The sequence below is a fragment of the Mycobacterium sp. 1164985.4 genome (assembly GCF_001668575.1).
Classification (GTDB): Bacteria; Actinomycetota; Actinomycetes; order Mycobacteriales; family Mycobacteriaceae; genus Mycobacterium.
Window position 1 is genome coordinate 1 of record NZ_LZMD01000092.1, and the last position, 52,929, is coordinate 52,929.

47 protein-coding genes and 1 pseudogene are annotated in these 52,929 nt (G+C 67.0%); 28 read left to right on the top strand and 20 right to left on the bottom strand.

The features are described 5' to 3' along the window. The 5 genes from A5650_RS21195 to ribD form a co-directional block, all read left to right on the top strand. Window positions 1–287, top strand: a 287-nt coding sequence (locus A5650_RS21195) for a LemA family protein (protein WP_197501942.1), incomplete at its 5' end; no start/stop codon positions are given. Window positions 288–327: 40 nt separating this feature from the next. Beyond that, on the top strand, window positions 328–1,257 hold the full coding sequence (gene fmt / locus A5650_RS21200; RefSeq protein WP_067296298.1) for a methionyl-tRNA formyltransferase: 930 nt from the start codon (window positions 328–330) through the stop codon (window positions 1,255–1,257). Next, on the top strand, window positions 1,254–2,627 hold the full coding sequence (locus tag A5650_RS21205) for an RsmB/NOP family class I SAM-dependent RNA methyltransferase (RefSeq protein ID WP_067296301.1): 1,374 nt from the start codon (window positions 1,254–1,256) through the stop codon (window positions 2,625–2,627). Before fmt ends, A5650_RS21205 begins: the two co-directional genes overlap by 4 nt. A 4-nt stretch (window positions 2,628–2,631) precedes the next feature. Next, complete coding sequence (gene rpe / locus A5650_RS21210) at window positions 2,632–3,309, top strand: ribulose-phosphate 3-epimerase (RefSeq protein ID WP_067296303.1); 678 nt, start codon at window positions 2,632–2,634, stop codon at window positions 3,307–3,309. Then, window positions 3,306–4,307, top strand: a complete 1,002-nt coding sequence (gene ribD, locus A5650_RS21215) for a bifunctional diaminohydroxyphosphoribosylaminopyrimidine deaminase/5-amino-6-(5-phosphoribosylamino)uracil reductase RibD (RefSeq protein ID WP_067296304.1) — start codon at window positions 3,306–3,308, stop codon at window positions 4,305–4,307. The genes rpe and ribD overlap by 4 nt, the downstream gene beginning before the upstream one ends. Here ribD and A5650_RS21220 read toward each other — a convergent pair. The 5 genes from A5650_RS21220 to A5650_RS21240 form a co-directional block, all read right to left on the bottom strand. Beyond that, entirely contained in the window at window positions 4,294–5,334 is a 1,041-nt protein-coding gene (locus A5650_RS21220; RefSeq protein ID WP_067296306.1) for an ABC transporter ATP-binding protein, read from the bottom strand. The two genes, ribD and A5650_RS21220, sit on opposite strands and share 14 nt — an antisense overlap. 3 nt (window positions 5,335–5,337) lie before the next feature. Then, window positions 5,338–6,387: an ABC transporter permease gene (locus tag A5650_RS21225; RefSeq protein ID WP_067296309.1), complete on the bottom strand. Its 1,050-nt coding sequence runs from the start codon at window positions 6,385–6,387 to the stop codon at window positions 5,338–5,340. 47 nt (window positions 6,388–6,434) lie between these two features. Further along, window positions 6,435–6,989, bottom strand: coding sequence for a type 1 glutamine amidotransferase domain-containing protein (locus A5650_RS21230; protein ID WP_197501943.1), 555 nt, complete (start codon window positions 6,987–6,989; stop codon window positions 6,435–6,437). 327 nt (window positions 6,990–7,316) lie between these two features. Further along, window positions 7,317–8,891 (bottom strand): MFS transporter, encoded by a 1,575-nt coding sequence (locus tag A5650_RS21235; protein WP_067296398.1) that lies wholly within the window; start codon window positions 8,889–8,891, stop codon window positions 7,317–7,319. Then, window positions 8,891–9,592, bottom strand: a complete 702-nt coding sequence (locus tag A5650_RS21240) for an LppX_LprAFG lipoprotein (protein WP_067296402.1) — start codon at window positions 9,590–9,592, stop codon at window positions 8,891–8,893. The genes A5650_RS21235 and A5650_RS21240 overlap by 1 nt, the downstream gene beginning before the upstream one ends. Before the next feature lie 186 nt (window positions 9,593–9,778). Here A5650_RS21240 and A5650_RS21245 point away from each other — a divergent pair, with 186 nt between their 5' ends. Continuing rightward, window positions 9,779–10,378 carry a riboflavin synthase gene (locus tag A5650_RS21245; protein ID WP_067296311.1) on the top strand — a complete coding sequence of 200 codons (600 nt, stop codon included), beginning with the start codon at window positions 9,779–9,781 and terminating at the stop codon, window positions 10,376–10,378. A 200-nt stretch (window positions 10,379–10,578) separates the two neighbouring features. On the opposite strand, the gene A5650_RS21250 is transcribed toward A5650_RS21245, so the two are convergent. Then, the gene (locus A5650_RS21250) at window positions 10,579–10,917 is read right to left on the bottom strand and encodes a hypothetical protein (protein WP_067296313.1); all 339 of its coding nucleotides are present in this window, start codon (window positions 10,915–10,917) and stop codon (window positions 10,579–10,581) included. 174 nt (window positions 10,918–11,091) lie between these two features. On the opposite strand from A5650_RS21250, the gene A5650_RS21255 reads away from it, so the two are divergent. From A5650_RS21255 to A5650_RS21265, 3 genes are read left to right on the top strand one after another with little or no spacing between them, the layout of a single operon-like run. Continuing rightward, on the top strand, window positions 11,092–12,411 hold the full coding sequence (locus tag A5650_RS21255) for a bifunctional 3,4-dihydroxy-2-butanone-4-phosphate synthase/GTP cyclohydrolase II (protein WP_067087638.1): 1,320 nt from the start codon (window positions 11,092–11,094) through the stop codon (window positions 12,409–12,411). Beyond that, window positions 12,408–12,887 carry a 6,7-dimethyl-8-ribityllumazine synthase gene (gene ribH, locus A5650_RS21260; RefSeq protein ID WP_067087609.1) on the top strand — a complete coding sequence of 160 codons (480 nt, stop codon included), beginning with the start codon at window positions 12,408–12,410 and terminating at the stop codon, window positions 12,885–12,887. The genes A5650_RS21255 and ribH overlap by 4 nt, the downstream gene beginning before the upstream one ends. Beyond that, a complete protein-coding gene (locus tag A5650_RS21265; RefSeq protein WP_067087611.1) occupies window positions 12,884–13,333 on the top strand; it encodes a PH domain-containing protein in 450 nt (149 codons plus the stop codon). Before ribH ends, A5650_RS21265 begins: the two co-directional genes overlap by 4 nt. Here the strand turns inward: A5650_RS21265 and A5650_RS21270 are convergent. Both A5650_RS21270 and A5650_RS21275 read right to left on the bottom strand, forming a co-directional pair. Next, entirely contained in the window at window positions 13,320–13,787 is a 468-nt protein-coding gene (locus tag A5650_RS21270) for a GNAT family N-acetyltransferase (RefSeq protein WP_067296316.1), read from the bottom strand. The two genes, A5650_RS21265 and A5650_RS21270, sit on opposite strands and share 14 nt — an antisense overlap. Continuing rightward, entirely contained in the window at window positions 13,784–15,751 is a 1,968-nt protein-coding gene (locus tag A5650_RS21275; RefSeq protein WP_197501944.1) for a gamma-glutamyltransferase family protein, read from the bottom strand. The genes A5650_RS21270 and A5650_RS21275 overlap by 4 nt, the downstream gene beginning before the upstream one ends. A gap of 53 nt (window positions 15,752–15,804) precedes the next feature. Here A5650_RS21275 and uvrC point away from each other — a divergent pair, with 53 nt between their 5' ends. The 13 genes from uvrC to ppc all read left to right on the top strand — a co-directional run bounded on the left by uvrC (window position 15,805) and on the right by ppc (window position 33,662). Next, complete coding sequence (gene uvrC, locus A5650_RS21280; RefSeq protein ID WP_067296319.1) at window positions 15,805–17,799, top strand: excinuclease ABC subunit UvrC; 1,995 nt, start codon at window positions 15,805–15,807, stop codon at window positions 17,797–17,799. Between the two features lie 11 nt (window positions 17,800–17,810). After that, window positions 17,811–18,710 (top strand): RNase adapter RapZ, encoded by a 900-nt coding sequence (gene rapZ, locus A5650_RS21285; protein WP_197501945.1) that lies wholly within the window; start codon window positions 17,811–17,813, stop codon window positions 18,708–18,710. Then, complete coding sequence (yvcK, locus tag A5650_RS21290) at window positions 18,707–19,720, top strand: uridine diphosphate-N-acetylglucosamine-binding protein YvcK (RefSeq protein WP_067296324.1); 1,014 nt, start codon at window positions 18,707–18,709, stop codon at window positions 19,718–19,720. The genes rapZ and yvcK overlap by 4 nt, the downstream gene beginning before the upstream one ends. Continuing rightward, window positions 19,717–20,694 (top strand): DNA-binding protein WhiA, encoded by a 978-nt coding sequence (gene whiA / locus A5650_RS21295; protein WP_156744253.1) that lies wholly within the window; start codon window positions 19,717–19,719, stop codon window positions 20,692–20,694. The genes yvcK and whiA overlap by 4 nt, the downstream gene beginning before the upstream one ends. A gap of 102 nt (window positions 20,695–20,796) precedes the next feature. After that, window positions 20,797–23,406, top strand: coding sequence for an ATP-binding protein (locus A5650_RS21300; protein ID WP_067296408.1), 2,610 nt, complete (start codon window positions 20,797–20,799; stop codon window positions 23,404–23,406). Continuing rightward, window positions 23,403–26,036, top strand: coding sequence for an ATP-binding protein (locus tag A5650_RS21305; protein WP_067296337.1), 2,634 nt, complete (start codon window positions 23,403–23,405; stop codon window positions 26,034–26,036). The genes A5650_RS21300 and A5650_RS21305 overlap by 4 nt, the downstream gene beginning before the upstream one ends. A gap of 441 nt (window positions 26,037–26,477) precedes the next feature. Further along, window positions 26,478–26,684, top strand: a complete 207-nt coding sequence (locus A5650_RS21310) for a hypothetical protein (RefSeq protein WP_067296340.1) — start codon at window positions 26,478–26,480, stop codon at window positions 26,682–26,684. Window positions 26,685–26,688: 4 nt separating this feature from the next. Then, window positions 26,689–27,399, top strand: coding sequence for an ABC transporter substrate-binding protein (locus A5650_RS21315; protein WP_067296343.1), 711 nt, complete (start codon window positions 26,689–26,691; stop codon window positions 27,397–27,399). Window positions 27,400–27,478: 79 nt separating this feature from the next. Further along, window positions 27,479–28,501 (top strand): type I glyceraldehyde-3-phosphate dehydrogenase, encoded by a 1,023-nt coding sequence (gene gap / locus A5650_RS21320; protein WP_064416290.1) that lies wholly within the window; start codon window positions 27,479–27,481, stop codon window positions 28,499–28,501. Window positions 28,502–28,505: 4 nt separating this feature from the next. Next, window positions 28,506–29,732 (top strand): phosphoglycerate kinase, encoded by a 1,227-nt coding sequence (locus tag A5650_RS21325; RefSeq protein ID WP_067296346.1) that lies wholly within the window; start codon window positions 28,506–28,508, stop codon window positions 29,730–29,732. A 14-nt stretch (window positions 29,733–29,746) separates the two neighbouring features. After that, complete coding sequence (gene tpiA / locus A5650_RS21330; RefSeq protein ID WP_067296350.1) at window positions 29,747–30,532, top strand: triose-phosphate isomerase; 786 nt, start codon at window positions 29,747–29,749, stop codon at window positions 30,530–30,532. A gap of 46 nt (window positions 30,533–30,578) precedes the next feature. Further along, on the top strand, window positions 30,579–30,812 hold the full coding sequence (gene secG, locus A5650_RS21335) for a preprotein translocase subunit SecG (protein WP_019348649.1): 234 nt from the start codon (window positions 30,579–30,581) through the stop codon (window positions 30,810–30,812). Window positions 30,813–30,863: 51 nt separating this feature from the next. Further along, window positions 30,864–33,662, top strand: a complete 2,799-nt coding sequence (gene ppc, locus A5650_RS21340) for a phosphoenolpyruvate carboxylase (RefSeq protein ID WP_067296353.1) — start codon at window positions 30,864–30,866, stop codon at window positions 33,660–33,662. Window positions 33,663–33,669: 7 nt separating this feature from the next. Here ppc and A5650_RS21345 read toward each other — a convergent pair whose 3' ends face one another. Together A5650_RS21345 and A5650_RS21350 are read right to left on the bottom strand one after the other, a co-directional pair. Continuing rightward, window positions 33,670–34,041, bottom strand: coding sequence for an ATPase (locus A5650_RS21345; RefSeq protein ID WP_067087646.1), 372 nt, complete (start codon window positions 34,039–34,041; stop codon window positions 33,670–33,672). A 174-nt stretch (window positions 34,042–34,215) separates the two neighbouring features. Continuing rightward, window positions 34,216–35,649, bottom strand: a complete 1,434-nt coding sequence (locus A5650_RS21350; protein ID WP_067296356.1) for an HNH endonuclease signature motif containing protein — start codon at window positions 35,647–35,649, stop codon at window positions 34,216–34,218. Between the two features lie 109 nt (window positions 35,650–35,758). Between A5650_RS21350 and A5650_RS21355 the strand changes: the two genes are divergently transcribed. Next, entirely contained in the window at window positions 35,759–36,322 is a 564-nt protein-coding gene (locus tag A5650_RS21355; RefSeq protein ID WP_067296359.1) for a dihydrofolate reductase family protein, read from the top strand. Window positions 36,323–36,329: 7 nt separating this feature from the next. Here the strand turns inward: A5650_RS21355 and pgl are convergent, their stop codons facing one another. The 5 genes from pgl to tkt form a co-directional block, all read right to left on the bottom strand. Next, a complete protein-coding gene (gene pgl / locus A5650_RS21360; RefSeq protein ID WP_067296361.1) occupies window positions 36,330–37,040 on the bottom strand; it encodes a 6-phosphogluconolactonase in 711 nt (236 codons plus the stop codon). Beyond that, complete coding sequence (opcA, locus tag A5650_RS21365) at window positions 37,037–37,948, bottom strand: glucose-6-phosphate dehydrogenase assembly protein OpcA (RefSeq protein WP_067296363.1); 912 nt, start codon at window positions 37,946–37,948, stop codon at window positions 37,037–37,039. The genes pgl and opcA overlap by 4 nt, the downstream gene beginning before the upstream one ends. Window positions 37,949–38,020: 72 nt before the next feature. After that, complete coding sequence (gene zwf / locus A5650_RS21370) at window positions 38,021–39,547, bottom strand: glucose-6-phosphate dehydrogenase (RefSeq protein WP_067296365.1); 1,527 nt, start codon at window positions 39,545–39,547, stop codon at window positions 38,021–38,023. After that, entirely contained in the window at window positions 39,544–40,662 is a 1,119-nt protein-coding gene (tal, locus tag A5650_RS21375; RefSeq protein WP_067296367.1) for a transaldolase, read from the bottom strand. The genes zwf and tal overlap by 4 nt, the downstream gene beginning before the upstream one ends. Window positions 40,663–40,702: 40 nt before the next feature. Further along, complete coding sequence (gene tkt / locus A5650_RS21380) at window positions 40,703–42,796, bottom strand: transketolase (RefSeq protein ID WP_067296368.1); 2,094 nt, start codon at window positions 42,794–42,796, stop codon at window positions 40,703–40,705. Window positions 42,797–43,026: 230 nt separating this feature from the next. Between tkt and A5650_RS21385 the strand changes: the two genes are divergently transcribed. Next, entirely contained in the window at window positions 43,027–43,938 is a 912-nt protein-coding gene (locus tag A5650_RS21385) for a heme o synthase (RefSeq protein ID WP_082950879.1), read from the top strand. Between the two features lie 6 nt (window positions 43,939–43,944). Here A5650_RS21385 and A5650_RS21390 read toward each other — a convergent pair whose 3' ends face one another. Next, a complete protein-coding gene (locus tag A5650_RS21390) occupies window positions 43,945–44,916 on the bottom strand; it encodes a quinone oxidoreductase family protein (protein WP_067296373.1) in 972 nt (323 codons plus the stop codon). Between the two features lie 18 nt (window positions 44,917–44,934). Between A5650_RS21390 and A5650_RS21395 the strand changes: the two genes are divergently transcribed. Next, a complete protein-coding gene (locus A5650_RS21395) occupies window positions 44,935–45,876 on the top strand; it encodes an ATP-grasp domain-containing protein (protein ID WP_067296375.1) in 942 nt (313 codons plus the stop codon). Here the strand turns inward: A5650_RS21395 and A5650_RS21400 are convergent. The 4 genes from A5650_RS21400 to mptB form a co-directional block, all read right to left on the bottom strand. After that, a complete protein-coding gene (locus tag A5650_RS21400; protein ID WP_067296378.1) occupies window positions 45,826–46,761 on the bottom strand; it encodes a COX15/CtaA family protein in 936 nt (311 codons plus the stop codon). The two genes, A5650_RS21395 and A5650_RS21400, sit on opposite strands and share 51 nt — an antisense overlap. A gap of 75 nt (window positions 46,762–46,836) precedes the next feature. Continuing rightward, window positions 46,837–47,613, bottom strand: a complete 777-nt coding sequence (locus A5650_RS21405) for an ABC transporter permease (protein ID WP_067296381.1) — start codon at window positions 47,611–47,613, stop codon at window positions 46,837–46,839. Continuing rightward, window positions 47,610–48,518 (bottom strand): ABC transporter ATP-binding protein, encoded by a 909-nt coding sequence (locus tag A5650_RS21410; protein ID WP_067296383.1) that lies wholly within the window; start codon window positions 48,516–48,518, stop codon window positions 47,610–47,612. Before A5650_RS21410 ends, A5650_RS21405 begins: the two co-directional genes overlap by 4 nt. A gap of 35 nt (window positions 48,519–48,553) precedes the next feature. Then, window positions 48,554–50,269: a polyprenol phosphomannose-dependent alpha 1,6 mannosyltransferase MptB gene (gene mptB / locus A5650_RS21415; RefSeq protein ID WP_156744251.1), complete on the bottom strand. Its 1,716-nt coding sequence runs from the start codon at window positions 50,267–50,269 to the stop codon at window positions 48,554–48,556. A 70-nt stretch (window positions 50,270–50,339) separates the two neighbouring features. Here mptB and A5650_RS21420 point away from each other — a divergent pair, with 70 nt between their 5' ends. The 3 genes and pseudogenes from A5650_RS21420 to A5650_RS21430 form a co-directional block, all read left to right on the top strand. Then, on the top strand, window positions 50,340–51,056 hold the full coding sequence (locus A5650_RS21420) for a helix-turn-helix transcriptional regulator (RefSeq protein ID WP_067296385.1): 717 nt from the start codon (window positions 50,340–50,342) through the stop codon (window positions 51,054–51,056). Beyond that, a complete protein-coding gene (gene sufB / locus A5650_RS21425) occupies window positions 51,053–52,498 on the top strand; it encodes a Fe-S cluster assembly protein SufB (RefSeq protein WP_067296393.1) in 1,446 nt (481 codons plus the stop codon). The genes A5650_RS21420 and sufB overlap by 4 nt, the downstream gene beginning before the upstream one ends. Continuing rightward, window positions 52,495–52,929 (top strand): annotated as a pseudogene (locus tag A5650_RS21430) (Fe-S cluster assembly protein SufD); the annotation flags it as partial. The gene sufB and the pseudogene A5650_RS21430, both read left to right, overlap by 4 nt.

The following is a 52,929-nucleotide window of genomic DNA, read 5'->3' on the forward strand; positions in this document are numbered from 1 at the left end:
CCACCGGCAAGTCGGTGGCACAGCGCAGCGCGGCCGAGAAGGAACTCGACACCGCACTGGCGCCACTGTTGGCGCTCGGCCAGCAGTACCCACAGCTCAACTCGTCGAACAACTTCCTGAACCTGCAGGAGAATCTGACGGACAGCGAGAACAAGCTGGCGTTCGCGCGGCAGTACTACAACGACGCGGTCGCGACCCTGAACCGGTCGCTCACCACGATCCCGTGGATGTTCGTCGCCCCGCTGACCGGTGTGTCCGAGCGAGAGTATTACCAGACCCCACGCTGAGCGCTGGGAGGCGGCTGAGCGTCGTCTCTAGACTGGCCCGGTGCGCATCGTCTTCGCCGGCACCCCGGAACCCGCCCTGCCGCCGCTGCGCCGACTCATCGAATCGCCACGTCACGACGTCATCGCGGTGTTGACCCGCCCCGACGCGGCGGCCGGCCGGCGCGGCAAGCCGGCACCGTCCCCGGTTGCGCGGCTGGCGCTCGAGCACGGGATCCCGGTGCTGCGGCCGTCGAAGCCGAACTCCGACGAGTTCGTCGCCGAACTGACCGAGCTGGCACCGGAATGCTGCGCGGTGGTCGCCTACGGCGCGCTGCTGCGCGAGCCGCTCCTCGCGGTGCCCGAGCGCGGCTGGGTGAACCTGCACTTCTCCGTGCTGCCCGCCTGGCGTGGGGCGGCGCCGGTGCAGGCCGCGATCGCCGCGGGCGACACCGTGACCGGTGCGACGACGTTCCTCATCGAACCCGCGCTCGACTCCGGTCCCGTCTACGGCGTCGTCACCGAGACCATCCGGCCGACCGACACTGCCGGTGATCTGCTTGAGCGACTGTCGATCTCGGGTGCCGAGCTGTTGAGCCACACGCTCGACGGCATCGCCGACGGCACGCTGACCGCAGTGCCGCAGCCCTTGGAGGGGGTGACCATCGCCCCGAAGATCACCGTCGACGAGGCCAGGGTGCGATGGGATCTACCCGCGCACGTCGTCGAGCGACGGATCCGTGCGGTAACACCGAATCCCGGTGCCTGGACGATGATCGGCGACCTGAGGGTCAAACTCGGCCCCGTCACCGTCGAGGAGGCGGCCGAACACCTGCAGCCCGGTGCGATCCGGGCCGCCCGCGACGGGGTGCGCATCGGTACCGCATCCGCCCCTGTGCGCCTCGGTCTCATCCAGCCGCCCGGCAAGAAACCGATGAACGCGGCCGACTGGGCCCGCGGCGCCCGTCTGGACGACACGGTGCGAGCCGAATGACCCGGCCGCGCAACCGTCGACCGCAACGACGCAAGCCGCTCGATCCGGCGCGTCGCGCCGCGTTCGACGTGCTGCGTGCCGTCTCGGAGAAGGACGCCTACGCCAATCTTGCGTTGCCGCCGATCCTGCGCGATCGCGGCATCAGCGGCCGCGACGCGGCCTTCGCCACCGAACTCGCCTACGGCGCCTGCCGGACTCGGGGCCTGCTGGACGCAGTCATCGCCGGCGCCGCGGGCCGTCCGACCGACAAGATCGACCCCGTCCTGCTCGACCTGCTGCGGCTCGGCGCCTACCAACTGCTGCGTACGCGGGTCGAACAACATGCCGCGGTGTCCACCACCGTCGAGCAGGCTGGCATCGAATTCGACACGGCTCGTGCGGGTTTCGTCAACGGTGTGCTGCGCACGATCGCGTCGCGCGACGAAGAGGGCTGGATCGCGGAACTGGCACCGGACGCGGCTTCCGATCCGATCGGGCATGCGGCATTCGTCCACGCACACCCCCGGTGGATCGCTCAGGCCTTCGCCGATGCGCTCGGCGCCGACGCCGGTCAGCTCGATGCGCTGCTGGCCAGCGACGACGCCCGACCCGCGGTTCACCTCGCCGCCCGTCCGGGGGCGCTGACCGCCGCGGAGCTGGCGGCGCAGGTCGACGGCAGTGTCGGCCGGTATTCGCCGTACGCGGTGTACCTCGCCGGAGGCGACCCGGGCCGAGTGCAGGCCGTGCGAGACGGCGCCGCGCTGGTCCAGGACGAGGGCAGCCAACTCGTGGCGCGGGCACTGACCCTGGCGGAGGTCGACGGCACCGACGGCGGCCGATGGCTGGACCTGTGTTCCGGCCCCGGCGGAAAGACCGCGCTGCTGGCCGCACTCGCGCCGCACGGCGCCCGGGTCACCGCGGTCGAACCGGCACCCGCGCGCGCCGACCTCGTGGAGCAGAACACCCGCGGCCTGCCGGTCGACGTGCTGAGCGTCGACGGCCGCGACCCCGGCATCGAGCCGGGTTTCGACCGCGTGCTGGTGGACGCGCCGTGCACCGGCCTCGGGGCGCTGCGGCGCAGGCCCGAGGCGCGCTGGCGACGCAAGCCGAACGACGTGCCGCCCCTGGCCAAACTGCAACGCGAACTCCTCGCATCGGCGATCCGGCTGACGCGGCCGGGCGGCGTGGTGCTCTACGCCACCTGTTCGCCGCATCTCGCCGAGACGGTCGGCGTCGTCTCGGACGCGCTGCGCCGGCATCCCGTGACGGCCGTGGACACCCGGCCGCTCTTCGCGCCCGTCGACGGTCTCGGCGACGGCCCGCACGTGCAGTTGTGGCCGCACCGCCACGGCACCGATGCGATGTTCGCCGCCGCGCTCAAAGTAGGGTAGGCCCATGGCTGGACCCCTGATCGCGCCGTCGATCCTGGCTGCCGACTTCGCCAGACTCGCCGAGGAGGCCGAGGCGGTGCAGGGTGCGGACTGGCTGCACGTCGACGTGATGGACAACCACTTCGTCCCGAACCTGACGATCGGTCAGCCGGTTGTCGAGTCGCTGCTGAAGGTGACCGACATCCCGATGGACTGCCACCTGATGATCGAGAACCCCGACCGATGGGCACCGCCGTATGCCGAGGCGGGCGCCTACAACGTCACCTTCCACGCCGAGGCCACCGACAACCCGGTCGGCGTCGCCCGCGACATCCGGGCGGCCGGGGCCAAGGCGGGCCTCTCGGTCAAGCCCGGTACTCCGCTGGAGCCCTACCTGGAGATCCTGCCGGAATTCGACACGCTGCTGATCATGTCGGTGGAGCCGGGTTTCGGCGGCCAGAAGTTCATCCCGGAGGTGCTGGTCAAGGTCGGCACCGCCCGGCGACTCGTGGACGCGGGTGAGTTGACGATCGTCGTCGAGATCGACGGCGGCATCAACGCCGACACCATCGAGCAGGCGGCCGAGGCCGGCGTGGACTGCTTCGTCGCGGGATCGGCCGTCTACAGCGCGGAGGATCCGGCGGCGGCGGTGGAGTCCCTGCGCAGGCAGGCCGCCGCGGCGTCCAAGCATCTGCGGGCATGAACCTCGAAGCCGCGATGCGGCTGGCGATTCAGCAGGCCGAGAAGGTCAAGGGCACGACCTACCCCAATCCGCCCGTCGGAGCGGTGATCCTGGACCGCGACGGCGAGGTGGCCGGCGTGGGCGCGACCGAACCCCCAGGCGGTCCGCACGCCGAGGTGCTCGCGCTGCGCAGGTCTGGCGAGCGCGCCGCGGGCGGCACCGCCGTCGTCACGCTCGAACCGTGCAACCATCACGGCAGGACGCCGCCGTGCGTGGACGCGCTTGTCGCCGCGGGTGTTTCGGCAGTCGCCTACGCGGTCGGCGACCCGAACCCGATCGCCGCGGGAGGGGCCGCACGCCTCGCCGAGTCCGAGATCGCCGTGACAGCCGGAGTACTCGTCGACGCCGTGGCCGGTGGCCCACTGCGCGAGTGGCTGCACAAACAACGCACCGGATCTCCGCATGTGACATGGAAATTCGCGACGAGCGTGGACGGCCGCAGCGCGGCCGCCGACGGCAGCAGCCAATGGATCACAAGCGAAGCCGCTCGCGCGGACGTGCACCGCAGGCGTGCGGTCGCCGACGCGATCGTGGTGGGCACCGGGACTGTGTTCGTCGACGACCCGACGCTGACGGCCCGCCTTCCCGACGGTTCGCTGGCCGAGCGTCAGCCGTTGCGTGTCGTCGTCGGCGAACGTGAGATCTCGCAGGAGGCACGGGTTCTCAACGACGACTCACGCACGATGGTGATCCGCACCCGTGATCCCCACGAGGTGATCAAGGCCCTGTCGGATCGGACCGATGTGCTGCTCGAGGGCGGTCCGACGTTGGCGGGCGCCTTCCTGCGCGCTGGCGTGATCGACCGGATCTTGGCCTACGTCGCGCCCATTCTGCTCGGCGGTCCGATCACCGCGGTGGACGACGTGGGTGTGTTGAGCATCGCGCATGCGCAGCGGTGGCGCTTCGATGGGATCGAGCCGATCGGTCCCGACGTTCTGCTGAGCCTCATTCCGGCGTAGCCTCGTCTGATTCGCCGCTCAGCGGGTCCTCGTCTGATTCGCCGCTCAGCGGGCGGTGCTCAATCAGGTCGCGAACTCCCGCCATCCCCAGACGTTCTCGGAACGCCTGCACGGTGTGGCCCACGACCGTCGCGTCGGTGCGGGCGCGAGCGGTCGCCGACCGAGGCAGGTGGAACAGCGGCCCGATCTCTCCGAAGTAGTCGCCTTTGCCAGCCGATTTCAGCAATTCCTCACCACCGCCGGGCAGTTCGCGCACGATCTCGATCTCGCCGTCGTCCACGATGTAGATCAGGTCGCCCATGGTGCCCTGTTCGAAGAGCACCTGACCGACCTCCAACGCCACCGTCTCCGGCGGACGGTCGGCGGAGGCGAAGTTGGGCACCATCTCGACGACGCGGTCGGCGAGCGGAAGGATCCGGCTGTCGTGTGTGGCGACGACGACCATCCGGGTGCCGGAGGCGAGTTCGCGAATCAGCTTGAGCACCTCCTCGACCTGGATGAAATCCAGGTGCGCGGTGGGCTCGTCGGCCAGGATCAGCGGGGGATCGAGCGCGATGGCCCGGGCCACCGCCACGCGCTGCTGCTGTCCGCCGCTGAGGTCGCCCGGCCGGTGGTCCAGGCGGTCCTCCAGACCCACGCGGGCCAGGAGCTGTTCGGCGCGTTTGCGAGAAGCGCGGCGCGACGTACCCGATGCGCGCAACGGCACCATCACGTTCTCGACCGCGGTGAGGCTGGGCACCAGGTTGAAAGCCTGGAACACGAAGCCCACTGTCTCGCGTCGATAGGTCGCAAGCTCCTTGGCGCTCAGCGACGTCACGTCGACGTCGCCGAACTTGATTGCGCCCGTGTTGGGTTGGAGGATTCCGCCGAGACACGACAACAGCGTGGTCTTCCCGCATCCGCTGGGGCCCATCAGGATCACCAACGATCCCGCAGGCACGTCGAGGTTTAGGCCGTCGATCGGGCGCACGGTGTGTCCGCCGCTGGTGTATTCGACCGCGAGGTTTTGAATCGACAGATCGCCCATCGGTCAGGGCCCCCCGAAAGCCAGTGCGGGATCGACGGATACCGCGCGGCGCAGTCCGGCCGCGCTGGCGATGAGACCGATCGCCACCGCGACCACCGGCAGCGCGACGAACGCCTGCGTGGGGATGATCACTTGCATCGGGAACAGTGGTCCGAGCAGCAGCGAGAGCCCGGCCCCGACCAGCGCGGCCAGCAGCGCCACGATCACTGCCTGCAGGGCGAGCCCGGCCATCACCGAACGTGTCGGCACCCCAATCGCCTTGAAAACGGCGAAGTCCCGTAGCCGTTCCAACGCCGACAGATAGACCACCGACCCCACGATCAGCGCCGCGACGATCCACAGCAGGACCGCGACGATCGTGATCGAATTGACCGCCACCTTCAACGGTCGCAGCAGATCATCAATGGCCCCGGCGCGATCGACCGCCCGATATCCGCGCGGCACGCGCTCCAGCGAACCGCGCACACCGATGGAGGCAACCAGTGGCTCACCCCCGTACACCAACTCCTGCGCGCCCTCTGTGGTGAGAAAGACGTTGGGCAGGTTCGCCAACGCGGTCGAGTTCTCCACCAGGCCGACGATCCGCAGCCGCTGTGAGGCGATCTCGACCTCGTCGCCGAGGCCGCGGCCCAGCGTCGTCGACACCGCGACCTCGCCCGGGACCGCGGGCGCACGTCCCTCGATGACCGGCGGCATCCCCGGTCCACGCTCGGGCGCGCCGAAGATGTCGACGTTGCGGGTATCCCCGTCGAGCGTCGCGGTGCCGCCGGCATAGGCCAGGGGAGCTGCGGCGTCGACACCGGGCGCCCCGGCGATGCGGCGCAATTCCACCGGCGCGAACGGCGTGGCGCCGACGAACGGGCCGGATGCGCCGGCCTTGACGATGAACTGGTCCACTCCGAGGGAGTCGACGGTGCGCCGGGCCTCGGTCTGGAAACCGTTGGCCAGACCCGTGAGAGCCAGCGTCATCCCGAAAATGATCGCCGTGGACAGCACCGCGATGGCGAAACGTCGCCGTCGCCACTGCATGTCGCGCAGCGCGGCGATGAGCATGTCGGCGACGTTACCCCGGCGACGTTGGTCGGCGCGTCGGGTTTCGGCTACTTCGCGAAAGCGCTGACCAACGTGTTACAGAATGCGGGCAGGTCATCCGGCTTGCGGCTGGACACCAAAGTGTTTGGCCCACGCGAGCATTCGACGACTTCGTCGTCGACCCAATTGGCGCCGGCGTTCACCAGGTCGGTCTTCACGCTGGGCCACGACGTGATGGTGCGTCCCCGCACCACGTCGGCCTCGATGAGCGTCCACGGCCCGTGACAGATCACCGCGACCGGTTTTCCCGCATCGAAGAAGCTCTTCGCGAACGCGACCGCGTCGCCGTTCATCCGCAGGTTGTCGGGGTTGGCGACGCCGCCGGGCAGCACCAGCGCGGCGTAGTCGGACGCCGACACGTCGTCGGCGGACTTCTCGGCGTCGAAGGTGTCGGCCGGGGTCAAGTGGTTGAACGCCTGAATCTTGCCGACCTCCGTCGACACCAGTTCGGGGGTGCCTCCGGCCTGCTCGACGGCCTTCCACGGCTCGGTCAGCTCGACCTGCTCCACACCTTCGGGGGCGACCAGGAACGCAATCTTCTTGCCATTCAGTGAACTTGCCATCAGCTTTCTCCGTTGAGGTAGGTGTGATGCCACGCATACCCCGCGCGTCTAGGAGTCAATCAGTGCGATTACCTCGGTACACTCGTACCAGAGTGGGCCCGACAGGCCCTCCGCAATCGCGCTTTCACCGACGATTTGCGCGCTGGTGAGCACGAACGAAGGACGACCCATGACTGCACTGCAGGACTGGCTTACTGATCGCCCGATGTACCCCCGCACCCTGAGGGCGCTGATTTGTGGCACCTTTCGAGGTCAGACAACGCAACCCGCCGAACACGAGAGTAGTTCGGCCGAGCCCAAGCTGCTGCGTCCGGGCCTCGAGCGCTGCTAGGAGCCACCCACTCCGTCGTCGTCAGCGTGCTCGGTCCGTCCGCTGATCACCAATCCGAGCAAAGCGCCGACCACGCATACGACAGCTGTCGCCAGGAAGATGACGCCATATTGCATCGTGTACGCTTCCACGTTTGCCCGGGCTAGCCGGGCGGCCTGAGCGGCCAATAGCCCGCCGGGGGTGTCCGCCGCCGGGGCAGGCAGGACGTCGAGGCGCTCCTGGAGATACTGGTTGAACTTGTACAACCCCCAGGCGGTCAGCGCGGCCAGGCCGATCAACATGCCGATCATCCGCGCCACCACGACGGCAGCCGATGCGATGCCGTGCTGAGCAGCAGGAACCACCCGGAGCGTTGCGGACGTGAGCGGTCCGATCACGAGACCGAGGCCGAAGCCGGCGATCGCCAAGTCCGTGTCGAGTACCGGCAGGGCAATAAAGCCGAGGTCGTGATGTGTGGTCAGGACGTCAACGCCCCAGTTTGACACCAACCAGTAACCGCCTGCCGCGATCATCAGGCCGGCGAAGGCGACCAGTCGGTCCCCGATGCGGGTCGCGATCCATCCCCCGACCACGGCGCCGATCGGGAGCGCGATCAAGAAGCGCAGCAGCAGAAGCACAGCTCCGGTCTGATCCTTGGCGAGCACTCCCTGCCCGAACAACTCGACGTTGACGAGCGTCACCATCAGCGCAGCACCGGCACACAGCGAGGCGCCCAGGGCGGCCAGGAACGGCCGGAAATGGACGCCGGCCGGTTCGATCAGCCGCGTGCGGGCGAACCGCTCCCACACGAAGAACCCCACGAGGGCTACCGTCGCGATCAGGAGCACCGGCAGCCCGTAGCTCGGCAGGATCTTGCGGCCGTCCGGCGCGGGGTTGTACAACCCGATCACCGTCAGCCCGAGCGCGACCGCCAGCAGCACGCCGCCGACCACGTCAACGCGCTCCGGATCTTCGGTTTTCAGCCGGGCGGGCAGGCTGAAGTGGATCAACAGCATGGCGATGGCCGCAAGCGGCACGTTAATCCAGAACACGTCGCGCCAGGTGCTCAACGCCGCGACGACGGCGATGCCGTAGAGCGGGCCCAGCACGCTGCCGAGCTCCTGGGCGGCGCCGATCCCGCCCAACACCGACGCTCGGTTACGGGTGGACCACAGATCGGCGGCCAGTGCCAGCGTGACCGGCAGCAACGCGCCACTGGCGACGCCCTGAATAGTTCGGCCGATCACCATGGGAACGAGGTCGTTCGACAAGGCCGTGACGACGGAGCCGACGGCGAACCCAGCCAGGCTCAGCTGGAGGATGAACTTGCGGCCGAACCGGTCGGAGGCACGGCCCAGCAGCGGCATCGCGGCGATGTAGCCCAGCAGATAACACGTGATGATCGGTGTGACCCGTTGCAACTGGTTCAGCGGAATGCTGAGGTCGACGATGATGTCCCGGATGATGGCGACGACGACGTACGTGTCGAGTGCGCCGAGCAACACCGCGAGGCCGCCCGCACTGATCGCAATCCGGCGGTTCGACGCCGTCGTCGCAGCGGTTTTGGTGTCTGTAGATTCTGAAATCGACATCAGGCGGCCGGCGGCTTGGCGACCGTCACTGGCTTGCCCCACTCAGACAACGCCATGGTGACGCTGGAGTCGGACTCGGTCTGCAACTTCACCTGAACCAGCTTGTGGTCGCCGTCTTCGGCGATCCAAGCGGTCCCCGGCACCGGGCCGGTCGCTGCAATTTGCGGCGCGATCTTGTTCACGGCGTCCGCGCTGACGTTTCCGGTGATGCGAACGGTCCGGACCCCGTTGATGTCCTCGCGGCCCTCGGCCTTGGGATCCGAGAAGTTGGCCAGCACGTTGCCAACGCCAGTCTGCGGGTTGAGGATCAGCGAGGCGTCGTAGATGTCTGCGGCGGGGCCGAAGTTCGACAACCCGGCACCCGGGGTCATCGAGGCGTAAAGGTCGCCGTCGACGACCGCGAACTGCACGCCCTCGAGGCGCTGCCCCATCATCAGAAGATTGACTTTTCCTTCCGCCGTAAACGTCGGCGCGTTGCTCAGATCGCCTTCCAGCAACTCGATCGGCAGCTTTTCGCTCTTACCGTCCACTGTCAGCTTGATATGCGCGCTTGTCTGGTTCTGAGTGGTCTGGCTCGATTGCTGCAGGAGCGTCGCAGCATCGGGCAGGTCCTTGGCGGGCTCCTCGGACTTGGAGCACCCCGCGAAGACAACGACGGCGGTGGCGAGGGCTAACAAGATCAACACGACGCGCTTGGGCATGACTGCATGGTAGAGGGTGCGGGTGCACGGGCGCGGTTCGCGGGGCATGGGCGTGTACCTAAACACCACTCCTAACCTCGACTTTTCCGAGTTTCGGAAAATTCACGGCGGCGGTGCCGCGGCGAAACGTTCCGGCGGAAAGCCGTCATCCCGTGAGTCGGCCGCACCACCCTATAGTCTGGCGGCGTGTTCACCGGAATCGTCGAAGAGGTCGGCGAGGTTGTCGGCAAAGAGGATCTCGGCGATATCGCGCGGCTCGCCATCCGCGGGCCCCTCGTCGCCTCCGATGCGCGCCACGGTGACTCGATCGCGGTGAACGGTGTCTGCCTCACCGTCGTCGAGGTGCAACCGGAAGCGACATTCACCACCGATGTGATCGGCGAAACGCTGAACCGGTCGAGCCTCGGCCGACTCGGGGTGGGCAGCAGGGTCAACCTCGAGCGCGCCGCGGCGGTGAACAGCCGCCTCGGCGGGCACATCGTGCAGGGACATGTCGACGGCACTGGTCATGTCATCGCGCGCTCTCCGTCGCAGCGCTGGACCGTGGTGCGCGTCGCACTGCCGACCGCGCTGTCGCGGTACGTCGTCGAGAAGGGCTCCATCACCGTCGACGGTGTCTCGCTGACGGTGTCCGGGCTCGGACACGACTGGTTCGAGGTGTCGTTGATCCCCACGACGCTTGATCTCACGATTCTCGGCCGTGCCGAGGTCGGCACGTTGGTCAATCTCGAGGTGGACGTGATCGCTAAATACGTCGAGCGGTTGCTGTCACCCGAAACCGATTAGCCAAGCACGACTTTCGGGGTCTCCCATGCGTGGTGTGCGTCCTATGCAGTCGGCTGTATCGACGGCGTAGCGTGCCGACTGCCGATGATGTCGATGCGAACGCCGCCGGCGTTGCTGACAACGGTGTAGCGGTCCCCACCGAACGGACGGCCAAAGGGCCGCGTCGGCATTAGAAACCATTGCTGTGTAGCCGCGTCCTCCTACGCGATTGGCCCCGGGATCGGCATGGGTGCACGGAAGTGTTCAAGAAATCCAAACAAGGCGCCGACTTGCGCGGGATTCGGTACGAAATCGCTGAAGAACCGATCAACTGACGCCATCTGGTCGGGCGGCGCGGCATCAGGGGGAACGTATGTCCTCCACATACCTTCGAGCACCCCCACCGCCGGGATCACGTCCGACGCACCGCCGGAAGGCCCGGGTGGGGCCGGATCGAACGGCTCGGCGGTCGCGGGAGCGGAGGCGAAGAAGAATCCGGAGGCGGCCACGGCACACGCGGCGATCAGCAGCCTCCGGGCGGTGATGCGTGACGCTTTCATACAAGACCTCTTCGAAGTGACCGGGAAATTAGCGTAGGCGTCAGGCGACGTGGTCGAGGAGCGTTTACCGAAACACCGATCGCCGGCCCGGCCGTCGGCACTGACTTCACCGGTATACCCCCAGGTCAGCGGACCGGCAATAAGTTTTGGACCCCGGTGGTTCATACTGATGTGGTGACGAGGCTTGACACTGTTGAGCGCGCGGTGGCCGATATCGCCGCGGGCAAGGCCGTCGTCGTGATCGACGATGAGGATCGCGAGAACGAGGGCGACCTCATCTTCGCCGCCGAGAAGGCGACCCCCGAACTCGTCGCGTTCATGGTCCGCTACACCTCCGGTTACCTCTGTGTGCCGCTGGACGGGGCGATCTGCGACAAGCTCGGCCTGCTGCCGATGTACGCGGTCAACCAGGACAAGCACGGCACCGCCTACACCGTCACCGTGGACGCAAAAAACGGTGTGGGGACGGGTATCTCAGCCGCAGACCGCGCGACGACGATGCGCCTGCTGGCGGATCCGTCGAGCATCGCCGACGATTTCACCAAACCGGGGCACGTCGTGCCGCTGCGCGCGAAGGACGGTGGGGTGCTGCGCCGCCCGGGCCACACCGAGGCCGCGGTCGACCTGGCGCGACTCGCCGGGCTGCAACCCGCCGGTGCGATCTGCGAGATCGTCAGCCAGAAAGACGAAGGCTCGATGGCGCAGACCGACGAGCTGCGCATCTTCGCCGACGAACACGACCTCGCGCTGATCTCGATCGCCGACCTGATCGAGTGGCGGCGCAAGCATGAGAAGCACATCGAGCGCATCGCCGAGGCCCGGATTCCGACCCGCCACGGCGAATTCCGCGCCGTCGGCTACACCAGCATCTATGACGACGTCGAGCACGTCGCGCTGGTCAAGGGTGACGTCGCGGGTCCGACCAGCGACGGCCATGACGTGCTGGTGCGCGTGCACTCGGAATGCCTCACCGGCGACGTGTTCGGTTCCCAGCGCTGCGACTGCGGACCCCAACTCGACGCGGCGATGGCGATGGTCGCCCGCGAAGGCCGCGGCATCGTGCTGTACATGCGCGGACATGAGGGTCGGGGCATCGGCCTCATGCACAAGCTGCAGGCGTATCAACTTCAGGACGCCGGCGACGACACCGTCGACGCCAACCTCAAGCTCGGCCTGCCCGCCGACGCCCGCGACTACGGTATCGGCGCGCAGATCCTCGTCGATCTCGGTGTGCGGTCGATGCGTCTGCTGACCAACAACCCCGCCAAGCGCGTCGGGCTCGACGGCTACGGGCTGCACATCATCGAACGTGTGCCGCTGCCGGTGCGCGCCAACAAAGAGAACATCCGCTACCTGATGACCAAGCGCGACCGGATGGGCCACGACCTGAGCGGCCTCGACGATTACCACGAGGCGACCACCATGGCCGACTACGACGAGGGCGTGTACCTGCTCGGTGATCGCCGGCCGACCGATCTCGGCGGAGCCCTGTGAGCGGTACGGGCGTACCCGATCTCCCACACATCGACGGATCGGGACTCAAGCTTGCCGTCGTGGCCAGCACCTGGCACGAGACCATCTGCGATGCCCTGCTCGACGGCGCGCTCAAGGTCGCTGCGGATGCCGGCCTCGACAATCCCACGGTCGTGCGGGTGCTCGGTGCCATCGAGATTCCCGTCGTGGCACAGGCTTTGGCGGCCACTCATGACGCGGTTGTGGCGCTCGGTGTGGTGATCCGCGGTGAGACACCGCATTTCGACTACGTGTGCGACGCGGTGACCCAGGGCTTGACCCGGGTGTCGCTGGACGCGTCGACGCCGGTGGCCAATGGCGTGCTGACGACGAACACCGAACAGCAGGCCCTCGACCGGGCCGGCCTGCCCTCGTCGTCCGAAGACAAGGGCGCGCAGGCGGCGGCCGCGGCCCTGTCCACCGCGCTGACGTTGCGGAACCTGCGTTCGGGCTCATGACCGACTGGGATGTCGAGGTACGCCCTCACCTGGCACCGTATTTCGCTTACACGGCCGCAGCGCTGATCCTCATCGCGCATGTCACGGTCGGCGCGCTGCTGAAGGTGGGCTCCACCGGGGTGATCTTCCGCACCGCCGACCAGGTTGCGATCGCGCTGCTCGGTGTCGTCATCGCCGCGGTGGTGTTGATGTTCGCGCGTCCCCGGCTGCGGGCGGGCGCATCGGGTGTGGCGGTACGAAATCTGGTTGCCGACAAGGTGATTCCCTGGTCCGAGGTCGTCGACATCTCGTTCCCGCGGGGTGCGCGGTGGGCCCGTGTGGATCTGCCCGACGACGAGTACATCCCGATCATGGCGATCCAGGCCGTTGACAAGGACCGCGCGGTGGACGCGATGGACCGCGTTCGCGGCGTGCTCGAGCACTACAAGGGCCTCAACTCACGCTGAGCGACATCGCCAGTTCGTCGGCGATGGACTTGGTTTGATCCTCTGCGACCGTGAACCCGATGCTCTCGTACACCTGGCGCGCCGCCGCATTGTCGGTCGCCACGCGCAACCGGACGGTGTGCACGTTGCTGCTGCGCGCCCAGTCGAGCGCCGCCGCGACCAACTGCTTCGCCAGCCCGCGCCCGCGGACCGCCGGATCGAGCCACAGCGAGTACAGGTACACGGCCTCGGCGTTCTCCTGTTGCGCCCCGATCAGGCCGACTGGACGCTCGCCGATCAGGGCGACGAACTGCGCATGGTCGCGTAGCCGTCGGCGCCACTGCGCGGCGGTGAAGGCGGCCTCGTCGCGATAGCTCGGGTCGTTCTCGCCCAGCGAGTCGGCCAGCGCCCTCATCCGAACGGTGGCGAAGACCCGCCAGTCGGTTTCGCCCAGGCGGGCAATGCGTTCGGTCATCGGGTGTCGCCCATGACCAACCCTTCCCGGCGCGGATCCGCACCACCGATGAGGCCCGCGCTGTCTCGGGTGATCGCCGACAGGCCGCTCGATTGGTCGGCCAGATCCACCTGGTGGCCGAGTTCGCGCAAGCCCCGCACGAGCGGGTCATGGTCGCCAGCCAATCCTGGTGGGCCGGAGATGTCGATGATCGGATGCTCGCCGCCGATATTGGTCTTCGGCGTGTTGGCGGCACCGAAGTCGACCATCGACACGGCCTGCTGCGGATCGAGCCCCCAATCCAGCATCCCCACAATTGTTTTCGCCACGAACTGGATGATCACCGCGCCGCCGGGCGAACCGAGCACGGCGTACAGGTCGCCACGTTGTCCACCCTGCGCCTGGTCGAAGATCAGCGTCGGCGCCATCGTGCTGCGGGGCCGCTTTCCGGGCTGGACGCGGTTGGCGACCGATGTTCCGTCGGGGCCGGTGGGTTCGGCCGAGAAGTCGGTGAGCTGGTTGTTGAGGATGAACCCGTCGACCATGTGGAACGAGCCGAACGCGGATTCCACCGTGGTGGTCAACGACGCGGCGTTGCCCTGCGAGTCGACGATGCTGACCTGGCTGGTGCCGTGTTCGGGAACCGGCGGCGCCGGACTGGTCGGCGGCCCGAACTCGCCGGCTTTGGCGGTGCCCATGCTGTGCTGTTCGGAGATCAGCGCGGCGCGCCCGGCGAGGTAGTCGCTGCCGAGCAGCGTCTCGGGGGAACCGCCGGGCAGCGGAACGAAATCGGTGTCCGCGACATACTTGTCGCGGTCGGCGTACGCCAGCCGTTCCGCCTCGGAGATCAGGTGCACGCCCATGACGGAGGGCCGACCGCCGTTGCGATCGATGTCGGTGGGCTTGTGATCTGCCATCGGGAAGTGTTCGAGGATGCCGAGCGTGGCCAGGACCGCGATGCCGCCGGACGACGGTGGCGGCATCCCGCACACCTCCCGGCCGCGGTACGGCGCACACAGCGGTTCACGTTTCTTGGCCGTATAGCCGGCGAGGTCCTCGGCGGTCATCAGGCTGGGTGTGCGGCCGCCGGAGCCGTCGGTCGCCGCCGCGACGATGTTGCGGGCGATCGCGCCGGTGTAGAACGACTGGGGGTCGGTTGCGATGACGCCCAACGTTTTCGAGTACGCGGGGTTGGTCAGTCGGGTGCCCTCCGTTTTGGGGCTGCCGTCGGATTCGAGAAAGTATTCGGCGGCTTCGCGGTCGAGCTTGAGCTCAGGTGCCGCGTCCTCGATGGCCGCCGCGAGCCGGGCGCTGATGTCGAAGCCGTCGTCGGCCAGCCGGACGGCGGGGGCGAAAAGGTCGCGCCAGCCCGTCTTGCCGTGCTCGGCGTGGACGTCGGTCAGCATCCGCAGAATGCCCGGTACGCCGATCGAGCGTCCGGAGGCCCTGGCGTCCGGCTTGGGTTCCGTGCGGTCGGCATCGGAGACCCAGCGCAGATAGTTCTCGGTCGCGGCGGCCGGCGCGACCTCACGCCCGTCGTACGCCTGGACCCTTCCGGACGCCGCGTCGAAGTAGAGCAGGAAGCCTCCGCCGCCAAGGCCGGAAGCCTGTGGCTCGACGAGGCCGAGCACGGCCTGCGCGGTGACGAGCGCGTCCGCCGCGGTGCCGCCGTCGCGCAGCACTTCACACGCGGCCTGGGTGGCCGACGGGTTTGCGGTGGCGACGGAGAAGCTGCTGGTGCGCACCGGCGTCATGTCGCTGCGGTACCCCGTGGCCACCTCAGGGTTGGTGGAGATGTCCCTGGAGGTGGGAGGGGAACCGGGGACGGCTGCGGCGGTGGTCTTGACCACCGGGGTGCCGTTCTCGACGATCGCGCACGGTCCCGAGGCTTCGGGTTCGGTGCGCTCGTCTGCGGAGCATCCGGCCAACACCAGCACCAACCCGGTCAGCGGGGCCATCACCCTCGTCACGGAGGAGATCCGCATCACTCGACGGTAGTGGATCGGGGCCGTCGGGAGGCGGCAGTAACCTGGAATCCGTGCCCGATCCATCGACGTACCGACCCGCCCCCGGGTCGATTCCCGTCGAACCGGGCGTCTATCGGTTCCGCGACCCACACGGCCGGGTGATCTACGTCGGCAAGGCCAAGAGCCTGCGCAGCCGACTGAACTCCTACTTCGCCGACATCGCGAACCTGGCGCCGCGCACGCGCCAGATGGTGATGTCGGCGGGCAGCGTCGAGTGGACGGTGGTCAACACCGAAGTCGAGGCGCTGCAGCTCGAATACAACTGGATCAAGGAGTTCGATCCGCGGTTCAACATCAGGTACCGCGACGACAAGTCGTATCCAGTGCTGGCAGTGACACTCAACGAGGAGTACCCGCGGCTGATGGTGTACCGCGGTGCGCGGCGCAGAGGCGTCCGCTACTTCGGTCCCTACTCGCACGCGTGGGCGATCCGCGAAACACTCGATCTCCTCATGCGGGTGTTCCCGGCGCGGACCTGCTCTGCGGGAGTCTTCAAGCGGCACAGGCAAATCGACCGACCCTGTCTGCTGGGCTACATCGACAAGTGCTCGGCGCCGTGCATCGGACGGGTGAGCGCCGACGAGCATCGCCAAATCGTCCTCGACTTCTGCGATTTCCTCGCGGGCAAGACCGACCGGCTGGTCCGCGACATGGAACAGCAGATGAACGAGGCCGCCGAGCAACTGGACTTCGAGAGGGCCGCACGCCTGCGCGACGACATCGGCGCGCTCAAACGTGCGCTGGAGAAGCAGGCGGTGGTGTTCGGTGACGGCACCGACGCGGATGTGGTCGCGTTCGCCGACGACGAACTCGAAGCGGCGGTGCAGGTTTTCCACGTCCGCGGTGGCCGGGTTCGTGGCCAGCGCGGGTGGATCGTCGAGAAGTCCGGTGAGCCTGGAGAAACCAGCCAGGAACACCTGGTCGAACAGTTTTTGACCCAGTTCTACGGCGATCAGGCCGAATTGGGCGGGGCCAGCGACAGCGGCGGCGACGAGTCGACCAACCCGGTGCCGCGCCAGGTACTGGTTCCATGCCTGCCGAGCAACTCCGACGAGCTTTCGGCCTGGCTGACCCAGCTGCGAGGGTCGCGGGTGATGCTTCGGGTTCCCCAGCGCGGCGACAAGCGTGCGCTCGCCGAGACCGTGCGTCGCAACGCGCAGGACGCGCTCACCCAGCACAAACTCAAGCGGGCGGGTGACTTCACCGCGAGAACCGCTGCACTGCAGAGCATTCAGGATGCGCTCGGGCTGGCCGACGCACCGCTACGCATCGAATGCGTCGACATCAGCCATGTGCAGGGCACCGATGTGGTGGCCTCGTTGGTGGTTTTCGAAGACGGCCTGCCGCGCAAGTCCGACTACCGGCACTACGCGATCCGGGAGGCCGCGGGCGACGGCCGCTCCGACGACGTCGCCTCCATCGCCGAGGTGACCAGGCGGCGCTTCTATCGTCACCTGCACGACCTCCAGCATCCGACAGAGCTTGCGCCGGAAGGCAAGTCGCGCAAGTTCGCGTATCCACCCAACCTGTACGTCGTCGACGGTGGTGCGCCGCAGGTCAATGCCGCGCAATCGGTGCTCGACGAGCTCGGCATCACCGACGTGGCGGTGATCGGGTTGGCCAAGCGCCTGGAGGAGGTGTGGGTTCCGTCCGAGCCGGACCCGCTGATCATGCCGCGCAACAGCGAAGGGCTCTATCTGTTGCAGCGCGTGCGTGACGAGGCGCACCGGTTCGCCATCGCCTACCACCGCAGCAAGCGATCGAAGCGGATGACCGCGTCGGCGCTGGACTCGGTCCGGGGGCTCGGTGAGCATCGCCGCAAAGCGCTGGTCACCCACTTCGGCTCGGTGGCCCGATTGAAGGAGGCGTCGATCGAGGAGATCACCGCTGTACCGGGTATCGGGGTCGCCACCGCCCGCGCCGTGCTCGACGCGCTGGGCGTACCGTCCGAAAGCGACGCGCCCGACGCAGCGATCGGCAATGATCAGAGCAAGGTATCGGGATGACGGACCAGGGAATGCACGCGGATCTTCGGGATGGGGCCAGCGCCGACTCCGGCATCGACGTGGTTCTCGTCACCGGCCTTTCGGGAGCGGGCCGGGGCACGGCGGCCAAGGTGCTCGAGGATCTCGGTTGGTACGTCGCCGACAATCTGCCCCCGGAACTGATCGCGCAGATGGTCGAGTTGGGGCTGGCCGCCGGATCGCGGATCACCCAGCTGGCAGTGGTGATGGACGTGCGGTCGCGCGGTTTCACCGGTGACCTGGATTGGGTGCGTAACGAGCTCGCGACCCGCAACATCGCGCCGCGGGTGTTGTTCTTGGAGGCCTCGGACGAGAGCCTGGTGCGCCGATACGAGCAAAACCGTCGGAGTCACCCGCTGCAGGGCAATCAGACACTGGCAGAAGGCATTGCGGCCGAGCGCGCGCTGTTGGCTCCGGTGCGCGCGTCGGCCGATCTGGTGATCGACACGTCGGCGATGTCGGTGCCCGCACTGCGCGAGAGCATCGAACGCGCCTTCGGCGGCGAGACCGCCGCACACACGAACGTCACGGTCGAGTCCTTCGGCTACAAGTACGGGTTGCCGATGGACGCCGACACCGTGATGGACGTCCGGTTTCTGCCGAACCCGCACTGGGTAGACGACCTGCGCCCGCACACCGGGCAGCATCCTGCGGTTCGCGACTACGTTCTCGGGCAGCCGGGTGCAGGGGACTTCTTGGAGACCTATCATCGTCTGCTCGACGTAGTCATCGACGGATACCGTCGCGAGGGGAAGCGATATATGACCGTCGCCATCGGATGCACCGGCGGCAAACATCGAAGTGTGGCGATCGCCGAGGCGCTGGCGGCGCGGCTGCAGGACGGTGATGACCTCACGGTTCGGGTGCTGCACCGGGATCTGGGTCGCGAATGACCGCGCGGATCGTCGCACTCGGTGGTGGCCACGGACTCTACGCAACCCTGTCGGCGGCGCGTCGGCTGACGCCACACGTGACGGCCATCGTCACGGTCGCCGACGACGGTGGCTCCTCGGGGCGGCTGCGCAACGAGCTCGACGTCGTGCCTCCCGGTGATCTGCGAATGGCATTGGCGGCGTTGGCATCTGACAGCCCGCATGGCCGACTGTGGGCGACGATCATCCAGCACCGGTTCGGTGGCAGCGGGGCGCTCGCGGGACATCCGATCGGGAACCTGTTGCTCGCTGGTCTCAGCGAGGTTCTGGCCGACCCCGTGGCCGCGCTGGACGAACTGGGCCGCATCCTCGGCGTGAAGGGCCGAGTGCTGCCGATGTGTCCGATGGGACTGGGCATCGAGGCCGACGTGGCGGGTCTGGAATCCGATCCGCGGATGAGTCGCGTGATCCGCGGACAGGTGGCGATCGCCACGACCGTGGGCAAGGTCCGCCGTGTGCGGCTGCTGCCGGGTGATCCGCCGGCCACCCGGCAGGCCGTCGACGCGATCATGGCGGCTGACCTGGTGGTGCTGGGCCCGGGCTCCTGGTTCACCAGCGTCATTCCGCATGTGCTCGTTCCCGAGCTGGCGGCCGCGCTGCAGGCGACCGCGGCGCGGCGGGCGCTGGTGCTCAACCTGGTGGCCGAACCGGGGGAGACGGCCGGCTTCTCCGTCGAGCGGCACATCCATGTGCTTGCGCAGCACGCCCCCGACTTCACCGTGCACGACATCATCGTCGACGCGAGCCGAGTGCCCAGCGAACGTGAGCGTGAGCAATTGCGGCGAACCGCGAACATCCTTCGTGCTCAAGTTCAGTTTGCTGACGTGTCCAGACCTGGTACACCTTTACATGACCCGGCGCGGTTGGCCGCGGCGCTGGAAGGTGTGCGTCTTCGCGGCGCCGCAGACACGGCGCCGGCAGTGCCCACGTCGACAGCGAATGGACCGAGAGGTGACGACCCGTGGCGATGACAGCCGAGGTCAAGGATGAGTTGAGTCGGCTGGTCGTCAATTCGGTCAGCGCTCGACGCGCCGAGGTGGCCTCCCTGTTGCGCTTCGCGGGCGGACTGCACATCGTCTCGGGCCGCGTGGTGGTGGAGGCGGAGGTCGACCTCGGCAACATCGCCCGACGGCTGCGCAAGGACATCTACGACCTGTACGGCTACAACGCCTCGGTCCACGTCGTATCGGCCAGCGGAATCCGCAAGAGCACCCGGTATGTGGTGCGGGTGGCCAAGGACGGCGAGGCGTTGGCCAGGCAGACCGGTCTGCTCGATCTGCGCGGCAGGCCCGTGCGGGGGCTGCCCGCGCAGGTGGTCGGCGGCAGTGTGGCCGATGCCGAAGCAGCCTGGCGCGGAGCGTTTCTGGCGCACGGGTCGCTCACCGAGCCGGGGCGGTCGTCGGCGTTGGAAGTCAGCTGCCCTGGTCCGGAGGCAGCGCTGGCACTCGTCGGCGCTGCCCGCAGGTTGGGGGTCAGCGCCAAAGCGCGCGAGGTGCGCGGAACCGATCGGGTGGTGGTGCGCGACGGCGAGGCCATCGGCGCCCTGCTCACCCGGATGGGTGCACAGGACACCCGGCTGACGTGGGAAGAGCGTCGGATGCGGCGCGAGGTGAGGGCCACGGCCAACCGGCTGGCCAACTTCGACGACGCCAACCTGCGTCGCTCGGCACGTGCGGCGGTCGCCGCGGCCGCACGCGTGGAACGGGCGCTGGAGATCCTCGGCGATACGGTGCCCGACCACCTCGCCGCCGCGGGCAAGCTGCGAGTTGAACACCGGCAGGCTTCGTTGGAGGAGTTGGGCCGGCTCGCGGATCCGCCGATGACGAAGGACGCTGTGGCGGGCCGTATTCGACGGCTGCTGTCGATGGCCGATCGCAAGGCCAAGCAGGACGGCATTCCGGACACCGAGTCGGCCGTCACGCCGGACCTGCTCGAGGACGCTTAGCTCGAGGCGTCACACGGCGGGCATTTCGGCGAAAAGCGTGTGACAAGCGGTCACTCGGCCGACACTTCAGTTGTGTCCGCGGGTGACCCGCCCACCGGCGTCGTGACGTTCCTGTTCACCGATATCGAGGGTTCTACTCGTCGGTGGGAGTCCGACGCGGATGCCATGCGGGTGGCGCTTGCTTGCCATGACAAGGTTTTGCGGTCGGCCATCGAGGCCCATGACGGATTCGTGTTCAGCCACAGTGGTGATGGTCTTGCGGCCGCGTTCGCGTCGCCGAGTGCCGCCGTCGAGGCCGCCGTGGACGCCCAGCGCCAATTGGAATTGCCGGTGCGCATGGGTATTGCGACCGGTGAGGCCGAGGTTCGCGACGGTGACTATTTCGGCACGGTGCTCAACCGTGCGGCCCGGGTGATGGCGGCCGGGCACGGCGGCCAGATCCTTGTGGCCGAATCGACGGCGGTCCTGCTCGACGGCGTCGAACTGTTGAACCTCGGACCACGTCGGCTGCGCGACTTGCCGAATCCGGTCACGCTCTCTCAAATCGCTGCGCCGGGCTTGCGAACGGAGTTCCCTCAGCTGCGGACACTCGATTCCAATCTCGGGAATCTGCGGCCTGCGGCAAGCATGCTGATCGGTCGCGATGCCGATGTCGAGGAGGTCGTATCGGCGACCCGATCGCACCGGCTTATCACCTTGGCTGGTGTAGGCGGCGTAGGCAAGACCCGACTGGCGCTCGAGGTCGCGTCAGTTCTCGCTGACGAATTTCCCGATGGCGTATGGCTTTTCGAATTCGCATCAGTGACCGATCCGGCAGCTGTACCCGACGCCGTAGCCGCGGTGCTGGGCATCACACAACAGCCGGGGCTGACGATGGGTGAGACCATCGCGGCGGCCTTGGAGGGCAGGGTCCGCCTCCTCGTCTTCGACAACTGTGAACATGTCGTAGATTCCGCGGCTGATCTCATCGACCTCATCCTCGCGAGGTCGGCCACGGTGAAGATCGTGTCGACAAGCCGTGAGGGCCTAGGCCTCACCGACGAACGCTTGTGGCGGGTGCCCTCTTTGGAAGTCGGTGCGGCCGTGCGGCTGTTCAAGGACCGAGCGGCGCGGGACTTGTCGGCCGAGGAATCCGCGGCGGTCGAGGAGATCTGCCGGCGACTCGACGGCATCCCATTGGCGATCGAGCTGGCCGCCTCGCGAATGGAGTCGATGACCGCTACCGAGATGCGCGACCGCCTCGATCACCGATTCAAGCTGCTCGTCCGCTCGCGACGTGGGCTCGAACGCCATCAGACGCTGCGCCAGGCGGTGTCGTGGTCGTATGACCTCTTGGCAGAAACGGAAAGGTCGCTGCTGGAGCGGTGTTCGGTGTTCGCCGGCGGTTTCGACGTTCAATCCGCTTCTGCGGTATCCGGATTCGACGACGCAGACGAGTTCATGATTCTCGACCTGCTCGACTCGCTGGTACGCAAGTCCTTGCTCGTCGCGGATCGGGCGACGGGTAAGACCCGGTTCTCGATGCTGGAGACCATCCGGCAGTTCGCCGAAGAAAAACTCGTCGAACGTGGGGAAGCGGCCGAAGCGAGTTCGGCGCACGCGCGGTATTTCGCCGACCGCGAGACCGACATCCTCACACTGTGGGACAGCGCGGGTCAGCGGGAGGCATATGAGTGGTTCGCCATCGAACTCGCCAATCTGCGCACGGCATTCCGCTGGGCCGCCGACCGCGGTGACCTCGACAGTGCCGCGTCCATCGCGACATGCGGCTGGCTTCTCGGCTTTTTCGGCGCCGAAAACCATGAGCCGGTTTCGTGGGCAGAAGAATTGATCGAGCCTGCGGGCGCGATCGGGCACCCGCGCCTTGTGGATCTTTACGTCGCCGCATCGCTCTGCTGGATGACTGGCCGGGTTGAACAGGCGCTGCAGTACACCGAACGCGGTCAAACCATTTTGGCGAGCAGCTCGCATCTGCCGTCGTACGGCTTGGAAGGCGGGCTGGGCGGGCCATATATGGCGATCGGACAGGCTGAGCGGTGGGCGGAACTATGCCGCACTCAGCTCGAACACAGGGGCGACAACCACGTTGCCATTCGAATCTGCCTGGTCTTTGCGCTAGCGTGGGCCGGTCTCGTCGATGAAGCGAGAGCAGCCGCGGACGGATTGATCGAATCAGCTGTCGCGAGCGGCAACCCCTATCTGCATACGATGGCGATCGGCGCGTACGGTTCCTGCCTCGGCTCAGTAGGTTCCGAGCGTGATCTCGAACTCTGCCGCCAGGGTCTGGCGCTCGCCCAAGAAACCGGTAATCGGTACACCGAGACGGTGCTCGCGTTCATGCTGGCCCGCCTCGAAGGTGAGCCGGTTGTCACCCTCTCGGCGCTCGACCATCTGACCTTAGTTATTCGGCATTACCACGACTCGGGAAATGTCGGGAGTTTAGTTGGTCCCCTCGCGATCCTGAGCGCATTCCTGGATCGCCTGGGGCGGTTCGAAGCCGCAGCGACACTAGCCGGCTTTTCCTACGACTTCGTATCTCTTGCGTCGGTTCCAGAGCTGGCCACCACCATCGCACACCTACGCGAAGTGCTCGGCGACCAGCTCTATGAATCGCTCGCCCAGCATGGCGAGGCGATGTCCACGGCCGCCATCGTCGCGTACGCTTATGACCAAATAGACCAGGCGCGAACGCAACTGGAGCGGTCACCATGAGCCCGCCGTCGGGGGTGGTGACGTTCCTGTTCACCGATATCGAGGGTTCTACTCGTCGGTGGGAGTCCGACGCGGATGCCATGCGGGTGGCGCTTGCTTGCCATGACAAGGTTTTGCGGTCGGCCATCGAGGCCCATGACGGATTCGTGTTCAGCCACAGCGGTGATGGTCTTGCGGCCGCGTTCGCGTCGCCGAGTGCCGCCGCGGAGGCCGCCGTCGACGCCCAGCGCCAATTGGAATTGCCGGTGCGCATGGGTATTGCGACCGGTGAGGCCGAGGTTCGCGACGGTGACTATTTCGGCGCGGTGCTCAACCGTGCGGCCCGGGTGATGGCGGCCGGGCACGGCGGCCAGATCCTTGTGGCCGAATCGACGGCGGTCCTGCTCGACGGCGTCGAACTGTTGAACCTCGGACCACGTCGGCTGCGCGACGTGACTCACCCGATCACGATCTTTCAGCTGCGAAGTCAAGGCCTTCCGTGTGACTTCCCGCCGTTACGCAGCCTGGACGCTGACCGGGGAAATTTCCGGCCCGTAGGAAGAAGGCTGGTCGGGCGCGATGACGAAGTAACCCGGATCGCGGCGGCATTGCGCACGAATCGATTCGTCACATTGACCGGTGTCGGCGGAGTGGGTAAGACGCGGCTGGCGCTCGAAGTCGCTGGCCACTGCACCAACGATTTCACCGATGGTGTCTGGGTTTTCGAGCTTGCGTCCGTGGCCGACGCAGGTGCCGTGGCTGATTCGGTCGCCGCGACCTTGGGCATCGCTCAACAACCCGGGATGAGCGTGCGTGATTCGGTCGCGGCCGTCTTGGAGGACCGGAAGCGGCTGTTGATCTTCGACAACTGCGAACACGTTTTGGATGCGGCCGCAGGACTTGCCGAGGCTATCCTCGCGAAGTCCTCAACCGTGAGCATCCTCGCAACCAGCAGAGAGGGCTTGGGGGTCACCGAAGAACAGATCTGGCCGGTCCGCTCACTCTCTGACGATGCGGCGGCCGAGCTGTTCGTGGAGCGCGCCGGGAGCATTGCTCCTGGCGCTGCCGCCCACGAAATGGAGGCGGTCACCGACATATGTCGTCGCCTCGACGGCATTCCGCTGGCGATCGAACTCGCTGCATCCCGGGTTTCGGTGATGACGCTTACCGACATTCGGGACCGGCTCGACAAGAGGTTCCAACTGCTCGTGGGGTCACGGCGCAGTCTGGAGAGGCACCAGACACTTCGGCACGCGGTGCAATGGTCATACGACCTGTTGAGCGCCGAAGAAAAGAGGCTGCTGGAGCGGTGTTCGGTGTTCGCCGGTGGATTCGACATCCACAGCGCCTGCGCCGTCGCCGGACCGGAGTACGACGAGTTCGCTGTCGTGGACCTTCTCGACTCCCTGGTGCGCAAGTCGTTGCTCACGGTGGACCGATCCGAGCAGACGGCGCGGTTCTCCATGCTCGAAACCGTCCGCCAGTTCGCAGAGGAACAGCTCGCCTTTCGCGGTGCGGCCGAGGAGGTTCGAACGGCTCACGCCCACTATTTCGCACAACTCGAGAGCGCCATGATGTCCTTATGGGACAGCCCTGAGCAACGCTACGCGTACCGCTGGGTAGCGACCGAGATGGCGAATCTGCGCACGGCCTTCCGGTGGGCAGCCGACAACGGTGACATCGACCTGGCCGCGACGATCACAACATATGTGGGGTTGCTTGGTTTCGGAGTCGAGAACTACGAGGCCATCGGATGGGCCGAAGAAGTGATCCAGCCCGCTGTCACAGTCGGGCACCCCCGCGTACCCAGTCTGTACGTGATTGCAGCGGTGGCCTGGATGGCCGGGAGGCTAGAGAAGGCGCTTCAATATGCGGAGGTCGGCGCAACAGTGTTGGCCTGCAACGAAAATACGCCGCCGTACGGAATGGAGGGCTGGCTCGGAGCGGCCTACCTTCCCGGCGGCGAGCCGTTGCGATGGGCAGATATGTGCCAGGCGCAACTGAAACGACGCGGCGACAACGATGTATACATTCGCGGCTGTCGCGTCTTCGCTCTGACTTTCGGGGGACTAATTTACGAAGCGATGCAAGCCGCCGTGGGCTTGGTCGAAGCGGCAGCCGCAACCGGTAATCCTTATCTGTATACCTTCGCGGTCGCCGCCAGCACATTTCCGAGCCATGCGAAGGGGTCGGTCACGAGCATCCAAACGTGCAGAGAGGGTCTGGCGATGGCGCTGGAGAGCGGAAATCGTTTCAACGCATCGATTCTCGCGCTCGCCATGGCCAGGTTCGAAGCGCTGGATGCGGTGAACCTGGAGGCGCTCGAGCACCTGACGTTGGTTCTTCGCAATTACCACGACTCGGGCAACGTCGGCAGCATTCGCAGCCCACTTGCTGTGCTGAGCACGTTCCTCGATCGTCTAGGCCGATATGAGCAGGCAGCGGTCATCAGCGGGTTCTCGTTGAGCCCGCTGGCACTGGCCGTGCTTCCTGAGTTCACATCCTCCATAGCCCACCTCCGCACCGTGCTCGGTGACGACACGTACGAATCGCTTGCTCGAGAGGGTGGGTCGATGACGATGGCCGCGATTGTGGCTTTCGCCTACGACCAAATTGACCAGGCGCGAGTGGAGCTCGCCCGACCATCATAAATACACCGTCGGGCGTCGTGACGTTCCTGTTCACCGATATCGAGGGTTCTACTCGTCGGTGGGAGCCCGACGCGGATGTCATGCGGGTGGCGCTTGCTTGCCATGACAAGGTTTTAGGGTCGGCCATCGAGGCCCATGACGGATTCGTGTTCAGCCACAGCGGTGGTGCTGAATCTCGGCCCGCGGCGTTTGCGCGACGTCTAGGCACCGATCACGCTCCACCAGGTTAAGCGCAGGGTTTGCGGGACGCGTTCCCGCCGCTGCACACCGAAGATGCGAACGTAAGAAGTCTGAGAGCGTCGACCACGACCTTGATCGGGCGCGAGGCGGAAGTCGCCGACGTCGAGGCTGCGCTGCGGCAGCATCGGCCGCTCACCCTGACCGGTGTAGGAGGGTGGAAAGCTGCTCGAGAAACTCGGGCAGCCGGAGCCCGCAGCCACTTTGGCCGGTTTCGCGGTGCTGAGCCAGATGACCCCGGCGCACTACCCGAAGCTCACCGAGTTGATCATCCGATTGCGTGAAGCGCTCGGGCACCAGACTTTCGACCGCCTCGCAAAGAAGGGGGCGACGATGTCCCTCGCCGCAATGGCCACCTACGCCTACGAGCAGATCGATCACGCCCGGGCGCACCTGCAACAACTACGGTGAACCCATGGAGACACTGAGAGTCGGCGTGGCCGAACCCGACCCGCCCTTCAACGGGATGCCCGGCGACGGTGGCCTCGACATCGACTTGATGCAAGCGCTCAGCGATAAGATCGGCGCGACAGTCGAATTCGTGTCCTACAAGGGTGCCGACTTCGACGGTATCTTCGCTGCGCTGGGATCGGGGTACGACTGTGTCGCCGCCGGGACCACCGTCACACCCGAGCGCGAGCAGAAGGCGACTTTCCTGCCGCCGTACGTCATCTCCGGTCAATCGCTGGCCGTCGACACTCGCCGGCTGCCCCGCGTCGCCTCGATCGACGACCTGGCGGGCCTCACCATCGGCGTGCAGCGGGGCAACACCAGCCAGCCGATCGCCGAGCGGCTCGTCGCGGAGGGGAAGGCAGGCGCGGTCCGCGTCTATGACTACGGCTCGATCCGCGACGCGTTGACCGACCTGTCCACCGGTGACTGCGACGCCGTGATGAAGCTCGCGCCGGTGCTGACCGAACTGGTCAGGACGGTCCCAGGGGTCGAGGTCGTCCAGCGCGGCATCACCGTCGAGGACATCGCGATCGCGGTTCCGCTCGGTGACCAGGCGCTTCTCGGACGGCTCACCGTCGCACAAGCCGAGTTGGAGGCAGACGGCACACTCCAGCGGATTCGCCGCAAATGGCTCGGCAACCCCTACGCGGATCAACGCCTGGCCGTGCACTGACCAGGTGACACGTGGCCGCTATCACACCACTAGGCTGGCGGTCGAGCACTACACGCTGAGGCAACTAAGGGAGAGACCAGTGACCATCCGGGTAGGCGTTAACGGCTTCGGCCGCATCGGGCGCAACTTCTACCGGGCGCTCGCCGCGCAGAAGGCCGAGGGCAAGAGCACCGACATCGAGATCGTTGCCGTCAACGACCTCACCGACAACGCCAGCTTGGCGCACCTGCTGAAGTTCGACTCGATCCTCGGCCGGTTCCCCGCCGAGATCAGCCTCGAGGGCGACGACACCATCGTCATCGGCGATCAGAAGATCAAGGCGCTCGAGGTCAAGGAAGGCCCGGCGGCCCTGCCCTGGGGTGACCTCGGGGTCGATGTGGTCGTCGAGTCGACCGGCATCTTCACCAAGCGCGACAAGGCGCAGGGCCACCTGGACGCCGGCGCCAAGAAGGTCATCATTTCCGCGCCCGCCACCGATGAGGACATCACGATCGTCCTCGGCGTCAACGACGACAAGTACGACGGCAGCCAGAACATCATCTCCAACGCCTCGTGCACCACGAACTGCCTCGGCCCGTTGGCCAAGGTGCTCAACGACGAGTTCGGCATCGTCAAGGGCCTGATGACGACCGTCCACGCCTACACGCAGGACCAGAACCTGCAGGACGGCCCGCACAAGGACCTGCGCCGCGCTCGCGCAGCCGCCCTGAACATCGTCCCGACCTCCACGGGCGCCGCCAAGGCGATCGGCCTGGTGCTCCCGGAGCTGAAGGGCAAGCTCGACGGCTACGCGCTGCGCGTGCCGATTCCCACGGGTTCGTGCACCGACCTGACCGCTGAGCTGTCCAAGTCGGCCACGGCCGACGAGATCAACGCGGCGTTCAAGGCGGCTGCGGACGGCCCGCTCAAGGGCATCCTCAAGTACTACGACGCACCGATCGTCTCCAGCGACATCGTGACCGATCCGCACAGCTCGATCTTCGATGCCGGCCTGACCAAGGTGATCGACAACCAGGCCAAGACCGTGTCCTGGTACGACAACGAGTGGGGATACTCCAACCGGCTGGTCGACCTGGTCGCGCTTGTCGGCAAGTCGCTCTGACATCGTGGGCATCAAGACTCTGGAAGACCTTCTCGGTGAAGGTGTTTCAGATCGCGGCGTGCTGGTCCGCTCGGATCTGAACGTCCCGCTCGACGACGACGGTAACATCACCGACCCGGGTCGTATCACCGCGTCGGTGCCGACGCTGAAGGCGCTTTCCGACGCGGGTGCCAAGGTGATCGTCACTGCGCATCTCGGTCGGCCCAAGGGTGAGCCGGATCCAAAGCTCTCGCTGGCTCCGGTCGCGAAGGCGTTGGGGGAGCAGCTCGGTCGCCACGTTCAGCTGGCCGGCGACGTCGTCGGCACCGACGCACTCGCCCGTGCCGAAGGACTGACCGACGGCGACATCCTGCTGCTGGAGAACATCCGCTTCGATGCCCGCGAGACCAGCAAGGACGACGCCGAACGCCTGGCGCTGGCCAAGCAGCTCGTCGAACTCGTCGGCGGCCCAGATGGTTCGGGGGGCGCTTTCGTCTCCGACGGTTTCGGCGTGGTGCACCGCAAGCAGGCGTCGGTGTACGACGTCGCCACCCTGCTCCCGCACTATGCGGGCACGCTGGTGGCCGCCGAGGTCAAGGTGCTCCAGCAGCTGACCACCTCGACCGACAAGCCCTATGCAGTGGTGCTCGGCGGGTCGAAGGTCTCCGACAAGCTGGCGGTGATCGAGTCCCTGGCGGAGAAGGCCGACAGCCTGATCATCGGAGGCGGAATGTGCTTCACATTCCTTGCCTCACAGGGTGTTTCGGTGGGTACTTCGCTGCTTGAAGAAGGCATGATCGAGACCTGCCGCAAGCTGCTCGACACCTACGCTGATGTGATCCACGTCCCGGTCGACATCGTGGTGGCTGATAAGTTCGCCGCGGACGCGACGGCCGAGATCGTCGCCGCCGACAAGATTCCCGAGGACAAGATGGGCCTTGACATCGGCCCGGGCTCGGTGAAGCGCTTCACGACGCTGCTGTCCAACGCCAAGACCGTGTTCTGGAACGGCCCGATGGGCGTGTTCGAGTTCCCGGCGTTCGCAGCGGGCACCAAGGGCGTCGCCGAGGCGATCATCGCCGCGACCGGCAAGGGCGCCTTCAGCGTCGTCGGCGGCGGCGATTCCGCGGCCGCGGTCCGTTCGCTCGGCCTGGACGAAGAGGGCTTCTCCCACATTTCGACCGGGGGCGGCGCCTCGCTGGAATACCTTGAAGGCAAGAAACTGCCCGGTATCGCTGTTTTAGAAGAGTGAGAGGTACTCGAATCGTGAGCCGTAAGCCGCTGATCGCCGGCAACTGGAAGATGAACCTCAACCACTTCGAGGCGATCGCGCTGGTGCAGAAGATCGCATTCGCCCTCCCGGCGAAGTACTTCGACAAGGTCGACGTGACGGTGATCCCGCCGTTCACCGATCTGCGCAGCGTCCAGACCCTCGTCGACGGCGACAAGCTCCTGCTGACCTACGGCGCGCAGGATCTCTCACAGCACGACTCGGGCGCCTACACCGGCGACATCAGCGGCGCGTTCCTCGCCAAGCTGGGATGCACCTTCGTCGTCGTCGGGCACTCCGAACGACGCACCTACCACCACGAGGACGACGCGATCGTGGCCGCCAAGGCCGCGGCCGCCTTCCGGCACGGGTTGGTGCCGATCATCTGCATCGGTGAGCAACTCGAGGTCCGCGAGGCGGGTAACCACGTCGAGCACAACGTGGAGTCGCTGCGGGGGTCGCTGGCGGGCCTGTCGTCCGAACAGATCGGGCAGGCCGTGATCGCCTACGAGCCGGTGTGGGCCATCGGTACCGGCAGGGTGGCCAGCGCGGCCGACGCCCAGGAGGTCTGCAAGGCGATCCGCGACGAGCTGGGCAAGCTGGCGTCGCCGCAGGTGGCCGCCGGGGTTCGGGTGCTGTACGGCGGGTCGGTCAACGCCAAGAACGTCGGCGACATCGTGGCGCAGGAGGACATCGACGGGGCCCTGGTCGGCGGCGCGTCGCTCGACGGCGAGCAGTTCGCCACGCTGTCGGCCATCGCGGCCGGCGGGCCCCTGCCGTAGCGCGCCGATTAGTGAGCGTCGTCGTCGATTAGGTAGTCTTGCGCCCATGGAATTGGCCCTGCAGATCACCCTGGTAGTGACCAGTGTCTTGGTTGTGCTCCTGGTGCTGCTGCATCGCGCCAAGGGCGGCGGCCTGTCCACGCTGTTCGGCGGCGGCGTTCAGTCCAGCCTGTCGGGCTCGACGGTGGTGGAGAAGAACCTCGACCGGTTGACGTTGTTCGTGACCGGCATCTGGCTCGTCTCGATCGTCGGCGTCGCACTTCTGATCAAGTACAGCTGATTCTGCGCACCTCGTTGTGCGGCGCGGCCCGGAGCCGTCGATACTTGACTCATGGCTGAAATCGCCGGACTCGAACCGATAGGCGCGGTCAGGCGGACCAAGATCGGTCGCGACGCCACCGAGCCGATGCGTGAGGACATCCGACTCCTCGGCGCCATCCTCGGCGACACCATCCGGGAACAGAACGGTGACGAGGTCTTCGATCTGGTCGAGCGCGCCCGCGTCGAGTCGTTCCGGGTGCGCCGCTCCGAAATCGACCGCGCGGAGCTGGCGGAGATGTTCGACGGCATTGAAGTCCGCCAGGCGATCCCGGTGATCCGCGCGTTCACCCACTTCGCGCTGCTGGCGAACGTCGCCGAGGACATCCACCGGGAGCGCCGCAGGGCCGTCCGCGTGCGAGCGGGTGAGCCTCCGCAGAACAGCAGCCTCGCCGCGACCTACGCCAAGCTCGATGCCGTCGACCTCGACGCCGAGACCGTTGCCGAGGCCCTCACCGGTGCGATGGTGTCGCCGGTGATCACCGCGCACCCGACCGAGACCAGGCGACGCACGATCTTCGACACGCAGCACCGCATCACCGAGCTGATGCGGCTGCGGCTACACGGGCATGAGCAGGCCGACGGGCGAGACATCGAAAGCGAGCTGCGCCGCCACATCCTGACGCTGTGGCAGACGGCACTGGTTCGGTTGTCGCGGTTGAAAATTCAGGACGAGATCGAAACGGGCCTGCGGTATTACCCTGCCGCGTTCTTCGAGGTCATTCCTCAGGTGAACGCCGATGTGCGCACCGAGTTGCAATCTCGTTGGCCCGACGCCGGGCTGCTTGACGAACCCATCGTGCGGCCTGGATCGTGGATTGGCGGGGATCGGGACGGCAACCCCAACGTCACCGCGGAGGTCGTCCGCCTCGCGACCGGCCGGGCCGCCTATACGGCGTTCGACCACTATTTCGCCGAGATCACAGCGCTGGAAGAGGAGCTGTCGATGTCGGCGCGGCTGGTCCGGATCAGCGAGGGGCTCGAAGCGTTGGCCGCGCGTTGCGAGGAACCCGCGCGGGCCGACGAGCCCTACCGCCGAGCGTTGCGGGTGATTCATTCGCGGCTGACGTCGACGGCGAAGGAAATCCTCGACGAGCAGCCCGAGCACGAACTCGATCTGGGGCTCGAGCGCTACGAGTCGCCCGCCGAGTTGCTCGCCGACTTAGACGTGGTCGACGATTCGTTGCGCACCAACGGCAGCGCGGTCCTGGCCGACGATCGGTTGACCCGGCTGCGGGAGGCCGTGCGCACCTTCGGATTTCACCTCTGTGGTCTCGACATGCGGCAGAACTCCGAGGTTCACGAGGAAGTCATCGCCGAACTCCTGGCCTGGGCGGGCGTGCACCCCGACTACGCGTCGCTGACGGAAGCCGACCGGGTCGAGCTGTTGGCGAGCGAGTTGTCGACCCGCAGGCCGCTGGTCAAGGCCGGTGCGGAGCTGTCCGAACTGGCCCGCAAGGAACTCGACATCGTCGCGGCGGCCGCGCGGGCGGTGCGGGTTCTCGGTGCCCGAGCGGTGCCGAATTACATCATCTCGATGTGCGAGTCGGTGTCGGACATGCTGGAGGCGGCGATCCTGCTCAAGGAGGTCGGGCTGCTCGACGTGTCAGGGGGAAAGCCGTATGCCCCCGTCGGCATCGTGCCGTTGTTCGAGACCATCGACGATCTGCAGCGCGGTTCCTCGATTCTCGAAGCGGCGCTGGACCTTCCGGTGTACCGCTCGATCGTCTCGGCGCGCAGCGAGAGCCAAGAGGTGATGCTCGGCTACTCCGACTCGAACAAGGATGGCGGCTACCTGGCGGCCAACTGGGCGCTGTACCGGGCCGAACTCGACCTGGTGGAGTCGGCGCGCAAGACCGGAATCCGGCTGAGGCTCTTTCACGGTCGCGGCGGCACCGTGGGTAGGGGCGGCGGTCCCAGCTACGACGCCATCCTGGCCCAGCCGCCCGGCGCGGTGAACGGATCGCTGCGCCTCACCGAGCAGGGCGAGGTGATCGCGGCGAAATACGCGGAGCCGCAGGTGGCGTCTCGCAACCTCGAGACCCTTCTGGCCGCCACGCTGGAGGCCACGCTGCTTGATGTTGAGGGACTCGGCGACGAAGCGGGTCCGGCGTATGAGGTGCTCGACGACCTGGCTGCCCGCGCGCAGCGTGCATATGCCGAATTGGTGCACGAGACACCGGGTTTCGTCGACTACTTCAAGGCGTCGACGCCGGTGAGTGAGATCGGCGCACTCAACATCGGGAGCCGGCCGTCGTCGCGCAAGCCGACCACGTCGATTGCGGATCTGCGGGCGATCCCGTGGGTGTTGGCGTGGAGCCAGTCGCGGGTGATGCTGCCCGGGTGGTACGGCACGGGAAAGGCTTTCGAGGAGTGGATCGCCGAGGGTCCCGAGTCGGAGGAGGAGCGCGTCGAGGTCTTGCGGGATCTGTACCGGCGATGGCCATTCTTCCGCACCGTGCTGTCGAACATGGCGCAGGTCCTGGCGAAATCCGATCTGGGACTGGCGGCACGGTATTCCGAGCTGGTCGACGACGAGGAGCTGCGGCGGCGGGTGTTCGACAAGATCGCCGACGAACACGACCGCACGATCCGGATGCACAAACTGATCACCGGCCAGGACGATCTGCTGGCGGACAACCCGGCACTGGCACGTTCGGTGTTCAATCGGTTCCCCTACCTCGAACCGCTGAACCATCTGCAGGTGGAGCTGCTGCGACGGTATCGCTCCGGCGACGACGACGAACTCGTCCAGCGCGGGATCCTGCTGACGATGAGCGGCCTGGCGACCGCGCTGCGCAACAGCGGTTAGACCAGTTTCAGAGGCCGGCGGACCGGCGCACCTTGTTCACCGCGCCGCGCACCACCTGTTCGGTCGCGGCCAGTGGAGAGATCACGGACTCGCCGAGGCCGACGATCCGCTCCACGCGGCTGACGATGCCTTCCATGCGGTCGACGACGCCGTTGAGGCGTGGCGCCAATTCGTTGATCTGGTTGATCGTCTCGTTGAAGCGCTCCAGGGTGGCATCGAGGTTGGCCGTCGAGCTGTTGAGGTCCTCGAGCGTCTCGCTCAGCCCCTCCAGGATGGTGTCGACCTGCTCGACTGTGACGTCGGCGTTCAGCGCCGCCTGTGCGAGCTTCCTGATCCGTTCGGGCCCGGTGCGCACCGGCCGACCACCCTTGTCTGCCATGACGGCCATTATGACCGCAGTCGGTGGAACCGCCGGGCGGAACCCGTCGTCTGAACAGATATGAGCCATAGAGCGTCCACGTCTCGGCAATGCGTGATCGACCCGCGCAGCGTCACGGTCCGATCTGCCTCGGTGGACTACGAGGCGGGTTTTCGTGATGGCCTCGACGATTTGTCAGAAGGGCGGCGGTTCGTCGTCCCTGGCGATGCGCTCGGACAGGAGTAGCTGTTTTCGGGCGATCCGCGCGGCATTGTGTTGCCGCTCGAGCGCGATGCGGTAGGCCCTGTCCTCGGCGCGGCTGTGACGACGCAGCGGCATCATCGCTCCGCGGTGTCCGGAAGCCGGTGGGTTCGACTGCGTGATCTCGACCTGGCCGGTAGGCACCGCCAGCTGCTGGAAGAACTCCGCACCGGCCGGTGTCGTGGTGTACGTCCGCCCACTCGGCGCTAGCCAGATCACCGTTCCGTCGGGCAACTGCTGGTCGCTCCAGCCGCCCTCGCCGATCCAGAACGTCTTCAGCAGATGATGAAACACGCACAGTAGCTTGAGGTTTGACGGGTGAGTCGGTCCCATCGGCCAGGGGATCGTGTGGTCGATTTGGCAGTGCTCAGCTGGAACGTCGCACCCCGGGAACCGGCATGTCAGGTCGCGCCATCGGATGAAGCGGGCCAGCGCCGCCGACGGTCGGTACCCCGCCTCGGCGCAGGGTTCGGGAAGTGCGACCGGACGCAACTTGGCTCTCGTCAGCTGTTCGCGCAGCATCGCCGCCGGCACCGCACCGTAGCCCGGCAGAAAGCCAGGGTTGTTCGACCGGCCCTCGATCGTCGCCTGCTCGGCGAGCACGTTGATGACGATCTGGGTGGACGGCTCAGCGCTGGCACTGCTTTGGCAATTCTCGGCGCCGCAACCGCACACGAGATACATCCGGCCTTCGGACATCGCCATCATCGCGTCGACACGCCGCTGATCCTGGGTGCGCGGGTCGTCTTCGCAGACGGTGGCCACGACCTGGTCGACGCGGGTATCGAACGCGACACCCTCCTCGAAGGTGAGCCGCGCCCACACCCCGACCATCCCCTTGCCCATCGGTCCGACGTGCACGTACCGACCATCGCTCTCCGGCTTGGGTTCGCGCACACCCGCCGGATCGAACTTCTCCACCCACATGTCGATGCGTTCGTGAAGTTTAGGGCCGGACAACTTCATCCACTTCGGTGCCCATTTCGCGAACGCCGCGTCGAGGCGGGCAAGGCAGTCGTCCTCCTCGACATTGGAGCTGCGGCTGACCAGCGCGGCCATCATCCTGAAGTCGATCTGCCCGTTAGCGAAAACCTCAGCGACCTTGGGCAAGCGCTCGCGCAGGTCGATCGCGTAGCGAAGGCGGCCCGCCGCGCGGCCCCGACTGATGTTCAACGCCGCCGCAACCTCGGCCACCACGTTCGCGTGGCCGTCGATGGCCCAGTTCACCCGTTCGCGATCGTCCTCGGGGGCACGACGGGCGTAGAGCTCGCCGATGGCCATGAGTTCGCGGCCGCAGGCTGCGCTCTGCTCGCGCGACGCCGCGGTGATGGTCCCGACCACCGCCGCGTCATCGCAGCTCTCGAACATGTGTGCGATATTACTCGGACGCACTGACACGTCACGGTGCTCGCGGAAGAAGGGGCGTCCGTCGCGTGGCGTCGCGATGAGTTTCTCCCGCGGGTGCAGTCTGATCCGCGTGGGCAAACTCATCTATGGCTTCAATGTGTCCGTCGACGGCTACATCGCCGACGCACAAGGCAGCATCGACTGGTCCGAGCCGAGCCAAGAACTGCACCAGTACTGGAACGACTTCGAGCGCGAGACCGCGCTGTCGTTCTACGGCCGCCGGCTCTATGAGCTGATGGCGGCGTACTGGCCGACCGCGGACGAAGCTCCGGACGCCGATCCAGTGATCGTCGACTACGCGGGCGTCTGGCGTGACATGCCCAAGGTCGTGTTCTCGCGGACCCTGAAGTCCGTCGACTGGAACTCCCGCCTGGAACGTGGGGACCCCGTCGAGGTGGTCAGGAAGCTGAAGGCCGAGACCGACGGCAGCCTGGAGGTGGCCGGTGCAACGCTGGCCGCACCCATCGTGCAGGCTGGACTCGTGGACGAGTACCGGATCGTCGTCGCGCCCACACTGGTGGGCGGCGGCACTCGGTTCTTCCCGAGCCTGCCGTCGTGGATCACGCTGCGGCTGTTGGAGAATCGCACCTTCCCCGGTGGCACGGTCCTGCTGCGCTACGAGGCGAGCCGCTGAGCCCGCGTCAGAGCTTGCTCGCCGCAGCCTCGTCGAGCAGCCACACGGTCGCTTCGCGCCCCACGGCGCCCGCCGCCGGCACGTCGTCGGCGACGGCTCCTCCGATGGCCGCCGCCACCGCGTCGGCTTTCCCGTCTCCGGAGACGACGAACCACACCTGCCGCGAACGTCGAACCGCGGGCAGCGTCAACGTGATGCGGCGAGGAGGCGGCTTGGGGGAGTCCTCGACACCGACGACCAGGCGTTCGGTCTCGCGGACGGCGGGAGTGTGGGGGAACAGCGAGTTGATGTGTCCCTCGCCGCCCATGCCGAGGAGATGCACGTCGAAGTCCGGCGGCAGCACGCGCTCGTAGTCTGCAGCGGCGGCGTCGAGGTCGTCGCCGAACTCCGCACCGCTGGCGGCCATCGGGTGCACGTTGTCCGCTGGAATGTCGATGTGGTCCAGCAGCGCCTCGCGGGCCTGCTTGTAGTTGCGCTCGTCGTCATGCTCGGGCACGAAACGCTCGTCACCCCAATACAGGTGGACCTTCGACCAGTCGATCCGCGCGCCGCTTTCAGCGACCCGTTTGAGCAACCCGATACCGCTGCCACCACCGGTCAGGACGATCCGCGCCGACCCCCGCTCACCGATCGCGTCCACGATGGCCGCCACCAGGCGATCACCCGCGGCCGCAACCAGCGCCGCGGTGTCCGGATACCGCTCGACGGTCGCGCTCATGCGTACTGCACCTTCTCGATGCCTTCGAGCGCTTCGTGGTAGATCTCGTCGGCATCGAGCCGGCGCAGATCCTCGGCCAGACATTCCTTGGCCTCCCTGCGCGCCAACGGAAGCCGAGCCTCCGGCTTGCTCGTGCGGATGAGAGTCGCGGTGACACCGGTCTGGGGCCGCGTCAGGGTGATCGTCTCGCTCTTGCGTATGAGCTCGACCTTGAGGTCACCCACCACTCGTTGCACGGGCGCATCGGTCCTGGCCGCGAGCCATCCGGCCAAAACGTCGAGCGACGGTTCGTCGCGCAGGCCGGACACCACCGCCGACGTGATCGGTTCGTGCGGGGCCTGATCGACGGCCGCCGCCAGCAGCGCCCGCCAGTACGTTATCCGTGCCCAGCAGAGGTCGGTATCGCCCGCGGTATAACCCTCGAGTCGGCTCTTGATGGCCGCCAGCGGATCCGGGCACTGGGTGGCGTTGGTGATCCGTCGAATCGCCAACCGCCCCAATGGATCCTTCGCCGGGACAGGGGGACCGCCGGCTGGCCACCACGCCACCACCGGGGTGTCGGGCAGCAGGAACGGCAGCACCACGCTGTTGGCGTGATCGGCGAGTTCGCCGTGCAAGCGCAGCGAGACGACTTCTCCCGCCCCCGCGTCGCCGCCGACGCGCAGTTGCGCATCGAGTCGGGCCTTGGCCGCATCGCGGTCGCCGGGCACGACGACGATCACCCGGCAGGGATGCTCGCGGCTGGCGAAGTTGGCCGCCTCGATCGAATCCTCCAGCAGTTCATCGCTGTGCAAGGAAATGACGAGCGTGAGCACCCGGCTCAACGTGATCGCCCCGCCCTCTTCGCGCAAGCCGGTGATCTTCTTGTTGATGTCGTTGGTGGTGGTGTCCGGCAGATCGACGATCATTGCTCGACTCCTCCTCGCTCCGCTCCTCGCGCCTTCGGCGCTGCGATGCTCACTCGTCGTCGCCTTCGCGGATCATGGCCGTCTCCATTCCCGGCCCATGCGATGCAACATCTCATCGGCGGACGTCGGACCCCAGGTGCCTGCCTCGTATGCTTCGGGCTTCCCGCCGGCCGCCCAGTGGTCGAGCACGGGATCGAGGATCTCCCAGGACAATTCGACTTCGCGGTTCACCGGAAACAGCGACGGCTCGCCGAGCAGCACATCGAGGATCAGCCGCTCGTAGGCCTCGGGGGAGTCCTCGGCGAACGCTGAACCGTAGGAGAAGTCCATGTTCACGTCGCGGACCTCCATCGCGCTTCCGGGAACCTTCGATCCGAACCGGGTGGTGATGCCCTCGTCGGGCTGCACCCGGATCACCAGAGCGTTCTGGCCGAGTTCTTCGGTCATGGTCTTGTCGAACGGCAGGTGCGGAGCCCGCTTGAAGATCAGCGCGATCTCGGTCACCCTGCGGCCCAACCGTTTTCCGGTGCGCAGGAAGAACGGCACCCCGGCCCAGCGTCGAGTGTCGACCTCCAGGGTGATAGCGGCGTAGGTTTCGGTCGTCGAGTCCTTCGAGAACCCTTCCTCCTCGAGCAGGCCGACCACCTTCTCGCTGCCCTGCCACCCCGCGGCGTACTGCCCGCGGGCGGTGGTCTGGTCCAGCGGCTGCATGGGCTGCGTCGCCGAGAACACCTTGATTTTCTCGACCTGCAACTCCTTGGGCCCGAAGCTGACCGGCTCCTCCATCGCGGTCAATGCCAGCAACTGAAGCAGGTGGTTCTGGATGACGTCACGCGCTGCGCCGACGCCGTCGTAATAGCCTGCGCGGCCGCCGAGCCCGATGTCCTCGGCCATCGTGATCTGCACGCTGTCGACGTAGTTGTTGTTCCATATCGGCTCGTACAACTCGTTGGCGAACCGCAGCGCGAGGATGTTCTGGACGGTCTCCTTGCCGAGGTAGTGGTCGATGCGGAACACCGACTCCTCGGGAAACACGCTGTTGACGACGGCATTGAGCTCACGAGCGCTCGCAAGGTCGTGACCGAACGGCTTCTCGATCACCACACGGCTCCACCGGCCCTCCTGCGGGTTGGCGAGCCCCGACTTGTGCAGCTGCTCGCACACCTGCTGGAAGGCCTTCGGCGGAATCGACAGGTAGAACGCGTGATTGCCGCCTGTCCCGCGTTCGGCGTCGAGCTTCTCGAGCGTCTCGGCGAGCCGGGCGAACGCCGCATCGTCGTCGAAAGTGCCCTGGACGAACCGGAAGCCCTCGGCGAGCCGGTCCCACACCTCCTGACGAAACGGTGTGCGGGCGTGCTGTTTGACCGCCTCGTAGACGACCTGGCCGAAATCCTCGTCGGCCCAGTCCCTTCGGGCGAATCCGATCAGCGAGAACGACGCGGGCAACAGACCGCGGTTGGCGAGGTCGTAGATCGCCGGCATCAGCTTCTTGCGCGACAGGTCCCCGGTGACACCGAAGATGACGATCCCGCACGGCCCCGCGATACGGGGCATCCGCTTGTCGCGTTTGTCGCGGAGCGGATTCACCCAGCCCGTCATTTCTTGGCGGCGTTGAGCTGTTCCTGCGTCGCCTCGAGCAACTCGAGCCACGACTTCTCGAACTTCTCCACACCCTCGTCCTCGAGGAGCCGGAACACGTCGGGCAGGTCGATCCCGACCGACGAGAGCTGATCGAATACCGCCTTCGACTCCTCGGCCGTGCCGGTGACCGTGTCACCGGTGACGACGCCGTGGTCGGCCACGGCCTCGATTGTCTTCTCTGGCATGGTGTTCACTGTGTTCGGAGCCACCAACTCGGTGACGTACAAGGTGTCCGAGTACTCCGGGTTCTTCACGCCGGTCGACGCCCACAGCGGACGCTGCACCCGGGCGCCGGAGGCCTTGAGCGCCTCGAAGCGTTCTCCGCCGACGAACACCTCTTCGTAGGCGGCGTAGGCGAGTCGGGCGTTGGCCACGCCTGCCTTACCGCGCAACTTCAACGCCTCGTCGGAACCGATCTTCTCCAACCGCTTGTCGATCTCGGTGTCGACACGCGAGACGAAGAACGATGCGACGGAGTGGATCTTCGACACGTCGTGGCCGGCCTCCTTGGCCTTCTCCAGTCCCTGCAAGTAGGCGTCCATCACGAGGCGATAGCGCTCGACGGAGAAGATCAATGTGACGTTGACCGAAATGCCTTCAGCGAGAACGGACGCGATGGCGGGGATGCCGGCCTCGGTCGCGGGGATCTTGATCAGCAGGTTGGGCCGGTCGATGATCTTCCACAGCTCGATCGCCTGCAGGATGGTCTTGTCGGTGTCGTGGGCCAGCCGGGGGTCGACTTCGATCGAGACCCGGCCGTCGACGCCGTCGGAGAGCTCGTACTGCTTGGCCAACACGTCGCAGGCGTTGCGGACGTCGTCGGTGGTGACGGTTCGAATCGTGGCGTCGACATCGGCGCCACGTTCGGCCAGTTCCTTGACCTGATCGTCGTAAGCGTGCCCCTTTGACAACGCCGCCTGGAAGATCGACGGGTTGGTGGTCACCCCGACGACGCTTCTGGTGTCGATCAGCTCCTGCAGATTGCCGGTCTGTAGCCGGTCGCGCGACAGGTCGTCGAGCCACACCGACACGCCCGCGTCGGATAACGCTGCCAGATTCGGATTCTGAGCCATTTCAGTGCCTTTCCCGATGCCTTTCCAGGCGTTTCGATCACTAGTTGTCTATCGATCGCTCCGCGGCGGCCACTACGGCTTCGGGCGTGAACCCGAACTCGCGGAACAACGTCTTGTCATCGGCGGACTCGCCGTAGTGCTCGATCGAGACGATCTCGCCGGTGTCGCCGACGAGCTTGTACCAGCTCTGCGCGACTGCCGCCTCCACCGCGACACGCGCCGAAACGCGGGGCGGCAGAACCGAATCGCGATACTCCTGCGGCTGCGACTCGAACCACTCCACACACGGCATAGACACCACGTATGCCGTGATGTCCTTCTCCGCCAACTGCTTCCTGGCCTCCACCGCCAGCTGCAGTTCCGAACCCGTGGCGATGATGATCACGTCCGCGTCGTCGTCGGGGTTGCCGCCGCCGAGCACGTACCCGCCGCGTGCCACGCCGTCGGCGTCGGTGCCCTCCAGCACCGGAATGCCCTGACGCGTCAGGATGAAACCGACCGGACCGCTGCCGTTGCCGCGGGCGATGATGCTGCGCCAGGCGTACGCCGTCTCGTTCGGGTCGCCGGGACGAACCACGGACAGGTTCGGGATCGCGCGCAGCGCCGCGAGGTGCTCGATCGGCTGATGCGTCGGACCGTCCTCACCGAGCCCGATGGAGTCGTGCGTCCAGATGTAGATGGTGTCGATGTCCATCAGCGACGCGAGGCGCACCGCGGGCCGCATGTAGTCAGAGAACTGCAGGAACGTGCCGCCGAACGCCCGGGTCGGGCCGTGCAGCACGATGCCGGACAGGATGGCGCCCATCGCGTGCTCGCGGACCCCGAAGTGCAGCACCCGGCCGTACCAGTCCGCCGTGAAGTCAGAGGTCGAAATGGACGGCGGGCCAAACGACTTCACGCCCTTGATCGTGGTGTTGTTGCTACCGGCGAGATCTGCTGAACCACCCCACAACTCGGGCAGCTTGGGTGCGACGTCGTTGAGCACCTGACCGAATGCGGCGCGGGTCGCCAGCGGCTTGGAGCCCGGCTCCCAGTAGGTCAGGTCGGAATCCCAGCCGTCGGGCAGCTTCTGGGCCAGCAATCGGTCCAGCAGCTCCTTGCGCTCGGGCTCACGCTCGGCCCAGGCGTCAAAGTCGGTCTGCCACTTGGCGTGTGCCTCCTTGCCGCGTTCGACGAGTTTGCGGGTGTGCTCGATGACCTCGGGGCGCACCTCGAAGGTCTTGTCGGGGTCGAAGCCGAGGATCTTCTTGGTGGCCGCGACCTCCTCCTCGCCGAGCGCCGATCCGTGCACGCCGCCGGTGTTCATCTTGTTAGGCGCCGGATAGCCGATGATCGTCCGGAGCGCGATGAATGACGGCTTGTCGGTGACCTTCTTCGCCTCGGCGATGGCCTGCTCGATACCGACAACGTTCTCGCCGCCCTCGACCTCCTGCACGTGCCAGCCGTAGGCGCGGTAGCGGGCCGCGACGTCTTCGGACAGTGCGATATTGGTGTCGTGTTCGATCGAGATCTGGTTCTTGTCGTAGAACACGATGAGGTTGCCGAGTTGCTGGGTGCCCGCCAACGAGGACGCCTCGCTGGTGATGCCCTCTTCGATGTCGCCGTCGGAGGCGATCACATAGATGTAGTGGTCGAAGGGGCTCTCACCCCACGGGGTGTCGGGGTCGAACAATCCGCGCTCGTAGCGCGAGGCCATCGCCATGCCGACCGCGGATGCGAGGCCCTGCCCGAGCGGACCGGTGGTGATCTCCACGCCGTCGGTGTGGCGGAACTCCGGATGGCCGGGAGTCTTGGACTTGAACGTCCGCAACGACTCGATGTCGGAGAGCTCGAGACCGAAGCCGCCGAGATAGAGCTGGATGTAGAGCGTGAGGCTGGAATGCCCGGCGGACAGCACGAAGCGGTCCCGGCCGAGCCAGTGCACATCGCTGGGGTCATGGCGCATCTGGCGCTGGAAGAGCGTGTAGGCCAACGGCGCCAGGCTCATCGCGGTTCCGGGGTGGCCGTTGCCGACCTTCTGTACCGCGTCCGCCGCCAGCACCCGGACGGTGTCGACCGCCAGCGAGTCCACCTCGGTCCAGTCGTCGGGGTGGTTCGGGCGGGTCAGCGCGGAAATTTCTTCGAGTGTGGTCACAGGCGCACTCCTGGTTGGCGTAGAGCTCTTCTCAGCTGCACGTTCATCCACCCTAGTGCGGGATGGTCGTCCAATGCAGGCCGCTCGGTGGGAGATGCCGGGCGGGATTAGGTCGGCGTTGCCCTGCGGTCTACCATCGTCTGTAGTAGAAGCGCCCACGCTGGGACCATTTCGACAGGAGCAACTGCGTGAGAGTTCGCGACGACGGCCACCTCGTCGGCGGGGAGCGGATGTCGCCGTCGGGGCCGCTCCGGACGCGGATCCGCGACACCATTTTCGGTTACGTCTCACTGACGAAGCCGCGTGTCATCGAACTGCTTCTGGTCACCACGATCCCGGCCATGCTGCTGGCCAGCCGCGGCTCCGTCGACCCGCTGCTCATCATGAACACCCTGGTCGGCGGGCTATTGGCGGCGGCGGGTGCGAACGCGCTGAACTGCGTCGCCGACGCCGACATCGACAAGGTGATGAAGCGCACCGAGCGCAGGCCGCTGGCGCGGGCCACCGTCCCGCGCAGCCACGCGCTGATCTTCGGGCTGGCCCTGTCCGTCGGTTCGTTCTTCTGGCTGTGGTGGACGACGAACATGCTGTCGGCCCATCTCGCGGGCGCGACGATCGCTTTCTACGTGCTGGTCTACACGCTGCTGCTCAAGCGCCGCACCTCGCAGAACGTGGTGTGGGGCGGCGCGGCCGGCTGCATGCCGGTGATGATCGGCTGGTCAGCGGTCACCGGAACCATCGCCTGGCCCGCAGTGGTCATGTTCGCGATCATCTTCTTCTGGACGCCGCCGCACACCTGGGCGCTGGCGATGCGCTACAAGGAGGACTACCGCGCCGCGGGCGTCCCGATGCTGCCGGCGGTCGCCACCGAACGTCAGGTCACCAAGCAGATCCTGATCTACACGTGGCTGACGGTGGCCGCGACCCTGGCGCTCACTCCCGTCACCGGCTGGTTGTACACCGCCGTGGCGCTGCTGGCCGGCGGATGGTTCCTGGTGATGGCGCACCAGCTCTACAACGGTGTGCGCCGCGGCGAGGCGGTCAAGCCGCTGCGGTTGTTCCTGCAGTCGAACAACTACCTGGCCGTCGTGTTCCTGGCCCTCGCCATCGACTCGGTGCTGGCGCTGCCCACGGTCTTCTAGCCCCTACTAGGGCACCAACACCACCGAGCCGACGGTCTTGCGTCCCTGCAGGTCCCGGTGTGCCTGCTCGGCATCGGCGAGGCGGTACCGCTCGCTGACCGTGATCGTCAGCGTGCCCTGGGCGATCGCGTCGAGAAGTTCGCCCGCACGCCAGGCGAATTCGTCGGCCGTGCGGGTGTAGTGCACCAGGGTCGGCCGGGTGAGGAACAGCGAGCCCGCCGCGTTCAGGCGCTGTGGATCGAACGGCGGAACCGGCCCGCTCGACGCGCCGAACAACGCCAGCGTGCCCCGCACCCGCAGGCTGGCCAGGCTGGCCTCGAAGGTGGCGGCCCCGACGCCGTCGTACACGGCGGCGACGCCGCCCTCGGTCATCTCCTTGATCTCGGCGCCGAACGCCGCGGCGTCGGTCGGGTAGTCGAGCACTCGCACCGCGCCCGCCTGGCGCGACAATTCGGCCTTCTCCGGAGTCGACACCGTAGTGATCACCCGTACCGCCATACTGGTCGCCCACTGCGTGAGGATCAGCCCGACGCCGCCCGCGCCCGCGTGCACCAGCACGGAGTCGCCCTGCTGCACCGGGTAAAGCGACTTGATCAGGTAGTGCGCGGTCATGCCCTTGAGCAGAGATGCGGCGGCCGCCTCGGGGCTCACGCCGTCGGGTACGTATGCCACGAAATCGGCTGGAGCGACGTTGTATTCGGCATAGGCCCCGTTGGCCTGAGCGGTGACCACGCGGTCGCCGACCTTCAACGCGGCGACATCTTCGCCGATCGCCTCCACGGTCCCGCACACCTCGTTGCCGACGACGAACGGCGTTTCCCGCGGATACTGACCGGACCGAAAGTACGTGTCGAGGAAGTTCACGCCGATGGCCTCGGCCTTGATGAGCACCTCGCCGGGGCCCGGAGTCGGCTGCGGCTTCTCGACGTAGGTGAGGACTTCGGGTCCGCCGGTCTCGGCGACTTCGATGGCATGCATAGCTCTATCGTGCCAACTATGAAGCTCGCGCGGCCCAACCTGTTCCATCCGCGCATCGTGTTGGCCGGATGCCCGGCGCTGCCGGAGGGTGACGGCGACGACGCCGGACTGGTCGCGGCGCTGGGTAAGCACGGGTTGCATGCACGCTGGCTGTCCTGGGACGACCCCGCGACGCTGGAGGCGGATCTGGTGATCCTGCGGGCGACGTGGGACTACATCGACCGGCTCGACGATTTCCTCGAATGGGCGCGGCGGGTCCGTAATCTGCTCAACCCGGCCCGCGTCGTGCCGTGGAACACCGACAAGCGCTATCTGGCCGACCTGGCCGCGGCCGGCGTGCCGATCGTGCCGAGCCGATTCTTCGAACCGGGGGAGGTGGTGCGACTGCCGAACAGCGACGAAGTCGTGGTCAAACCCGCCGTCGGTGTCGGATCTGTTGACACGCTGCGTTTTTCGGACCGCGACGACGCACGGCAGCACGCCGCACAGTTACTAGAGGCGGGCCGCACCGTGCTGGTGCAGCCCTACGACCCGCGCATCGGGGACGGCGAGACCGCGCTGGTCTTCATCGGCGGCGCCCAGTCGCACGCCTTCACGAAGCGGCCGATTCTGCAGCAGCCCGGCCAGGCGCCGCCGTTCGACGAGTCGGGCACCTACGCCGAAGAGACGTTGAGCACCGCTGACCCCGATTTCGAGGCGTGGGACGTTGGGCACGCGGCGCTGGCGGCGGCCTCAGCGCATCTGGACCTGACGACCGAAGAGCTGCTTTACGCGCGGGTGGACGTCATCGGCGGGCGCAGCGATCCGCGGGTGCTCGAGGTCGAGCTCGTCGAGCCCTCGCTGGGCTGGATGCAACTGGACGAATCGACACGCGAGCGCCAGCAGCGCGCGTTCGTCCTCGCCGTCGAGTCAGCCCTCGAACGGTTCGGGCTCGGCCCGCTCTCGCATCGACGCCCATAGCGCGGCGGTCCCGGCGGTACAGGCCGCGGCACCCGCGACATGCACCGCCACCAACGCGGCGGGCACACCGGTGAAGAACTGCACCGTGCCGACCAGCCCCTGGGCCACTACCAGGACGACGAGAACGCCCAGCCGTAGCAGGACGGGGCGGGGTGCGCGCACCGCCAGCAGGCCGAACCCGAGGCCGATTAGCAGCGACAGGTAGGCCACCATCAACGCCGAGTGCGTGTGCACCAGCGTGGTGATCTCTACCTCCAGCCGCGGAATCGTGCGGTCGACGCTCTTGTCACCGGCATGCGGGCCCGCGCCCGTCACCAGGGTGCCCGTCACCAGCACGGCGGACAGCGCCATGGCGCTGAGCAGCGCCAGTTGTCGCAGTGCTTTCGGCGCCCGCCGGACGGGCACCCCGTCGTCGGGCTCGCCGATCTTGACGAACAACAGCACAGACAGCCAGACCATTGTCATCGACGCCAGCAGGTGGACCGCGACCGTCCACCACAGCAGACCGGTCAGCACCGTGATGCCGCCGATGACCGCCTGGACCACCGTCGACGCCGGCATCAACCACGCGTAAACCAGGACTTCGCGCCGGCGGCGGGCCCGGGTCACGGCCAGCACCGCGGCCGCCGCGGTGAGCACGACCAGAAAGGTGACCATGCGGTTGCCGAACTCGACAGCCTGGTGCACGACCGGCACTTCGGCGACCGGGACCGGCGTGAAGCTGCCCGGGAAGCACTGCGGCCACGTCGGGCACCCCAGTCCCGACGCGGTGACGCGGACGATCGCGCCCGTCACCGCGATACCGCCCTGGGTCAGGATGACGAGGAAGGCGATGACGCGCTGGGTCCGGAGGCTGGGCAGCGGCGGCAGATCGACCAGCCGCATGAAGGCACGTCGCACGGTCTCGATCGTAGAGCAGTGCAACTACAAGCCGTAGTAGCGGGTGTGGGAGGGCGAGACCTAGGTGAACCGGAACCAGCGCAGCGCGCACAACGCGGCGACGGCACCCCACACCGCGAGGACCAGGATGCCGAACCAGTCCACTGACAACGTCATCGCTTGGGTCAGCGCTTCGGTGAGGGCGCCCGACGGCGTCAGCCGGGCCACCCACTGCGCCCCAGAGGGCACCATGCCGCCCTCGAGTGTCAGCGCCCCGAGCCCCGCGAAGACGAACCACAGCAGGTTGGCCAACGCGAGCACGATCTCGGCGCGAAGCGTGCCGCCCAGCAGCAGGCCCAGCGCGGCGAAGCCCGCCGTGCCCAATGCGATGATCACCGCGCCGAGTGCCAGGCCCGCGAGGTGCGGCCGCCAGCCCAGCGCGAACCCGATGCCGCCCAACACGATCGACTGCAGGAACACGACCGCGACCACCGCCAGCGACTTGCCCGCGATGATGCCCCACACCGGAAGCGCCGTGGCGCCAAGCCGTTTCAGCGCGCCGTAGCGGCGGTCGAACGCCACCGCGATCGCCTGCCCGGTGAAGGCCGTCGAGATCACCGCCAGCGCCATGATCGCGGGGACGAAGGTGGCGGCTCGGTTCTCGCCGAACGAGCCGAGGGGGAGAAGCGTCAGCCCCACCAGCAACGTGATCGGGATGAACATCGTCAGCAGCAGCTGTTCGCCGTTGCGCAGCAGCAGCCGCAGCTCCAGGCCGAACTGCGCGGCGAGCATCTTCTGCACGGTGGCCGGTCCCGGATCGGGTGAGAAGGTGCCCGGCGCAAAGCGATTCGTCGTCACGACCGCAACTCCCGCCCGGTCAGGTCGAGGAACACGTCCTCGAGGCTCCGTTGTTCGACCCGCATGTCGGTGGCCAAGACGTCGAGACGCGCGCACCAGGCCGTCACCGTCGCCAGCACCTGCGGGTTGATCGCACCCTCGACCAGGTATTCGCCGGGCGCGGTCTCTGTCGCCCTATAGGTCTCCGGCAGCGCGGACACGAGCAGCGACAGGTCGAGCTTGCGCGGGGCGCGGAACCGCAGCTGGTTCTCGGCGCCGCTGCGCATCAGCTCCTCGGGCGTCCCGGTGGCGACCGGAACGCCGTGGTCGATGATCATGATGCGGTCGGCCAGCTCCTCGGCCTCGGTGAGCTGATGGGTCGTCAGCACCACGGTCACGCCGTCGCGCCGCAGTCCATCGATCAACTCCCACACCACGATTCGCGCATGTGCGTCCATGCCTGCGGTGGGCTCGTCGAGGAACACCAGCTCCGGGCGGCCGACCACCGCGCACGCCAGCGCCAGCCGCTGCTGCTGCCCGCCGGACAGCCGTCGGTACGTCGTACGCGCCGCCTCGGTCAGCCCGAGAGTGTCCATCAGCCAGGCGGGATCGAGTGGGTTGGCCGCGTAGGAGGCGACGAGGTTGAGCATCTCGCCTGCGCGGGCGGCCGGGTATCCGCCGCCGCCCTGCAGCATGACGCCGATGCGTTCACGCAACCGGGCGTTGTCGCCGAACGGGTCCAGCCCGAGAATCCTGATGGTTCCGGAGTCGGGCCTGATGAAGCCTTCGCACATCTCGACGGTCGTGGTCTTACCTGCGCCGTTCGGCCCGAGAAGCGCGAAGACCTCGGCGGCCTGCACCTCGAGATCGAGTTCGGACACCGCGACCGTCGACCCGTACCGCTTGGTGACTCCGCTCAGGCGCACGGGGGCCGCCGGGGACGCCCCGGATCCAGAGTGGGTCACGGGGACTCAGCGTAGGCGTCGGGCCGCACCGGTTGGGGCGGCGGTGGCGGCGGTTGCTCGTGCGGCGGGCTCGTGACGCTGCGCCAGGGCAACCGGTTGTAGGTCAGCAGGATCAGCGCGGCGACGATCACGGTGCTCGCCGCGGTCGCGAGCAGGATCTGGAAGACCGTGAACCGGTCGCCGTTCGCGGTCGGCCCGAAGATGCCGACGGCCAGGGTCACGACGATCGTGGTGCTGCGGAACGCCGGCCGGGTGGCCCACGCCGCGAGGGGAAGCACCGCCCACAGCACGTACCAGGGCTGGACCACCGGGAACAGCAGCACGGTCATGCCGAGCGCGACGCCGAGCCCGCCCACCGGATGCAGGCGCCCGCGCAGCACCGACAACAGGAGCCAGGTCACCAGGATCGCGATGATGAACACGCCGATCGCACGGGTCAGGCCCAGGACGGCGGTGGTGTGGTCGCCCAACCCCAGCAGAATGCCGACCTGCCCGGTGCCCAGCGCCAACAGGGTGGGCAGTGACATCCAACTGCGCACGACGTTCGCGGTGCCCAGCGTGTTGAGCCAGCCGAACCCGAGGCCGCTGGCCCATCCGATCAGCGCTATCACCACGACCGATACGGCCGTCAACGACCCGCCTGCCAGGAAAAACGCCTTCACAGTCCCGCCCCACCGGCAGGCCAGTGCCATCGCCACGAAGCCGAGCGCCAGCAGCGATGGCAGTTTGACCTGCGACGACAGGGTGATCAAGACGACGCCGGTCAACAACATCGCCATCGGCCACCATCGCGCCCACTGCTCGCGGTCGTGCGGCCAGGACAGCGGTCGGGGAAGCAGCGGGGTGGCGGCTGAAATGCTGCTGACGCCGCGCAGCGCGAACTCGGTGCCCGCGAGCATCAGGCCCAGCATCAGGGCCTCGTTGTGGATGCCGCCGACCAGATGCATGATCAGCAGCGGGTTGGCCGCCCCCAGCCACAGCGCGCTCACCTCGGCGACACCGCAGCGGCGCGCGAGTCGCGGCGTCGCCCAGACGATCAGCCCCACACCGAGCAGCACGACCAGCCGGTGACACAGCACCGCGGCCACGATGTTCTCGCCGGTCAACGCGGAGATGCCCTGGCCGATCCACAGGAACAGCGGCCCGTATGGTGCGGGCGTCTCGCGCCACATGTTGGGCACCGAGAGCGTGAACACGTGGTCCAGGCCCAGGCCGGTGGCCGGGCCGACCCGGTACGGATCAAGGCCCTTTATGCCGATCTCGCTCTGCGCGAGGTAGGAGTACACGTCGCGGCTGTACATGGGCGGAGCGAGGAGCAGCGGCAACACCCACAGCCACAGCAGCCGGTCCAGCTGGCTGCGCGACATCCGCCGGTCACCGAGCGCGAAGCGCCCCAGCATCAGCCAGGCCAGCGCCATCATGACCGCGCCAGTGGTGGTCATGGTCAACGACACCGTCTGTATGCGCGAAGGCAGGTTGAGCAGCCGTACGCCGAACGTCGGATCCTGCACGACCGGCCTGGCCCCGACACCCAGGGCGCCGATCGCCATCAGAACGGTGCCGGTGGCCCCGAAGAGCCGCGTCCGGCGCAGCGCGATGACCTCGGCATCGTTGAGGGGCGAACCCACGGGGCGTTCGTCGGCGTGCCAACGGGCGATCGACGTGCTGAACGAGGGGAGGCGGGCTGCCACCTCAGCAGCGTAACCGCCCATGTTATGGCTCTTGTCACGCTAAGGGTGCCCTTGCTTTACACCACTTTCCGAATTCCGTCACAATAGTGTTGTGAAATTCAGTCCGGAGGCGGGAGCCGATCGCCACACCCGTGGGGCGATCGTGCAGTTGCTGCTCGAATCCGGACCGATCACCGCCGGTGAGATCGGCGAACAGCTCGGTATCTCGGCCGCAGGCGTGCGTCGTCACCTCGACGCATTGATGGAGGCAGGAGATGCGCAGGCCAGCGCCGCGGCGGCCTGGCAGCACACCGGCCGGGGCAGGCCCGCGAAGCGTTACCGCCTCACCGCGGCCGGGCGCGCCAAGCTCGGCCACGCCTACGACGATCTGGCCGTGGCCGCCATCCGCCAGCTCCGCGAGATCGGCGGTGACGACGCCGTACGGAAGTTCGCTCGTCGCCGGATAGACGGAATCCTGGCGGGAGTAACCGACGGCCCCGATGACGTTGCATCTAAGGCCGACCGGGTCGCCGACGCGCTGACCAAGGCCGGCTACGCGACGACTGTGACATCGGTGACACCTGCCGGATCCATCCACGGAATCCAGCTGTGTCAGCACCACTGTCCGGTCTCACACGTCGCGGAGGAGTTCCCCGAGTTGTGCGAGACCGAGCGGGAGGCCTTCGCCGAGATTCTGGGAACTCACGTGCAGAGGCTCGCCACGATCGTCAACGGCGACTTCGCCTGTACGACGCACGTACCGCTGGTCGAAAAGATCAGTGCTTCAGCTCAATCAGCCCCCACTAACAAGCAAGGAGCGTCGAGATGACGACGACACCCGAGGTCCACAAGGTCGGCGAGCCGCTCAGCCAAGACGAGGCCATCGCTTCGCTGAGCCGCTACGGCTACGGCTGGGTGGACTCCGACGTCGCGGGTGCCAGCGCGCAGCGCGGGCTGTCCGAGGCGGTGGTTCGGGACATCTCCGCGAAGAAGAACGAGCCGCAGTGGATGCTCGACATCCGGCTCAAGGCGCTGCGCACCTTCGAGAAGAAGCCGATGCCGAACTGGGGTTCCAACCTCGAGGGCATCGACTTCGACAACATCAAGTACTTCGTGCGGTCGACGGAGAAGCAGGCCGCCACGTGGGACGACCTGCCCGACGACATCCGCAACACCTACGACAAGCTGGGCATCCCCGAGGCGGAGAAGCAGCGCCTGGTCTCCGGTGTCGCGGCCCAGTACGAGTCCGAGGTCGTCTACCACCAGATCCGTGAGGACCTGGAGGCTCAGGGCGTCATCTTCCTCGACACGGACACTGCGCTGCGCGAGCATCCGGAGATCTTCAAGCAGTACTTCGGCACCGTGATCCCCGCCGGCGACAACAAGTTCTCCGCGCTGAACACCGCCGTCTGGTCGGGTGGCTCCTTCATCTACGTGCCGCCCGGCGTGCATGTCGACATCCCGCTGCAGGCCTACTTCCGGATCAACACCGAGAACATGGGCCAGTTCGAGCGCACGCTGATCATCGTCGACGAGGGTGCCTACGTGCACTACGTCGAGGGCTGCACGGCGCCGATCTACAAGAGCGACTCGCTGCACTCGGCGGTCGTGGAGATCATCGTCAAGGCGGGCGGGCGCTGCCGGTACACGACCATCCAGAACTGGTCGAGCAACGTCTACAACCTGGTCACCAAGCGAGCCCGGGCCGAGGCCGGCGCGACCATGGAGTGGGTCGACGGCAACATCGGCTCCAAGGTCACCATGAAGTACCCCGCGGTGTGGATGACCGGTGAGCATGCCCGGGGCGAGGTGCTCTCGGTGGCGTTCGCCGGCGAGGGGCAGCACCAGGACACCGGCGCCAAGATGCTGCACCTGGCACCCAACACGTCGAGCAACATCGTGTCCAAGTCCGTCGCCCGTGGCGGCGGTCGTGCCTCGTATCGTGGCCTGGTCCAGGTCAACAAGGGCGCGCACGGATCACGCTCGAGCGTGAAATGCGATGCCTTGCTTGTCGATACGATCAGCCGCTCCGACACCTACCCGTACGTCGACATCCGCGAGGACGACGTGACGATGGGCCATGAGGCCACCGTGTCGAAGGTCAGTGAGGATCAGCTGTTCTACCTGATGAGCCGCGGCCTGACCGAGGACGAGGCGATGGCGATGGTGGTGCGCGGCTTCGTCGAGCCGATCGCCAAGGAGCTTCCGATGGAGTATGCGCTGGAGCTCAACCGGCTGATCGAGCTGCAGATGGAAGGCGCGGTTGGGTGACCGGGGCGAGCGAGTTGACCACTGCGATCGAGGGAACACCGGCCGGGTCGGCACTCAACAAGGGCGAGATCTTCACCTCCTTCGACGTGAACGCCTTCGAAGTGCCCGGCGGCCGCGACGAAATCTGGCGGTTCACGCCGTTGAAGCGCCTGCGCGGTCTGCACGACGGCTCCGCGGTCGCCTCGGGTAGCGCAACCATCACCGTGGGTGAACGGCCCGGTGTCACCGTGGAAACGGTCGGGCGTGACGACGAGCGGCTCGGCCAAGGCGGTGTGCCCGCCGACCGGGTTGCCGCGCAGGCGTATTCGTCGTTCGACAGCGCGACCATCGTCACGGTCGCCCGCGACACCGAGGTGGCCGAGCCGATCGAGATCGACGTCACCGGCCCGGGTGAGGGCGCGGTGGCCTACGGGCACCTGCAGATCCGCGTC

Bases quoted from the DNA above. Each gene is read 5' to 3' on its own strand.
- A5650_RS21205 (WP_067296301.1), top strand. From the start codon at position 1,254: ATGACCCGGCCGCGCAACCGTCGACCGCAACGACGCAAGCCGCTCGAT.
- rpe (WP_067296303.1), top strand. From the start codon at position 2,632: ATGGCTGGACCCCTGATCGCGCCGTCGATCCTGGCTGCCGACTTCGCC.
- ribD (WP_067296304.1), top strand. From the start codon at position 3,306: ATGAACCTCGAAGCCGCGATGCGGCTGGCGATTCAGCAGGCCGAGAAG.
- A5650_RS21220 (WP_067296306.1), bottom strand. From the start codon at position 5,334: ATGGGCGATCTGTCGATTCAAAACCTCGCGGTCGAATACACCAGCGGC.
- A5650_RS21225 (WP_067296309.1), bottom strand. From the start codon at position 6,387: ATGCTCATCGCCGCGCTGCGCGACATGCAGTGGCGACGGCGACGTTTC.
- A5650_RS21230 (WP_197501943.1), bottom strand. From the start codon at position 6,989: ATGGCAAGTTCACTGAATGGCAAGAAGATTGCGTTCCTGGTCGCCCCC.
- A5650_RS21235 (WP_067296398.1), bottom strand. From the start codon at position 8,891: ATGTCGATTTCAGAATCTACAGACACCAAAACCGCTGCGACGACGGCG.
- A5650_RS21240 (WP_067296402.1), bottom strand. From the start codon at position 9,592: ATGCCCAAGCGCGTCGTGTTGATCTTGTTAGCCCTCGCCACCGCCGTC.
- A5650_RS21250 (WP_067296313.1), bottom strand. From the start codon at position 10,917: ATGAAAGCGTCACGCATCACCGCCCGGAGGCTGCTGATCGCCGCGTGT.
- A5650_RS21265 (WP_067087611.1), top strand. From the start codon at position 12,884: ATGACCGACTGGGATGTCGAGGTACGCCCTCACCTGGCACCGTATTTC.
- A5650_RS21270 (WP_067296316.1), bottom strand. From the start codon at position 13,787: ATGACCGAACGCATTGCCCGCCTGGGCGAAACCGACTGGCGGGTCTTC.
- A5650_RS21275 (WP_197501944.1), bottom strand. From the start codon at position 15,751: ATGCGGATCTCCTCCGTGACGAGGGTGATGGCCCCGCTGACCGGGTTG.
- rapZ (WP_197501945.1), top strand. From the start codon at position 17,811: ATGCACGCGGATCTTCGGGATGGGGCCAGCGCCGACTCCGGCATCGAC.
- yvcK (WP_067296324.1), top strand. From the start codon at position 18,707: ATGACCGCGCGGATCGTCGCACTCGGTGGTGGCCACGGACTCTACGCA.
- whiA (WP_156744253.1), top strand. From the start codon at position 19,717: ATGACAGCCGAGGTCAAGGATGAGTTGAGTCGGCTGGTCGTCAATTCG.
- A5650_RS21305 (WP_067296337.1), top strand. From the start codon at position 23,403: ATGAGCCCGCCGTCGGGGGTGGTGACGTTCCTGTTCACCGATATCGAG.
- A5650_RS21315 (WP_067296343.1), top strand. From the start codon at position 26,689: ATGGAGACACTGAGAGTCGGCGTGGCCGAACCCGACCCGCCCTTCAAC.
- secG (WP_019348649.1), top strand. From the start codon at position 30,579: ATGGAATTGGCCCTGCAGATCACCCTGGTAGTGACCAGTGTCTTGGTT.
- ppc (WP_067296353.1), top strand. From the start codon at position 30,864: ATGGCTGAAATCGCCGGACTCGAACCGATAGGCGCGGTCAGGCGGACC.
- A5650_RS21345 (WP_067087646.1), bottom strand. From the start codon at position 34,041: ATGGCAGACAAGGGTGGTCGGCCGGTGCGCACCGGGCCCGAACGGATC.
- A5650_RS21350 (WP_067296356.1), bottom strand. From the start codon at position 35,649: ATGTTCGAGAGCTGCGATGACGCGGCGGTGGTCGGGACCATCACCGCG.
- pgl (WP_067296361.1), bottom strand. From the start codon at position 37,040: ATGAGCGCGACCGTCGAGCGGTATCCGGACACCGCGGCGCTGGTTGCG.
- opcA (WP_067296363.1), bottom strand. From the start codon at position 37,948: ATGATCGTCGATCTGCCGGACACCACCACCAACGACATCAACAAGAAG.
- zwf (WP_067296365.1), bottom strand. From the start codon at position 39,547: ATGACGGGCTGGGTGAATCCGCTCCGCGACAAACGCGACAAGCGGATG.
- tal (WP_067296367.1), bottom strand. From the start codon at position 40,662: ATGGCTCAGAATCCGAATCTGGCAGCGTTATCCGACGCGGGCGTGTCG.
- A5650_RS21385 (WP_082950879.1), top strand. From the start codon at position 43,027: ATGTCGCCGTCGGGGCCGCTCCGGACGCGGATCCGCGACACCATTTTC.
- A5650_RS21390 (WP_067296373.1), bottom strand. From the start codon at position 44,916: ATGCATGCCATCGAAGTCGCCGAGACCGGCGGACCCGAAGTCCTCACC.
- A5650_RS21395 (WP_067296375.1), top strand. From the start codon at position 44,935: ATGAAGCTCGCGCGGCCCAACCTGTTCCATCCGCGCATCGTGTTGGCC.
- A5650_RS21400 (WP_067296378.1), bottom strand. From the start codon at position 46,761: ATGCGGCTGGTCGATCTGCCGCCGCTGCCCAGCCTCCGGACCCAGCGC.
- mptB (WP_156744251.1), bottom strand. From the start codon at position 50,269: ATGGGCGGTTACGCTGCTGAGGTGGCAGCCCGCCTCCCCTCGTTCAGC.
- sufB (WP_067296393.1), top strand. From the start codon at position 51,053: ATGACGACGACACCCGAGGTCCACAAGGTCGGCGAGCCGCTCAGCCAA.